Source organism: Methyloparacoccus murrellii, assembly GCF_054657115.1.
This window is the reverse complement of sequence record NZ_BAAHXD010000025.1, coordinates 1-48,254: the sequence shown is the minus strand read 5'-3', so window position 1 is coordinate 48,254 and position 48,254 is coordinate 1. Positions and strand designations below refer to the sequence as shown.

Genomic DNA, 48,254 nt, shown 5'->3' with positions numbered 1-48,254 from the left:
ACACCTTCTGGTTCATGGAAGAGTTGTTCGTCGCCCCGCTGCACTACGGCTTCGTCTTCTTCGGCTGGCTGGCGCTGGCCATTGCAGGCGTCCTGCTGCAAGTTTTCGCAAGCTTCGGCAAGCTGATCGGCCGCGACCTGTGCCCCGATATCGCCTGATCCCGGGACTCAGCCCCACGACCCGGATCGCCTCCGGGTAGCAACGAAACCCTCGCCGAGTCCTCGGCGGGGGTTTTTTGCAGGACGGAGCCGAACCGATAGGATCGGCCCCGGCATGACCCGGACGACATCCGGCGGCGCCACCCCCTATGCGGTACAATCGCCGACTTCCTTTCTTAAGCGAGTCTATTGCGTGGACAGTTTTCACGGCACAACCATCGTCTCGATCCGGCGAGGCAACCGGGTGGTGATCGGCGGCGATGGCCAGGTAACCATGGGCAACACGGTGATGAAAGGCAACGCGCGCAAAGTGCGACGCCTCTATCATGGGCGTGTGCTGGCCGGATTTGCCGGTGCCACAGCGGATGCCTTCACCCTGTTCGAGCGTTTCGAAGGCGAGCTGGAAAAACAGCGCGGCAACCTGACCCGCGCCGCGGTGGAACTGGTCAAGGACTGGCGCACCAATCGCATGCTGCAACGGCTGGAGGCTCTGCTGGCCGTCGCCGATGAAAAGGCCTCGCTGATCATTTCCGGCAACGGCGACGTGATCGAACCCGAACAGGGCCTGATCGCCATCGGCTCGGGCGGCGCCTTCGCCCAGTCCGCGGCCCGCGCGCTGCTGGAAAACACCGAACTCGGTGCACGCGACATCGTCGAGAAGTCACTGCACATCGCCGCCGACATCTGCATCTATACCAACCGCAACCTCACCATCGAAGAGCTGGAACTGCCAGTGGAGTCGACCTGACATGACGGCCATGACGCCCCGGGAAATCGTTCAGGAGCTGGACAAACACATCATCGGCCAGACCGATGCCAAGCGGGCGGTCGCCATCGCCCTGCGCAACCGCTGGCGCCGCGCACAGGTCGCGCCCGGCTTGCGCGAGGAGATCACCCCCAAGAACATCCTCATGATCGGCCCGACCGGCGTCGGCAAGACCGAGATCGCACGGCGGCTGGCGCGACTGGCCCATGCCCCGTTCATCAAGGTGGAAGCCACCAAGTTCACCGAGGTCGGCTACGTCGGCCGCGACGTGGAATCCATCGTCCGCGACCTGATCGATGCCGCCATCAAGATGACCCGTCAGGCCGACATCGAACGCGTCCAGGCCCGCGCCGAAAAAGCCGCCGAGGAACGCGTGCTCGACGCCCTCCTGCCGGGCGTGGGCGGCTGGTCCGGGGAAGAGAGTGAAGGCGAGGCCTCGCCGACGCGTCAGAAATTCCGTCAGAAGCTGCGCCTTGGCGAACTCGACGACAAGGACATCGAGATCGAGATGAGCGCCGCCCAGGTCGGCGTCGAGATCATGGCCCCGCCGGGCATGGAAGAGATGAGCAGCCAGCTGCAGAATCTGTTCCAGAACCTGCACACCGGCAAGACCAAGACCCGCAAGCTGAAGGTGAAGGATGCCCTGAGGGCCCTGCAGGAGGAAGAAGCCGACAAGATGATCAACGACGAGGACGTCAAGCTGCGCGCCATCGAGGCCGTGGAGCAGAACGGCATCGTCTTCATCGACGAGATCGACAAGATCTGCAAGCGCGGCGAACACGGCGGTCCCGATGTCTCCCGCGAGGGGGTGCAGCGCGACCTGCTGCCCCTGGTCGAGGGCTGCACCGTCAGCACCAAGCACGGCATGGTCAAGACCGACCATATCCTCTTCATCGCCTCCGGCGCCTTTCACCTGTCGAAGCCATCCGACCTGATCCCGGAGATGCAGGGCCGCTTCCCCATCCGGGTGGAGCTGAACGCGCTGTCGGCCGCCGATTTCGTCCGTATCCTGACGGAACCGGACGCCTCGCTGACCGAACAGTACGCCGCGCTGCTGAAGACCGAGGGCGTGGCGCTGAGCTTCACCGCCGACGGCATCGCCCGCATCGCCGAAATCAGTTGGGAAGTGAACGAGCGCACCGAGAACATCGGCGCCCGCCGCCTGCACACGGTGCTGGAACGCCTGCTGGAGGCGATCTCCTTCGAGGCACCCGAGCATACCGGCCAGACGGTGACCGTGGATGCGACCTATGTCGAGCGCCAACTCGGCGAAGTGGCCCAGGACGAGGATCTCAGCCGCTATATCCTGTAACGCCGACCCGCCATGAGCGTCGTAACCCCGACCCAGATCATCCTGCACCAGCAGTCGAAAGTGCTGGAGATTCACTATGACGACGGTCGTCGCGACGAACTGTCGTTCGAGTTCCTGCGGGTACACTCGCCATCGGCGGAAGTCCGCGGGCATGGCCCGGGACAGGAGGTCCTGCAGATCGGCAAGCAGGATGTGACCATCACCGACGTCCGTCCGGTGGGCAACTACGGCATCTGTCCCACCTTCAGCGACGGGCACAATACCGGCATCTACACCTGGGACTATCTGTACGGGCTCGGCTCGAACCGCGACCAGCTCTGGCGCGACTATCTGCAACGCCTGGAGCAGGCCGGCCACCACCGCAGCCCGCATGCATAGGTCCGCAATCAGAACGTCAGTCGCCGCACCGGGCTCCGCGACACCGGTTCCCGGGCCTCGCCCATCGCAACGACTTCGAGAAAACCCATGACCGACACCGACTCCACCACCCATTTTGGTTTCCGCCAGGTACCCGAAGGCGAAAAGGCCCGACTGGTCAGATCCGTGTTCGACTCGGTGGCCGGCAAGTACGACCTGATGAACGACCTGATGTCGCTCGGCATCCATCGCATCTGGAAGCGGATCGCCCTGCAGCTCAGTCATGTCCGGTATGGCGAGCAGGTGCTGGATCTGGCTGGCGGCACCGGCGACATGACCGCGCTGTTCCGCGAGAGGGTCGGCGACCGGGGCGGCGTCGTGCTGTCGGACATCAATGCCGAGATGCTGACTCGCGGCCGCGACCGCCTGATCGACGAGGGCGTGACCAGCGGCGTCGCCTTCGCCCAGATCGACGCCGAGAAATTGCCCTTTCCCGACAACACCTTCGACTGCGTCTGCATCGCCTTCGGCCTGCGCAACGTCACCCACAAGGAAGAGGCGCTGAAATCCATGCGCCGGGTGCTGAAGCCCGGCGGGCGCGTCATCGTCCTGGAATTCTCCGAGGTGCAGGGTGCCCTGCTCAAGAAAACCTACGATCTCTACTCCTTCAAGCTGTTGCCGCTGATGGGCAGGCTGGTCGCCAAGGACGAGGACAGCTACCGCTATCTGGCCGAATCCATCCGCATGCACCCGAATCAGGAAACCCTGAAGCAGATGATGCAAGGCGCCGGCTTCGAACGCTGCGAGTACTTCAACCTCACCCATGGCGTGGTCGCCATTCACCGGGGCTACAAACTTTGAGCACGGCCGGCCATCCCTGGCTGGCGGCCAGCCTCACCGAGAGCCTGCGTCGACTGCTCCGCCAGCATCTGGACGCCTCCGCCACAGGCCGCGAGGCCCTGCAACCCCTGTCCGGCCAGGTAGTGGCCCTGCGGCTGGAGCCCTTCGGCCGCACCCTCTACCTGTGCGCCACCCATGAGGAATTGCAAATCCTGACCGAGCTCAGCAACGAACCGGACGTCACCCTCGCCGGCAATCTGGCGGCCTTCGCCCGGTCCGGCCTCGCCAGCAATGGCGCCGCCTTGGCCGCCAGCGGCATCAGCTTGCAGGGCGATGCCGAAACGGCCCGTCGCTTCCAGGCGCTGTGCCAGGCGCTCAAGATCGACTGGGCGGGCTTCCTGTCACGCTTTTTCGGCAACCGGCTGGCCGATGGCCTACTGGGCATGGTGGATGCGGGGCAGCGCTGGACCCGCGCTTCGCTGCAAGCGCTGGAGACCGATGTCGGCGAATACCTGCGCGAGGAAACCCGCTGGCTGCCCGACCGCTCGGAAGTCGATGCGCTGCTAACCGAGGTGGATACCCTGCGGGCAGACAAGGATCGCCTGAGCGCCCGCATCGAGCGGCTGGAGGCCGCCGCCCGGACATCGTCGCCCGCCGGCCCGCCCACTGCCAAGGCGTCGTGATTCGCCCCGCCACACTCCAGCGGTTGCACCACATCCGCCAGGTGCTGCTGCGTCATGGGCTGGATCGGCTGCTCGACATCAAGCAGTTCTCCGGGCCTCTGCGACTGCTGCTGAAATTCGGCGCGCATGCGCCGGCCGCTCCGGCCGACCCGCCGCGTGGCGCCAGCATCCGGGGCGCCCTGGAGGATCTCGGGCCGATCTTCATCAAATTCGGCCAGACCCTGTCCACCCGCCGCGATCTGCTGCCGGACGATATCGCCGAGGAACTGGTCAAGCTTCAGGACCGGGTGCCGCCGTTCCCGGGCTGCGAGGCCAAGGCCGTCGTCGAACGCTCGCTGGGTCAGCCGGTCACGGCCTTGTTTGCCGAATTCGATGAGTCGCCGCTGGCCTCGGCCTCGGTGGCCCAGGTGCATGCGGCCCGCCTGCGCACGGGTGACGCCGTGGTGGTGAAGGTGCTGCGCCCCGGCATCGAGGCGCGCATCCGCACCGATCTGGCCCTGCTGCACGAACTGGCCCGGCTGGCAGACCGCTTCTGGACCGGCGCCCAGCGGCTGCGACCGATCGAGGTGGTGGCGGAATTCGAGAAAACCATTCTCGACGAGCTGGATCTGGTGCGGGAAGCCGCCAATGCCGCGGAAATCCGCCGGCGCTTCAAGGGCTCGGAAATGCTCTACATCCCCAGGGTGTACTTCGACCATACCCGGCGCGATGTCATGGTCATGGAACGGATTTCCGGCATTCCGATCGGCGATGTCGAGCAGCTCCGCCGCGAGGGGGTGGATCTCAAGCTGCTGGCCGAGCGTGGCGTCGAAATCTTTTTCACCCAGGTGCTGCGCGACAGCCTGTTCCATGCCGACATGCACCCGGGCAATATCTTCGCCACCCGCGACGCCCGTTACATCGCCGTGGATTTCGGCATCATCGGCAGCATTTCCCAGGAAGACAAGCACTACATCGCCGAGAATTTCCGCGCCTTCTTCAACCGCGACTACCGGCGGGTCGCGGAAATGCACATCGAATCCGGCTGGGTTCCGAAGGACACGCGGGCGGTCGAATTCGAGGCCGCGATCCGCGCCGTATGCGAGCCGATCTTCCAGAAACCGCTCAAGGACATCTCCTACGGCCACCTCCTGTTGCGCCTGTTCCAGGTCGCGCGACGCTTCGACATGCAGGTGCAGCCGCAACTGGTGCTGCTGCAGAAGACCCTGCTCAATATCGAAGGACTGGGCCGCGACCTCTATCCGGAACTGGATCTCTGGCAGACGGCCAGGCCGTTCCTGGAACGCTGGTTCAGGGACGAACTGGGTCCAGCCGCCAATCTCGCCAAGCTGAAGGCGGAGCTGCCGCTCTGGGCCAGCCACTGGCCCGACATGCCGATGCTGGTGCATCGCGCCCTCAGCGACGCCGCCCACGGCAAACTGACCGTCAACGCCCGGTCGCCCGAGCTAGAATCCCTGCGCCACGAACTGCGGCGCAACCGGCAGCAAACCCGACTCGGCCTTACCGGCGGCGCGCTGTTCATCGGCGGCTCGGTGCTGCTGGCCGGCGGTGTCGCGCCCACACTCGCCGGCCTTGCGGTTCTCGCGGGCGCGGGCCTCCTGGCATCCGCCTGGCTGCGAGCCTGAGCGCCCGCCCGGCAACCGGCGGCTCGCAGCCGGCGACACCTCAGAACTGATCGATGATCCGCTCGCTGGAGTCGATCACCCGGGATGCCGGTCCGACCAGTTGCTGATCCGGCTCGCAGGCCACTTTCGGATTCTTGTTCGGGTACGGCAGGACGTGCAGAAAGTGCCGCATGCAGTTGATGCGGGCGCGTTTCTTGTCGTCCGACTTGATGACGGTCCAGGGCGCATCGGCCGTATCGGTGTGGAAAAACATCGCCTTCTTGGCCTCGGTGTAGTCGTCCCAGCGATCCAGCGACTTGATGTCGATGGGACTGAGCTTCCAGTGCTTGAGCGGATCGTCACGCCGGGCGACGAAGCGGCGCAGCTGTTCCTCCCGGCTGACCGAGAACCAGTACTTGAAAAGCAGGATGCCGCTGTTGACCAGCATCCGCTCCAGCGATGGCGCCTGGCGCAGGAACTCCAAGTATTCGAGCGGCTTGCAGAACCCCATGACACGCTCCACACCGGCCCGGTTGTACCAGGAACGGTCAAAGAAGACGATTTCGCCGGCCGTCGGGAAATGCGCCGCGTAGCGCTGGAAATACCACTGCCCACGCTCGACCTCGGTGGGTTTCTCCAGCGCCACGACGCGCGCGCCACGCGGATTGAGATGCTCCATGAAGCGCTTGATAGTGCCGCCCTTGCCGGCCGCGTCACGGCCCTCGAACAGGACGATGACGCGCTGCCCGGAATCCTTGACCCAGCTCTGTACCTTCAGCAACTCGACCTGCAAATCCTGCTTGAGCCGCTCGTACTCGCGGCGGCGCATGCGCCGGGGATAGGGGTAGCCGGCCGGCAGCGGCGCTTCCTCGCTATCCTCCGCCGAACCCTTGGGCGCCGTGGCGACCAGCGTGGCAACCGGCTCATGGCTGACGGCCTGAATCTCCGCTGCCGCCACGGGATTCGGACTCTCGGCGAGCGCGGGATCCGCCGGGACATCCACGGCCATTTTTTCCGGGGTCAGGACAGCGTCATCGGTTTCGGGCTGGGGCTGGGGGCGGTTCATCTGGACTCCAGTCTAAGGACAAGCAGTGACAAGGTTATCCATCATACAACTGTGCGGACGAGACCATCCGGCACGAGGAGAGCCACCAACCGCCCCGGCAGGGCCCAAGGCCGATCCGCTACCCAGTCCCAAAAAAGTCAAGCAAGAGGCTTGAACATGACTATTAACCGAAATAGAATGGGTTCGCGTGTCAGAACCGGGCCTCCATGGCCAGCTGACCCCGACCCGTAACTTCGGTTACTTGCTAGGATAAGGCGATCGGCATCAAGCGCTGTCGATCGGACAATAACCACTGAAGTCTGTTGAGGTAAAAAATATGGAACAAGAAAAAGATAACTTCTGGCTCTACATTGGCGCCGTCATTGTTGCCACCGTCATCGGCGTCTTCCTGCTGAAGAGCCGTGAGATGGAAAGCGTTCCGACCGATGCCTACAACGAAACCAGGGCTCAGGTCGAAAAGCAGATGCAAAAGTCCAAGTAAGAGTTCCACGGCGCCTGTTCGGATTCCGTCCAGTCGAGGCGCCTGAATTCGATTACAACAACTATAACGACAAAGAGCTCCCGAGCTCACCTACCCTAGACCTTGTTGCAGGCTCTCCCCCCGGGCCATCCGCAATCCGAGATTGCTGGCAACAAGGTCTTTTGCTGTCCGCGATACCCCACCCCAGGAACCGCCCCACCACCGGAATGACGGGGTTCCCGGCCTGCCTCAGCGCCCGTAGAGCTGGACCATCTCGGAGAGCGCGACAGCGTGCGCGTCTGCAAGCTGGCTCCAGTTGAACCGCCATGCCCAGTTACCGTCGATGGTACCCGGCGTGTTCATGCGATAACCCTGGCCGAGCCCGATGACGTCCTGCAGGGGCAGAATGGCCAACTTGGCCACCGAGGCCAGCGCGCTCTGCACCAGCGCTTCCGGCATGTCGGCGGCGGGATTGCCGAGATAACGCCGGACGTGCGCCTGCTGCCCGGCGCTCAGACCCTCGAACCACGACACCGTGGTGTCGTTATCATGCGTGCCGGTATACACGACATTGTTGGTGGTATGGTTGTGGGGCAGATAGGGATTACCCGGTCCACCGTCGAAGGCGAATTGTAGGATCAGCATCCCCGGTATGTCGAAGCGTTCGCGCAAGGCCTCGACCTCGGGCGTGATGATGCCAAGATTCTCGGCAATCAGGGGAACGCCCCTGTCTCCCAGCGTATGGACCAAGGCTTCCAGCAGGGCCTGTCCCGGCGCCGGTATCCAGCGCCCCTCGATGGCCGTGGCCGAATCGGCGGGGATCTCCCAATAGGCCTCGAGACCGCGGAAATGGTCGATGCGGACCCAGTCGTAAAGCGCCAGCTGGCCACGGAATCGCTCCAGCCACCAGCGGAAACCGTTGGCCTGCATGTGATCCCAGCGATAATGCGGATTACCCCAGCGCTGCCCGGTAGCGGAGAAGTAATCGGGCGGAACGCCGGCCACGACCCGGGGATTGCCCTCCGGCGTCAGATCGAACTCCTCCCGTCGCGCCCAGACGTCGGCACTGTCGCCGGCGACGAAAATCGGGATATCGCCGAAAAGCAGCACGCCACGGGCGTTGGCATAGGCCCGCAAGGCCCGCCACTGTCCATAGAACAGGAACTGCTCGAAACAGACCCGCGCGATCCGATCCGCCAGGCGGACACGCGCGGCACCCAGGGCCGCGGGATCGCGATCGCGCAGCGGTTCCGGCCAGGTCTGCCAGGGCCGATCGCCCTGCTCCGCACGAATGGCCATGAACAGGGCAAAGTCGTCGAGCCAGTGACGATGCTCCGCCACAAAGCCATCGAGGTCCGCGATGCTCTGGCCATCGCTGCGGAACCGCGCGAAGGCATATGCCAGACAGGCATCACGGTGACCCGGCTCCGCGGCTATCGCCTGCGTCAGAACCTGCTCGGGCAGCCAACCCCGCTCGACCAGCCAGCCGAGGTCGATCATGCGTGGATTGCCCGCATGCGCGGAAAGACACTGGTAAGGGGAACCGTCGGGGTGGGTGGGATTGACCGGCAAGGTCTGCCAGACGGTTATGCCTGCCCGGGCGAGAAAGTCGACGAAACGGTAGGCATCCTTGCCCAGGTCGCCATTGTCGGCGGCCCCGGGAAGCGACGTGATATGAAGGAGGATACCCGCTCGACGCCGGTCGAGAATGCTATGCGCTTGCGCCAAACCGCCCCCCCAGGGTGTACATGACCAGCTTGTAGAAATTGTTTGAGTTGGGGGGTATCAGACGGCGATACCCCGAACGTGATCGCGGGAAGGATGCTGCGGGATGGACGGCGCCGAGCAACCGGCACGGAAGCCGCTGCGCTGCCCTTGCCCCAAGCGCGCCGACCGCCTAGCGCGAGAAGTGCAACCGCTGACCGAGATCGTCGGGCGTCACCAGTACGACGCCACCCAGGCTGACATGGAAGCGCTTGCGATCTTCCTCCAGGTCCTCGCCGATCACGGTATTGGGCGGAACGTGGCAGCCGCGGTCGATCACAGCCCTGGTGATGCGGCAATGACGGCCGATATTCACCTCCGGCAACACGACGGAATCCTTCACGGAAGAATAGGAGTTGACGCGCACATTGCTGAACAGCAGCGAATTACGCACCTCGGAGCCGGAAATGATGCATCCCCCCGATACCATGGAATCCACCGCCATGCCCCGGCGATCGTCGTCGTCGAAAATGAACTTGGCCGGCGGCGTCTGTGCCTGATAGGTCCAGATGGGCCACTCCCGGTCGTACAGGTTGAGCTCCGGATCGACACCGATCAGCTCCATGTTGGCCGACCAGTAGGCGTCCACCGTGCCGACATCCCGCCAATAGGCCTGCACGCCGCTCTGGGCATGCCGGAAGGGATAGGCGAAGACACGGCTGTTGTTGATGATGTTGGGGATGATGTCATGCCCAAAATCATGGCTGGAGGCCGGATTGTCGGCATCCTTGATGAGCTGCTCGAACAGGAAGGCCGTGCTGAAGATATAGATCCCCATGGACGCCAGGGCATGATCCGGCCGGTTCGGCATGGGCGGCGGCTCCGCCGGTTTCTCGACGAAATTGATGACCCGCTTGGCATCGTCGACATGCATGACGCCGAAACCCTTGGCCTCTTCCAGCGGCACCTCGATGCAGCCGATGGTGAGGTCAGCCTCCCTCTCGGCGTGATAGGCCAGCATGAGACCGTAATCCATCTTGTAGACGTGGTCGCCTGCCAGGATGACGATATATTCGGGATCGCGCTGGCGCAGGATGTCGAGGTTCTGGTAGACGGCATCGGCCGTGCCGGCATACCAGCGTTCCTGCATGCGCTGCTGGGCCGGCATGACATCGACGAACTCGCCCAGCTCGCCGCGCAGGAAACCCCAGCCCTGCTGGATATGGCGGATCAGCGAGTCGGCTTTGTACTGCGTCAGCACGCCGATCTGCCGGATACCGGAATTGAGACAGTTCGACAGGGGAAAATCGATGATGCGGAACTTGCCTCCGAACGGCACGGCCGGCTTGGCGCGCCACTCGGTCAGGGAATGCAGGCGACTGCCCCGCCCGCCGGCCAGGACCAGCGCCAGCGTCTGCCGCGTCAGACGACTGACGAATCGGGTTTTGTGCAGGGATTCTGGCATGGGGGTCGCTCCTGAGTGACGGACTTTCGGCACAATCGCGGCGCAGATTTGATAATATCCACACCTCGTTTCGAGGCATCGTTTAGAGACCCATTCTACTACCAGAGGCCTTTCAAAGTGAACTCACCAGACGCGCAAAAAGCCCCCGGTGCAGAGTGGGAGAAAACCCTTCCCGAGGACGTTGTCCGGCTGCTGAAGGCCCGACATCACGACCCCTTCGCGGTCCTCGGACGACACGCGCAAGACGGCCGGGAGGTATTTCGCGCCTATCTGCCCTGGGCCGAGACCGCCCGGGTCGGGAAAGCCGGCCCCGAGTTGCGGCGGCTGCCCAATACCGACCTGTTCGAATGCCGGGTGGAGCCCGACAACCGCATCCCGCGCCACTATGCGATCCACTGGGTCGACAAGGAAGGAAAGGCCGGTAGCCATGTCGATCCCTATACCTTCGAACCCCAGATTGCCGACTTCGACCTCTACCTGTTCGGCGAAGGCAAACACCGTCATATCTATCGCATCCTCGGCGCACAGCTCTACACGGTCGACGGCGTGGAGGGCGTGCTGTTCGCGACCTGGGCGCCAAATGCCGAGCGGGTCAGCGTCGTCGGCGATTTCAACCACTGGGACGGGCGCGCCCACCCCATGCGCACCCGCGGCGGCAGCGGCGTGTGGGAACTGTTCATCCCCGGCCTGGACGCGGGGCGCCTGTACAAGTTCGAGATCCGCAACCGCGCCCACGGCACGGTGCTGCTGAAAAGCGATCCCTACGGCCAGCGCTTCGAGCTGCGGCCCGGCACCGCCTCCATCGTCACCGGCAAGGACGACTTTGCCTGGCACGACAAAAACTGGCTCGAAACCCGCGCCAGCCACGAATGGCTGCACGCACCCATGTCGGTCTACGAGGTCCACCTCGGCTCGTGGAGGGTCGGGGAACAGGGCCAGTTCCTGGATTACCGCACCCTGGCAAGGGAGCTGGTCGCCTACGTCAAGCCACTGGGCTTCACCCATATCGAGCTCCTGCCCATCACCGAGCACCCGTTCGATGGCTCCTGGGGCTACCAGACCACCGGCTATTTCGCGCCGACCAGCCGCTTCGGCAGTCCGGACGACTTCCGCTGGTTCGTCGACTACTGCCACCAGCATGACATCGGCGTGATTCTCGACTGGGTGCCGGCGCATTTCCCCAAGGATGCCCACGGACTCGCCTGGTACGATGGCACGCCGCTCTACGAGCACGAGGACCCGCGCCTCGGCGAGCACCGTGACTGGGGCACGCTCATCTACAACTATGGCCGCAACGAAGTCCGCAACTTCCTGATCGGCAGCGCCATCTACTGGCTGGAAGAGTTTCACCTGGACGGCCTGCGGGTGGACGCGGTCGCCTCCATGCTCTACCTCGACTACTCCCGCGAGGCGGGTGACTGGATTCCCAACAAATACGGCGGCAACGAGAACCTCGAGGCAATCGCCTTCCTGCGCGAGCTCAATACCGTCACCCACCAGCAATGCCCTGGCGCCCTGGTCATGGCCGAGGAATCGACGGCTTGGCCGCAGGTCACCCGCCCCACCTGGACCGGCGGGCTCGGCTTCTCGATGAAGTGGAACATGGGCTGGATGCACGACACGCTGGAGTACTTCGGCAAGGATCCCATCCACCGCCACTATCACCATGACCAGCTGACCTTCGGCCTGCTGTACGCCTTCACCGAAAACTTCATCCTGCCCTTCTCGCACGACGAGGTCGTCCACGGCAAGGGGTCGCTGCTGGCACGCATGCCCGGCGACGAGTGGCAGCGCTTTGCCAACCTGCGGCTGCTGTACACCTTCATGCTGACCTACCCGGGCAGGAAGCTGCTGTTCATGGGCTGCGAATTTGCCCAGAGCACCGAATGGAACGCCGCCAGCCAGCTCGACTGGCATGCACTGGACCATCCGCTGCACCAGGGCGTCACCAAGACCCTGTCGGACCTGAACCGGCTATACACAACCACACCCGCCCTGCATACCCGCGATTTCGACCATGAGGGCTTCGAATGGATTGACTGCCACGATGCACCGCAATCCATCCTCAGCTACATCCGCAAGGATGCCAGTGACTTCGTGCTAATCATCCTCAACTTCACGCCGGTGCCCCGGCACGAATACCGCATCGGTGTTCCCGAGGCCGGCGAGTACGAGGAAATCTTCAACTCCGACTCCACTTACTATGGCGGCAGCAATGTCGGCAATCCGCCCTTGCGCTCGGAGCCACGGCCATGGATGGGGCGCCCGCATTCGATCGAGCTGACCCTGCCCCCCCTCGCGGGCATCGTGCTCAAGCGCGTCCGCCAACCCAAGCCCAAGCGCGAGACCGAAGCGGCCCCGTCAGCCAGCAGCGAATGAAGAAGGTCCTCTTCGTCACCAGCGAGGCCTATCCGCTCATCAAGACCGGGGGTCTCGCCGATGTCTCCGGCGGACTGCCCATCGCCATCAAGGCCCTCGGCCACGATGTCCGCATCCTGATTCCCGGTTACGCCGAGGCGATCGCCTCGGGCATGATGGAGCCTCTGAGGCTCCCCGGCGGCCGCATGAGCCCGATGCTGCACCACGGCCTGCTGCCCGGCTCGGAGGTCGAGGTCTACGGCCTGTCGCACCACGACTACTTCGGCCGGGCCGGCAATCCCTATCTCGGCGCCGATGGCAAACCCTGGGCCGACAATGCCGAGCGCTTCTCGCTGCTCTGCCACGTGGGCACGGAACTGGCCATGAACCGGCTGGGGCTGGACTGGCAGCCCGACATCGTCCACTGCAACGACTGGCAAACCGGCCTGATACCGGCCCTGCTCAACGATGAGCTGCAGCGTCCGGCCACCGTGTTCACCATCCACAACCTGGCCTATCAAGGCATCTTTCCACACGAGACCTTCGTCCGGCTCAGGCTGCCGAACCGGCTCTGGTCACACGAGGCCCTGGAGTTCTACGGTCAGCTGAGCTTCATCAAGGGTGGACTGGTGTTCGCCGACCGCATCACCACAGTAAGCCCCAACTATGCCCGGGAAATCCAGGGCGAGGACTTCGGCTGCGGCCTCGACGGCCTGCTGCGGCAACGACGCGAGCGGCTGAGCGGCATTCTCAACGGCATCGACGTGGAGGTCTGGAACCCGGCCAAGGACCCCTATCTCCCCGCGCATTTCGACCGCGCCGGCCTCGAGCGGCGCGGCGAGCTGAAACGGCACCTGCAACGCGCCTTCAGCCTCCCCGAGGATCCGGACGTACCGCTGCTGGCCTGGGTTGGCCGGCTGGTCGAGCAGAAGGGCATCGACCTGCTGCTCGAGATCATGCCACGGCTGATGGCCCTGCCCTTGCAGATCGCCGTACAGGGCAGCGGTGACGCCCGCTTCGAACAGACACTGCAGCACTGGGGCAAGCTGTTCCCGGACCGCTTCGCCATCCGCGTGGGTTACGACGAGGCCCATGCCCGGCTGATCGAGGGCGGCACCGACGTGTTCCTGATGCCGTCCCGTTTCGAGCCCTGCGGGCTCAACCAGATGTACAGCCAGCGTTATGGCGCCGTGCCCCTGGTCCGTCGTGCCGGCGGCCTGGCCGACACGGTGGTCGACACCAACGACGAGACCCTGCGCGACGGGACCGCCACCGGCATCGTGTTCGACGACGCCAGCCCGGACGCCCTGTTTGACGCCATCCAGCGGGCGCTGCGGCTCTACGCCACCCCTGTGGACTGGCGCAAAATCCAGGCGAATGGCATGGCCAAGGATTTCTCCTGGCAGGTCAGCGCCCGTCAATACCTGGAACTCTACGAACTCGCCGAGCAGGACCGGGCGACCTGCCTGCCTCACGCCGCCCGGCGCGCGCACGGCTGACCCACCGGGATCCGGGCAACGGTCGAGAGGACGACAGCGGGTGCGCCGCACAATTTCCCAGTATTTCGCTCGTGTATTATGACGGGCTTCCCCAGCCGTCGAGAATTCAACCATGCTTGCTCCCGCCCTGCCCCTGGAAGACTACGCCCTGCTCGAGGATGCCGAATGCGAGGCGCGCATCGAGGCCGCCAAGCGAGAACTCGGCCGTCGCTGCGTCATCCTTGGACATCACTACCAGCGTGACGAGGTTTTCCGCCATGCCGACCTGACCGGCGACTCGCTCAAGCTGTCGCGGGAAGCCGCGCGCTCGGACGCCGAATACATCGTCTTCTGCGGCGTGCATTTCATGGCCGAAGTGGCCGACATCCTGTCGCGCCCCGAGCAGATCGCCATCCTGCCCGACCTGGCCGCCGGCTGCTCCATGGCCGACATGGCCAATCTGGCGGCCGTCGAGCGCGGCTGGCGGGAGCTGTCCGGGATCATCGATCCCGACGCCAGCGTGACGCCGGTGACCTACATCAACTCCGCCGCCGACCTCAAGGCCTTCTGCGGACGCCATGGCGGCATCGTCTGCACCTCCAGCAACGCACAGAAGATTCTCGAATGGAGCTTCGCCCGGCGGCAGAAGGTGCTGTTCTTCCCCGACCAGCACCTGGGCCGCAACACCGGCCATCGCATGGGGATCCCCCTGGACGAGATGGTCACCTGGGACTTCACCCGGCCCATGGGCGGCCTGAGCGAGGCGGAAATCCGCAAGGCCCGCATCATTCTCTGGAAAGGCTTCTGCTCGGTGCACCAGATGTTCCGACCGGAGCACGTCGATCGCTTCCTGGAGAAACATCCGGAAACCCGCGTCATCGTCCATCCCGAATGCGCCTTCGACGTCTGCGAGAAGGCCCACGACATCGGCTCGACCGAATCCATTCTCAAGACCGTGCGCGCCGCCGAGCCCGGCACCCGCTGGCTGGTGGGTACCGAACTGAACCTGGTCAACCGGCTTGCCCAAGAGATGAAGCCGCGTGGCGTGAACGTGCACTTCCTCTCGCCGACGGTCTGCATGTGCTCGACCATGTTCCGCACCGACCCGCAACATCTGGCCTGGGTACTGGAAAATCTCGTCGCGGGACAGGTCATCAACCGCATCCGCGTACCTGAAACCGACGCCATTCCGGCCAGGCTGACCCTGGACCGCATGCTGGCCGTAGCCTGAAGGCCGGGACACGACAGCCGCACCCGAGCCCGCCGAACCCATGCAGATCCACCTGTTCGCCGTCGGCAACCGCATGCCCGGCTGGGTGACCGAGGGTTTCCACGAATATGCCAAGCGCCTGCCACGCGACTGCGAACTGGTACTGAGGGAGATCGCGCCCGGCAAGCGCGGCAAGAACGCCGACCTCGCCCGCATCCGCGAGGATGAGGGTCAGCGCATCCTCGCGGCGCTGGGCCGGGACGACCGGGTCATCGCCCTGGAGGTGGAGGGCAAGCCCTGGCGCACGGAAGATCTGGCCGCGTGGCTGGCGGACTGGCAGCGGCAGGGCCGGCGCGTGGCCTTGCTGGTCGGCGGCCCCGAGGGTCTGGCCGATGCCTGCCGGGTGCGCGCCGAACAGCAATGGAGTCTCTCCCCCCTCACCCTGCCACACCCGCTGGTGCGGGTCATCGTGGCCGAGCAGCTGTATCGCGCCTGGAGCCTGCTGAACAACCATCCCTATCACCGCTGAGCCCCGGCCGTCCCCGATCGCCATGGAATCCCGCCGTCTCATTCTCGCCTCGGCCTCGCCACGCCGTCAGGCACTGCTGGCCCAGCTGGGCCTGGACGCCGAAATCCGGCCGGCCGACATCCCCGAACGGCCGCTGCCGGAAGAAACGCCGGAACAATATGTCCGCCGGATCGCCGCCGAGAAGTCGCGTGCCATCCAGACGCTCGACGATAGCCGCCTGCCGGTGCTGGCCGCGGATACCGAGGTGGTGCTGGACGGCGAGATCTTCGGCAAGCCCGCCGATCTGGCACAGGCCCTGGAGATGCTGGCGCGACTGTCGGGGCGCGAACACGCGGTCCTCAGCGCCGTCTCGCTGCGCGCCGGCGAGCGGCATCTGGAGGCGCTGAGCCTGAGCCGCGTGCGCTTCCGGCCGCTGACCGTGGACGAGATCCGCGCCTACTGGGCTACCGGCGAATCCCGCGACAAGGCTGGCGGCTATGCCATCCAGGGCCTCGGCGCGCTGTTCGTCGAACACCTGTCCGGCAGCTATTCCGGCGTCATGGGGCTGCCGCTCAGGGAAACCGGCGAACTCCTGCGGCAGATCGGGCTCGATCCGCTGCCCCCCCAGCGAAAGGGCAATCCATCATGAGCGACGAAATCCTGATCAACGTGACGCCGCCGGAAACCCGCGTCGCCATAGTCGAGAACGGCGTCCTCCAGGAAGTGCTGATCGAGCGCACCCGGCGGCGGGGACTGGTCGGCAACATCTACAAGGGCAAGATCTGCCGCATCCTGCCCGGCATGCAGGCGGCCTTCGTCGACATCGGCCTGGAACGCTCAGCCTTCCTGCACGTGTCCGACCTCTGCCCGGGCGAACGCGAAAAGGCCCAGGGCGACCAGATCGAACTCATCTTCCGCGATGGCCAGGAGCTGGTGGTCCAGGTGGTCAAGGATCCGATCGGCGCCAAGGGCGCGCGGCTGACCACGGAACTGGCGATTCCCTCGGTATTCCTGGTCTACATGCCGCAGGCACGAACCAGCGGCGTTTCCCAGCGCATCGAGTGCGAGGCCGAGCGCGTCCGCCTGCGGGCCTGCGTCGAGGCGTTCCAGAAGGAACACGGCACCGGCGGTTTCATCGCCCGCACGGCCGCCGAGGGCATCGACGAGGCCGCCCTGCGCGCGGACATGCTGTTCCTGCTCAAGCTGTGGAATTCCATCGCCCAGCGCCAGCGCACCGCCAAGCCCCGTACCCTGCTGCACGAGGACCTGCCCCTGAGCATGCGCGTCCTGCGCGACATGCACTGCGCCAAGGTGGAGAAGATCCGCATCGACTCGCGCGAGACCTACAACCGGCTGGCCAAGTTTGCGCGCGAATTCGTCCCCGAACTGGCGCCCCGGCTGGAACACTATGCCGGCGAGCGGCCCCTGTTCGACCTCTACGCGGTGGAGGACGAAATCCAGCGGGCGCTGGAACGCCGGGTGACGCTCAAGTCCGGCGGCTACCTGATCTTCGATCAGACCGAGGCCATGACCACCATCGACGTCAACACCGGCGCCTTCGTCGGTGGGCGCAACCTCGAGGAGACCATTTTCAAGACCAATCTCGAAGCGGCGCAAGCCATCGCCCGGCAGCTCCGGCTGCGCAACCTCGGCGGCATCATCATCATCGATTTCATCGACATGCAGGACCGCGAGCATCGCCAGCAGGTCCTGCAGGCCCTGCAGCGCTGCCTGGAAAAGGACCATGCCCGCAACACCATCAGCGAGGTTTCCAGCCTCGGACTGGTGGAGATGACCCGCAAGCGGACCCGCGAGAGCCTGGAACATATCCTCTGCGAACCCTGCCCCACCTGCGGCGGCCGGGGCGTCCTGAAGACCGCCGAGACCGTCTGCCTGGACATCTTCCGCGAGATCATCCGCGAGGTCCGCCAGTACCAGGTGCAGGAGCTCCTGGTACTGGCCGCGAACGAGGTGGTCGAGCGCCTGCTGGACGAGGAGGCGGACACCCTGTCGGAGCTGGAGAGCTTCACCGGGGTGCGGATCAAGTTCCGCGCCGAGGCCCAGTACACGCAGGAACAGTATGACGTGGTGCTCGTCTGAGGTGCAGTGGCCCATGCTAAACTGCCCGGCTACGATCCGCCCTGCCGGCGGGATTCCGACCATCAGCCCGCCCCGCAACGCCCCAGGAAACCGCGCATGAAAAAAGCCACGTTTGCCGCCGTCCAGATGGCTTCCAGCCCGAATGTCAGCGGCAACCTGCTCGAAGCCGAGCGGCTGATCGGAACCGCCGCCGCCCAGGGCGCCCACCTGGTGGTGCTGCCGGAAAACTTCGCGCTGATGGGGCTGAACGAGACCGACAAGCTGGACATCGCCGAAACCGACGGCGCAGGCCCGATCCAGGAGTTCCTGTCGAAAGCCGCCGAACGCTTCAAGGTCTGGCTGGTGGGCGGCACCATGCCCATCCGCGGCGTCTCCGGCAGGGCCCGGGCCGCCTGCCTGGTCTTCGATGACCGCGGCCAGCGGGTGGGGCGCTACGACAAGATCCACCTGTTCGATGTCAACGTGCCGGGCACCGAGGAAAGCTACCAGGAATCCGCCACCATCGAAGCCGGCGAGGATGCCCTGGTGGTGGACACCCCCTTCGGACGCCTGGGCCTCACCGTCTGCTACGACATCCGCTTCCCGGAACTTTACCGGCAGATGGCGGCCATCGGCATGGACATCCTGGCCGTGCCCTCCGCCTTTACCGCCCGTACCGGCGCCGCCCACTGGGAAGTACTGGTGCGCGCCCGTTCGGTGGAAAACCTCTGCTATACCGTCGCCGCCAACCAGGGCGGCTTCCACATGAACGGCCGCGAGACCTACGGCCACAGCATGATCGTCGATCCCTGGGGCGTGGTGCTGGCCAGCCTAGCCCAGGGCGCCGGCGTGGTCACGGCCGAATTCGACCGCGACCGCCTGGAGCGGGTCCGCGCCGCATTCCCGGTGCTGGAACACACCCGCCTGAGCTGCCGCTAGGCCATCCTGTCGCCCCCTGACACCCGAGCCGCCGATGTCCCACCAAGCCCTCGCCATCGCCCAGACCGCCCTGCTGGAACCCGTCGGGCTCGCCGCCAACGACCTGGAACGGGTGATGCAGCAGTTACTGGGCGCCGGCATCGATACCGCCGACATCTACCTGCAGGCGACCCGGTACGAGTCCTGGGGGCTGGAAGACGGCATCGTCAAGGAAGGCAGCCACAGCATCGACCAAGGCGCCGGCATCCGCGCCGTTTCGGGCGAAAAGACCGGTTTCGCCTATAGCGACGACATCACCCTGACCGCCCTGCTGGAGGCGGCCAAAAGCGCCCGCGCCATCGCCCGGCGCGGCCAGGAAGGCCGCCAGCCGCTGCCGGCGCCGCCGCGCCCGCCGGCCCTGTACCTGCCGGTCGATCCCTTGCAGTCGCTGCCGGAGGTGGACAAGCTGGCCCTGCTGCGGCGCCTGGACGCCGAATGCCGGGCGCTGGACCCGCGCGTCGAGCAGGTTTTCGTCAGCCTTTCCGGCAGCCACGAAGTCGTGCTGATCATGGGCCAGGACGGCGTCATCCATGGCGATGTACGGCCGCTGGTCAGGCTCAACGTAAGCGTCATCGTCGTCGACGGCGGACGGCGCGAACAGGGTAGCTGCGGTGGTGGCGGCCGCACCGACTATCACTATTTCCTGGAGGGCGACCGTGCCTCGGCATATGCCCGCGAGGCGGTCCGCCAGGCGCTGGTCAACCTCGAAGCCGAGGAGGCACCGGCGGGCAACATGACGGTCGTGCTGGGCTCAGGCTGGCCCGGCATCCTGCTGCACGAGGCGATCGGCCACGGGCTCGAGGGCGACTTCAACCGCAAGGGCACCTCGGTCTTTTCCGGCCGCGTCGGTGAACGGGTCGCCTCTCCCCTCTGTACCGTGGTCGATGACGGCACCCTGCCGGGCCGACGGGGATCGCTGACCATCGACGACGAGGGCACTCCCACCGCCTGCACGACGCTGATCGAGAACGGCATCCTCCGGGGTTACATGCAGGACAAGCTCAACGCCCGGCTGATGGGCGTCGCGCCGACCGGCAACGGCCGCCGGGAGTCCTACCAGCACTTGCCGATGCCGCGCATGACCAATACCTACATGCTGGCGGGGCCGCACGCGCCGGACGAAATCATCCGCTCGGTGACCAAGGGCCTGTACGCCAAGAACTTCGGCGGCGGGCAGGTCGATATCACCTCCGGCAAGTTCGTGTTCTCCGCCAGCGAGGCCTACCTGATCGAGAATGGCAGGATCACCCGCCCGGTCAAGGGCGCCACGCTCATCGGCAACGGCCCCGACGTGCTCACCCGCGTCAGCATGGTCGGCAACGATCTCGAGCTCGATACCGGCGTCGGCACCTGCGGCAAGGATGGCCAGAGCGTTCCCGTGGGCGTCGGCCAGCCGACGCTCAAGGTCGACGGCCTGACCGTGGGCGGCACGCGCCTGGATCATTGACCGCGCCGCCACCCCGGAACCACCTCAACCGTTCGCCACCCAGACCAACCGTGACATCCGCATCCCGACTCCCCGCCGCCGAGCACGCGCAGCTGGATCAGCTGCAGAACCTGGTCGCCGATTGCCTGCGCGAGGCCAGCCACCAGGGCGCCACCGATGCCGAGGCCGGCGTCAGCATGGAAACGGGCCTGTCGGTCACCGCCCGCCTGGGCGAGGTGGAGACGGTCGAACACCACCGTAGCCGCGGGCTCGGCCTGACGGTCTACATCGGCCAGCGCAAGGGTTCCGCCAGCACCAGCGATCTCAGTCCCGCCGCCATGCGGGAAACGGTGGCTGCGGCCGTGCGCATCGCCCGCCACGCCGCCGAGGACCCCTGTGCGGGACTGCCGGACCCCGACTGGCTGGCCACCGAATTCCCGGATCTCGACCTGTACTATCCCTGGCCCATCGAGCCCGAGGCCGCCATCGAGCTGGCGGTGGCCTGCGAGAATGCCGCCCGCCGGCATCACCCGGAAATCGTCAATTCCGAGGGCGCGAGCCTCAACACCTTCCAGGGACTCCGGGTGATGGGCAACAGCCTCGGCTTCCTGCACGGCTATGCCTCCAGCCGTCACAGCCTCAGCGTCGCCGTGATCGGCGAGCGGGGCGGCGAGATGCAGCGCGATGACTGGTGGACGGTGGCACGCGACGCGCGCGACCTGCAGGCGGCGGCCGAGGTCGGCCGGGTTGCCGCCGAACGCACCCTGCGGCGTCTTGGCGCACGCCGCCTCGGTACCCGGCAATGCCCGGTCGTTTTCGCTGCCGACGTGGCGTCCAGCCTGCTCGGCCATTTCGTCGGCGCCATTCGCGGCGGCAACCTCTACCGCAAGTCGTCGTTCCTGCTGGACCGGCTGGGCCAGCCGGTTTTTCCGGATTTCGTGCAGCTCCGCGAGGCGCCGCACCTGCCCAAGGCCCTGGGCAGCGCCGCCTATGACACCGAGGGCGTGCGGACGACGCCCCACCACCTGGTGCGCGACGGCGTCCTCGAATCCTACGTGCTGAGCACCTACTCGGCGCGCAAGCTGGGCATGCGCTCTACCGGCAACGCCGGCGGCGTCCACAACCTGATCCTGGAACCCGGCGAGCTGGACCTTTCCGGGCTGCTGCGACGCATGGGAACCGGGCTGCTGGTGACCGAGCTCATGGGGCAGGGCGTGAACCTGGTGACCGGCGACTATTCCCGCGGCGCGGCCGGTTTCTGGGTCGAGGATGGCGTCGTCCAGTACCCGGTCGAGGAATTCACGGTGGCGGGCAACCTCAAGGACATGTTCGGGACAGTCGTCGCCGTCGGCAACGACGTCGACCTGCGCGGCAATACCCGCACCGGCTCCATCCTCATCGAGCGGATGACCATCGCCGGCAACTGATGGGCGTAGAATGAGGGCGCATTTCCGCCGGCCCGCCAGGTTACCGCCATGCCCAGACCACTCGCCACCCTGCTCCTTGCCGCCCTGGGATCGCTCGCCCAGGCCTCTCCCGCCCCCAGCGTCAGGGTCGGCGCGCTGGCCTTCGGCACGCTCGGCTGGGAGCTGGCAATCATCCGCAGCCGCGGCCTGGACCAGGCGCAGGGCATCGCCATCGAAGCGACCGAACTGGCCAGCCCGGAAGCCGGCCGCATCGGTCTGCAGGGACGCAGCCTCGACATCGTCGTCTCCGACTGGCTGTGGACTGCCCGCCAGCGCCAGCAGGGCCAGCCGCTGAGCTTCGCGCCCTTCTCGACCAGCCACGGCGCCCTGGTGGTACCCCGGGATTCCGCCGTCAAGGACGTGGCCGACCTGCGAGGCAAGCGGCTGGGCATCGCCGGCGGCGGGCTCGACAAGAACTGGCTGCTGCTGAAAACCTTGGCGCAGCAGACGCAGCAGCTCGATCTGGAAAAATCCGCCACCCTCAGCTTCGGCGCTCCGCCCCTGCTGAACCAGCAGCTGGAACATGGCCAGCTGGATGCCGTCCTCACCTATTGGAACTATGCCGCCAAGCTCGAGGCGCAGGGATATCGCGAACTGCTCGACGGCCGGCAACTGCAAAAACGGCTGGGCATCGATGCCGACGTGCCGGTGCTCGGCTATGTGTTCCGCGAGGACTGGGCCAAAGCCAATCCCCAGGCCGTCGACGGCTTCCTCAAGGCCGCCGCCGAGGCACGGCAACGGATCTGCGAGTCCGATGCCGACTGGCAGCAGGTGGTGCCACTGACACGGGAACCCGACAGCCAGGCGCAGGCCATGCTGCGCCGGCACTACTGCGCCGGCCGCTGGCCCGCCGCGGCATCGATCCCGAGCACCGCCGCGCAGACACTCTTCGACCGGATCAACGCCGCCGCCGGCGAGCCGGCCGCCGCCATCCCGGCAGGCACCTTCTGGTCCGCCCCGAAACCCTGATCCTTCGGCCATTCCCGCCGGGCTCCGGGCCACATTTTCGGCCGCGCATCGGTCTGTTAATATTCCGCCGCCCATGCCATCCGGCCCGGGCGGCCGTCTTCCGCCTACCTGACCCGAGACCCTTGCACCATGTCCATCGCCCGGATTCTCATCATTACCCTGCTGATTTCGCTCAGCCTCGTGGTCCTGGTCCTTTTCAACCTGGAATCCGACAGCGGTGACCAGGACGGCGGGGAAGCGGTGGCGACCGCGCCCAAGTCCAGCGAGGCGCCGGACAGGACGCCGGCAGCCGGCCCCGTCCCGCCAGCCGCGCCGTCGGGTGACGAACTGATGGCGCCCGATGAGGCGGTGGAGGACGAGCAGCTCGAAAAGGAGCAGATAGCCGAGGCCATGACCCAGCTCGGCAGCACCAATGACGAGGAGCGGATCGAGGCGGTCGAGCAGCTCGGCGCCTACCCCAGCCCCGAGACCGAGGCGACGCTGGGCCAGCTGCTGACCACCGATGGCAACCCGGAAGTACGCAACGCGGCCGCCCTCAGCCTGGGCGCCGTGGATGAGCCCTCCGACGCCACCGTCGCCGCCCTGATGTCGGCGCTGGAGGATCAGAACGAGGATGTACGCTTCAGCGCGCTGTCGACGCTGGAGGATTACATGCTGGGTCAGGAGGAGGATTCGCCCAATTACCGCCGCATCAAGGATGGCCTCAAGTTCAGGCTGAACTCCCGCACGCTTTCCGCGGAGCTGAGGGAATCCATCAACGAGGTCCTGCGCGACCAGGATTTCACGGCGGCGCCGGAGGCCGAACCGGACAACTGAACCGGCGGCAACCGCAGCCTTGCGGTGCTGCTCAGGCGCCCCGCCGCAGGCGTGGCAGCGCCGCCAGCAGGCGCTGGGTATAGGCCTCCCGGGGCTCGAACAGCACCTGCTGGACCGGGCCGATCTCGATGATCCGCCCCTGCTGCATGACCGCCACACGGTCGGCCAGCGCCGACACCACCCCGAGATCATGGGTGATGAAGAGGTAACTGAGCCCCTGCCGGGTCTGTAGCTCCCTGAGCAAGCGGATGACCTGGGCCTGTACCGAGACGTCGAGGGCACTGGTCGGCTCGTCGCAGATCAGCAACCTCGGTTCCACGGCAAGCGCCCGGGCGATGCAGATGCGCTGTCGCTGGCCGCCGGAAAACTCGTGCGGATAACGCTCGCGCGCCGACAGGGGCAATCCCACCGCCTCCAGCAGGCCTGCCACCCGCGCGCAACGCTCGGCCCGGGACAGCTCCGAGCGTTGCGCCAGCAGACCCTCCTCCAGGATGCTGCCGACCGGCAGCCGGGGATTCATCGACGAATAGGGATCCTGAAAGACGATCTGCATCGACTGCCGCAGCCGCCGGCCGGGACTGGCCGACAAGGGCTCGCCGGCCAGCCGCAAGGTACCGCCGGCGGCGGGCAGCAGAGCAAGCAGCGCCTTGCCCAGCGTGGTCTTGCCGCACCCCGACTCTCCCACCAGGGCCAGGGTTTCGCCGTGGCCAACGTCGAAGCTCACCCGATCCACCGCCGGCACCCAGCCCACCGTGCGCTGGAAAATGCCGCGCCGGATCGGGTAATGCACGCTGAAGTCGCGGACCTCCAGCAGGGGTGCCCGGGCACCGGCGTCCGGACCCGGTGGCGGCCGCTGTCGACAGGCATCCAGGCGCGGCATGGCGGCGAGCAGCTCGCGGCTGTAGGAATCGCGCGGCCCAGCGAAAAACGCGGGTCCGCCGGTTTCGACAAGCCGCCCCTGCCGCATCACCGCAACCCGGTCGGCGACTTCCGCCACGGCAGCGAGGTCATGGGTGATCAGCCACAGCGCCATGCCGGTTTCCCGCCGCAGCCGGCCGAGCAGCGCCAGCACCTGCGCCTGCAACGTCACATCCAGTGCCGTGGTCGGCTCATCGGCGATCAGCAGGTCGGGCTCTCCCGCCAGTGCCAGCGCGATCATCGCCCGCTGCCGCATGCCACCCGAGAGCTGATGCGGATAGGCCTGCAACTGGCGGGCGGGCTCGGGCAGGCCGACCTGGTCCAGCAACTCCATGGCCCTGCGCCGCCGTTGCGCGCTGCCGGAGCGGGCATGCAGCGCCAGCGTCTCGCCGAGCTGCTGGCCGATGGTCAGCACGGGATTGAGCGCCGTCATCGGATCCTGGAACACGACACCGATACGGCGGCCGCGAATCGCCCCCATGGCCAGCTCCGGCAGGGCGAAGATGTCGCAGCCATCCAGGACAACCTGCCCCCCCTGGATGCGGCCGCCCTGGGGCAGCAGGCGCAACACGGACAGCGCGGTGACCGACTTGCCCGAGCCGGATTCGCCCACCAGAGCAAAGCTCTCGCCCCGGGCAATCGCGAAGGAAACGCCGGCCACCACCGGCGTCCAGTCATCACCCTGGCGGAAGGCCACGCGGAGATCCCGGACCGACAGCAGGGGCGCTTCGGGTGGGCTGGCCGGCGTCGGATGGGACACGGGACTAACCGCCCCGGCGCGGGTCGAAGGCATCGCGCACCGCATCGGCGAACAGGTTAGCCGGCAGCACCAGGGCGAACATGAAGGCGAAGGCCGCCGCCAGCGACCACCAGACCGCCGGCTCGCGCGCCATTTCCAGCCGGGCGCCGTTGATCATGTTGCCCCAGGATTCGGTCGTGGGGTCGACGCCGATGTTGACATAGGACAGCACCGCCTCGGCCAGCACCAGCGAGCTGAAGTCCAGCGCCACCGAGATCAGCACCAGGTGGAAGAGATTCGGCAGGATATGCCGAACCAGGATCCTGGGCTGGCTGACGCCCAGCACGCGGGCGGCCTGGACATACTCCAGCTCGCGCAGCTTCAGGGTCTCGGCGCGCAGGAGGCGGCACAGCCCGGTCCAGGAGGTCAGGCCGAGAATCAGGCACAGCGCCAGCAGGCGGAAGTCGGCGCGGGCCGCGAGACTCGCGAACTCCGCCTCGTGCCGGGCCATGTGGGTCTGCATGACCAGCATCGATGCCGCGATCAGCAGCACGCCCGGCACGGAATTCAGCGTGGTGTAGAGGTACTGGATGACATCATCCACCCAGCCCCGGAAATACCCGGCAAGGATGCCCAGCAGCAGCGCCAGCGGCAGGGTGGCGACCGTGGTGAGGGTGCCGATGAGGATGCCGGTGCGGATGCTCTTGAGCGCCTGATAGAGCACATCCTCGCCCACCTTGCCGGTGCCGAGCACGTGATAGCCCTGGCTCAGGCTGCCGATCATGCCGGCGCCGAGGCAGAGCAGCAGCAGCGTCAGGGCCATGGCGCGCCAGGGCACTTCGGTGCGGCCGAGGACGCAGGCGCGCAGAACACCAGCCGCGCCGGCACCTCGCCACAGCACGGGCAGCGCAGCAGCGCCGAGCAACGCCAGCCAGGCCAGCCCCCCCCACGCCAGCCCCTCGCCGGTCAGCCGGCCGGCATCACCCCAGCGCTGGCCCTCGGGGTCGTCCAGCTGCCGGCCACCGAACCGTAGCCTCGGATAGCGCCAGCGCTCGCGGCCATCCGGCTCGCGCACCATCTCGCGGGCGTGGGCATAGGCCGCCAGGGGAGCGGAATAGGTCTTTTCCTGGCCCTCCCGGAGAGGCGTCAGCACCAGATCCAGCAGGGTCAGCGGCTCACCGATGGCCGCAGCCTCGCCAAGGCCGCGGGCGCCGGCCGGCAAGCGGATGGAATCGAGGACCGCCAGCAGCAGGTAGGCCAGCAGGATGACCAGCGAGATCATGGCGCTGCGGCTGCGGGCCACCTTGCGCCAGGGCCGGCGCAGGTGTTCCTGGCCCCGGCTGCGCACCGCCAGGAGCAGCATCCCCGCCAGCATCAGGAAGAACAACAGATCGGTCGGCAGCAGTATCGGCATGGCTCAGTTGAACTTCACCCGCGGGTCGACCAGGGTGTAGGAGATATCGGTCAGCAACAGGCCGAGGATGTACAGCACCGAGCCCAGGAACACCATCGCGCGGACGATGGCGAAATCCTGCTGATTGATGGCGTCCAGGGTATAGCTGCCGAGCCCCGGGATGGCGAAGAAGGATTCGGTGATGAGGCTGCCGGTGAACAGCAGCGGCAACACGACGACGACGCCGGTCAGGATCGGGATCATGGCGTTCTTGAGCACGTGGACGAACAGCACCCGCGGCTCGGACAGGCCCTTGGCGCGGGCGGTGCGCACATAATCCTTCTCGACCTCCTCGAGAAACAGGGTCCGATACCAGCGCACGCCGGAACCGATACCGGCGACGACGCCGATCAGCACCGGCAGCAGAACGAACCGCCAGGCCTCGCGACCGCCGTCGTAACCCGAGATCGGCACCAGCAGCAGCAACTTGCCGAACAGATATTGCCCGCCGATGATGTAGAACAGCGTCGAGACCGACATCAGCGCCACGCACAGCGCCGCCCCCCAGAATTCCAGGTAGGTCAGACGAAAGAACACCAGGAGCAGCGCCAGACCGACATGCACGCTCAGCCCGATGACCAGCGAAGGCACGGCGATGGCCAGCGACGGCCACATGCGCTGGCGGATGTCGGCGCCGATGTCGCGGCCGGCGTCGGAGCGACCGAAGCGGAACGCAAACAGCCCCAGGGACTTTTGCCAGAAGATGGTCTGGGCCAGCCGGCCGCTCCCCGCGGCACCGGCGTTCCAGAACAGCGGCAGATCATAGCCGCGCTCGTGCTTCCACTTGGCGATACCCTCGGCCGTGACATGCTTCTGGCCCAGATGCATGCGTGCCATGTCATCCGGCGTGTTGATCACGAAGAACAGCACAAAGGTCAGGATATTGATGCCCATCAGCAGCGGCAACGCATACAGCAGCCGGCGGATGAGGTAGGCGGTCACGACAGGGCTCCCGCCCGGAGGCGCCGGCGATAGAGGCGCCAGGCCGGCGCGATCAGGCCGACCAGCAGCGCCAGTCCCAGCCAGAGCGGCCAATAGAGCGGCCGGTTCCAGGCCATGCGCCGGGCGGCACGCAGCGGCGCATCGATCCGGAGGTACTTGAGACCGTTGTTGGCCATCAGGTTGGGCTTGAAGTTGCGGTACCAGGCATGGCGCAGGCTGAAGCTCTTGGGGTGAACGCCGAAAACCCAGGGGGCATCGTGACGGACGATGGCCTGCAAACGCTGGATCAATTCAAGACGCTCGGCGCCGTCGGGCAGGCCGCGCATGCGACGGAACAGGCGGTCGAACGCGGGATTGCGGTAGTTGGCGGCATTCTCGCCCCCTTTGTCCACCTTGACGTTGTCACCGAACAGCAGGAAGAAGAAATTCTCGGGATCGGGGTAATCGGCGTTCCACCCCCAGCGGAACAGCTGGGCATTGCCGTTGGCCATCTTCTGCTGGAACTGGTTGTAGTCGGTGGTGCGCAGCACCAGCTGGATACCCAGTTTCGCCAACTGCTTGCGGTACCAGTTGAGCATGGGCTTGTCGTCGACGCCGGACGAGGTGGTGTCGAGGTACAGCACCAGGGCCTTGCCGGTGGCCGGATCAATCCCGTCGGGATAACCGGCCTCCCGCATCAGCTGGCGAGCCACGCCCAGATCCTTGCGCCGAGGCACGCCATCGACCCAGTCGTAGACATGGGGATTGAGGCCCGCCGCGCCCGCCTCGTAGCCGAACAGGCCGGGTGGCAGCATGCCCTGGGCGGCAATGCCGCGGCCGTTCATGAAGATGGCGATGAACTCCTCCTCGTCGATGGCGATGCTGATCGCGCGGCGCAACGCGCTCTTCGGCTCCTCCAGCCCGCCCACCACCGGATCCAGCATGTTGAAGCCGAGGTAGAAGATGGAGGCCGTGACCGCGGTCTGCAGCACGATGCCCCGCTCGCGCATCTCCGGCGTCAGTTCGGCGTTGCCGACACCGCTGAACTGTATGGCCTGGTCGAAGTTGTCCGAGGCCAGGCCGGAGGCATCGTAATAGCCCTGCAGAAACTTGTTCCAGTAGGGGATGGTTTCCTTTTCCAGAACGAAGACCACCCGCTCGATGAACGGCAGGCGCCGGCCCGCGTCGGCCAGCAGGCCGGCCGCCGCATCGTCGGCCTCGCCCTCGGCCGGATAGCGCTCCTCATGAAAAGACGGATTGCGCGCCAGCACCATGCGCCGGTTGGGATTGTTCTCGATCAGCCGGTAGGGCCCCGACCCGGCCGGATACCAGTCCAGGCTGATGTTCTTCTCGGCAAGGCCTGGCTGGGCATAAAAGGCATCGACCTCCCAGGGCATGGGCGCGAAGAACGGCATGGCCAGCCAGAAGCGGAACTGCGGATACTTGCCGCGCAGACGGATGCGCAGGTGGCGATCGTCGAGGACCTCGACGCCGGCCAGGGGATAGGCTCGCAAATCGAGCCAGCCACGGCGATCGGCATCGCGCCCGGCGTCGCGGACCAGATACTCGCCGAGCTCGCGCAGGCCGACGATGTATTCGGCCATCATCTCGGCAATCGGCGAATGCACGGCGGGGTGCGCCAGCCGCTTGATCTGGTAGGCGAAATCGGCCGCCGTAACGGAACGGGTGGCGGCCGGACCAAGGTCGGCGAGGGTCTGGACGCCGCCGAGTTGCGCGGCGGTCAGTCTCAGGTTGGGGTGATGGCCGCCGGCATCCTGCGCGAACGCCGGGTGCGGGGCATAGCGGAGATCGGGCCGCAGCACGATGTCGTAGACGCTTTCGACCACAGCCTCGTCCGGCGCATCGTCCGGCAGCAGCCGCCCCTCCGCGTCGAGCAGCCGCACCTCGGGCAGGCGGCTGGCCGCCAGCGGCGAAAGCTCATAGGGCCGCCGGAGATAATGGTATTGCAGCAGCGGCTCGTAGATCTGGGCGATGATCTCGTATTCGTTGGCGCTGTAAGCCCGCGCGGGGTCCAGGTGCTTGGGCCGCTCCTCGAACGAGCGGTAGAGGGTGGCGTCCAGCGACGCCCCGGCAGGATACGGGTTGTTGGGCGGGCTGCCGCAACCCGCGAGCCACAGCAGCCCGCCGCCCAGCGCCATGACCAGCCAGCCGCGCCCCTGCGCAAGCGGGACATGGGGCGGGCATCGGCGACGGACAGGATGACCAGACATGCCCGGATTATATGCGAACCCGCCCGCGCGCCCTGGATGCCGGATCAGCGGGACAAAACCTGACCCTGTCATCGCCCGGCCTTAGGCAGTTCTTGTATAATCGGGGATGTTGTTGTCTCAAGCGCCTCGCCCAGGGCCTGTGCGGCCAAACCGTTCCGTGATCCAAACCTGTCAGGTATCCCTCATGTCTAAAAAGTTTCTTGCCGGCTTCTGTGGTCTGATGCTGTGCGGCAACCTTGCCGCCGCCGAACTGAAGGTCGGGGTTGTCGACCTGCGCAAGCTGGTCGACCAGTCCGCGCAGAGCCAGAAATCCCAGGCCGACCTCAAGAAGGAATTTCAGCCGCGCGAAAACAAGCTGGTCAACGAGCAGAAGGAGCTCAAGAAACTCGAGGAAAAGCTGGAAAAGGACATCGCCACCATGAGCGAAGCCGAAAAGCGCAAGATGGAGAAGGATCTCATCGACCGGGGCCGCGAATTCAAGCGCGCCATGGACGAGATGCGCCAGGATTACGGTCTGCGCGCCAACCAGGAGATGGCCAAGATCCAGAAGGTCGTGCAGGAAGCGATTCAGTCCGTCGCCAAGGAACAGAGTTTCGATCTGATCCTGGTTGACGGTGTCGCCTATGCAAAGGAAACCCTGAACATCACCGGCGAAGTCGAGAAGAAACTGGGCGGCGGCAAGAAGTAGTCCCGCGCCCGACCGCTGCCCCGATCAACCCACTCCCCTCTAAAGGTCCTGCCGTTGGATATCCAGGAAATCAAGGAATACCTGCCTCACCGTTACCCTTTCCTGCTGGTCGATCGGGTACTAGAAGTGGAACCCGGCAAGCGCCTACTTGCCATCAAGAACGTCACCTACAACGAACCGTTCTTCACCGGCCACTTCCCCGCCGTGCCCATCATGCCCGGTGTCCTCATCATCGAGGCCCTGGCGCAGACGACCGGGCTCCTGGCCGGTCGCTCGGTGGAGGGCCTGATGGGCAAGGGCCGCACATACTACCTGGTCGGACTGGACAAGGTTCGCTTCAAGCGTCCGGTGGTGCCGGGTGACCAGCTGAGACTGGAAGCCTGCTATCTGCGCCACAAGCGCAACATCTGGGCCTTCGAGTGCCGGGCCGAAGTCGACGGTGAATTCGTGGCCAGCGCGGAAATCATGTGCGCGGCGGCGGAGCAGAGCGCTTGATACATCCCTCCGCGATCGTCGATGCCGGCGCCGACATCGCCGACGGCGTCGACATCGGCCCCTTTTCCATCATCGGCCCGGAGGTCCAGATCGGGCCGGGCACGGTGATCGGGCCGCATGTCGTCATCCGCGGACCAACCCGGATCGGCTGCGGCAACCGCATCTTCCAGTTCGCCTCGGTGGGCGAGGATCCCCAGGACAAGAAATACCGCGGCGAAATCACCCGTCTCGAGATCGGCGATCGCAACGTCATCCGCGAATACGCCACGCTGCATCGCGGCACCCTGCAGGACAAGGGAGTCACCCGCATCGGCAGCGACAACCTGCTGATGGCCTATACCCACGTCGCCCACGACTGCATCATCGGCGACGGCGTGATCATGGCAAACGGCGCCTCGCTCGCCGGCCATGTGACCGTGGACGATTACGCCATCCTCGGCGGTTTTTCCCTGATCCACCAATTCTGCCGCATCGGTCGGCACAGCTTTTCCGGCATGGGCAGCGTCATCAGTCGCGACATTCCGCCCTATGTGATGGTTGGCGGCAGCCCGACGCGACCGCGCGGCATCAACAATGTCGGCATGGAGCGGCGAGGCTTCGAGCCGGAGGCCATCCTGCAGGTCAAACGAGCCTTCAAGCTGATCTACAAATCGCGCCTGAAGCTGGAAGAGGCCATCGAGAGTCTGGCCGCCATGACCGAGCTAGCGCCGGAAATCCAGCCGATGGTCGACTTCCTTCGGCAAAGCGGGCGCAGCATCATCCGCTGAATCGCAGGGCGCGACTTCGACATGGACATGCCCGGGTCGGCAATTGCCCCGCTCACGGCCGGGTTCGACGAGGCGGGTCGCGGCTGCCTGGCCGGCCCGGTTCTCGCCGCCGCGGTCATTCTTGCCCCTGGCGTATCGATCGCGGGACTCACGGACTCCAAGAAGCTGACGCCACGGCAACGCCTGTCGCTGGCCGAGGAAATCCGGCAGACAGCCGTCGCCTGGGCGCTGGGCCGCGCCGAACCGCAGGAAATCGACGCCTACAACATCCTTCAGGCCTCGCTGCTGGCCATGCGCCGGGCTCACGATGCACTGGCCGTCAGGCCGGAGCAGGCCCTGATCGACGGCAGCCATGTCCCCGCGCTCCCCTGCCCCGCCCGGGCGATCGTCGGCGGCGATCTGACGGAACCCGCCATCTCCGCGGCCTCGATCCTGGCCAAGGTGGCGCGCGACCGGGAGATGGTGATTGCCGACGCCCTCTTCCCGGGCTATGGCTTCGCCATCCACAAGGGCTACCCGACACCGGCGCACCGCCGGGCACTGGCCGAGCGGGGTCCCTCGCCCCTGCATCGCCGCTCCTTCCGTCCCGTACAGGCAGCGCTGAGGGCAACATCATGATGCAGGTCCTGAGCGTGAACGTGAGTATTGCCAAGCGCCTGCGACACGGTGATCGGGAGATCGAGACCGGCATCGACAAGCAGGCGGTCACGGGCCCCGTCAGCGTCGCCACCGGGGGACTTGCGGGCGATGTGCAGGTCGACCGGAAGCATCACGGCGGCATCGACAAGGCCGTCTATGTCTATACCGAGGAAAACCGGCGCTATTGGGCCGAGCAACGCAACGAGGCAGTCTCTCCACCCGGCCGCTTCGGCGAAAATCTGACCGTGACCGGCATGCCGGACGGGAATGTCCACATCGGCGATGTTTTCGCCATCGGCAGCACCGTCCTGCAAGTCACCCAGCCCAGGGTTCCCTGCCACAAGCTCGGCATCCAGTTCGGCGAACCCGAGTTCGTCGGCGCCTTCCTGGTTTCCGGCCGCGCCGGCTTCTACCTGCGCGTGCTGGAAGAAGGTATCGTGGAGGCCGGCGACATGATCCGCCTCGTCCGCCCGGACCCGGCAAGCGTTTCCATTCGCGACGCGATGCAAGCCCTGATCAAGGGCCCCCACCAGGTGGAATGGATGAGGCGGGCCCTGGCGGTCGCAGCGCTGTCCGATGCCTGGCGACAGGACCTGACCCGGCGACTGGCGTCCGCATGCATCCCCCCAAGACAGGAGTACCCGTGAACAAGCTGCATCTCTTTCCTCCCCCGCTGGTCGCCTTGCTGCTCATCGGGGCGGCCTACGGCGCCAACCAGGTTTTCCCGGGCCTTGAACTGTTGCCAGCGACCAGCGGTGGCTTCGCCTGGCTGGCCGCCGGGCTGGCGCTGTCGGCATCGGCCGCCTGGCAGTTCCGGCAACTGAAGACCACGGTCCTGCCCTACGGCACACCGAGCCAGCTGGTCACGCTGGGCGCCTATCTGTGGACCCGCAACCCCATGTACCTGGGCATCCTGACCGCCCTGATCGGCCTCGCGTTCTACATCGGGACCCTGCCATTCTGGCTGGTGCCGCCGGCCTTCTTCCTGATCATCAACCGCATCCACATTCCCTACGAGGAAACGCGCCTGACCGACATCTTCGGCGAGGACTATTCGCGCTATACCCGGGACGTGAATCGCTGGCTCTAGCCTCATCAAGCCCAGACACGGCCGAAGATCGCCGCGCCCCCCCCAAAAAGCCAAGGGCGGCGGCATGAAAAAGCCGGCACTCCCCGCGAGGGAGGATGCCGGCTTTTTGTCGATCAGCCGGAGAGGGCGCCGCTCAATCCACGGCCTGGATGGAAATCGTCCGCCGCGTCTTGGCCGTCGGCTGCGTCTCGTATTCCGGCACCGGCTCTTCCGCCATGGGGCCTGCGGTACGCGGCCCCATCAGGGAAACCCAGGCCGCCTTGAGCGGGTGCTTCATGGCGTCCTCCACGGCCGAGGCCTCGTAACCGCAGTGCGCCATGCAGTTGGCGCATTTCGGGTTCTTGGCGTTGCCGTACTTGTCCCAGGGAGTTTCCTCCATCAAGGCCTTGAATGACGGTGCATAGCCCTCGTCCACCAGCAGATAGCATGGTTTCTGCCAGCCGAACACGTTGCGGGTCGGATTGCCCCAGGGCGTGCAGTTGTAGCTCTGGTTGCCGGCCAGGAAATCCAGGTAGAGGCTGGAATGATTGAGCTGCCACTTGCGGCCGCGCCCCAGCTTGAAGACATCGCGGAACAGCTGCTTGCTGTCGCGCATCTTGATGAAAATATCCTGCTGCGGCGCATGCTCGTAGCTAAAGCCCGGCGCGATGGTGGTGCCCTCGACGCCCAGTTCCTTGCAGTAGTCGAGGAAAGCGGCGATTTCCGGCGCCGTCTCGCCCTGGAACAGGGTACAGTTGACGGTCACGCGGAAGCCGCGGCCAATAGCCAGCTTGACGGCGTCCACGGCGCGCTCGAAGACACCCGTCTGGCAGACGGAGGCATCGTGACGCTCCTCGTTGCCATCCAGATGAATCGAGAAGGTCAGATAGGGAGAGGGCTGGTAGTCGTCGATGCGCTTCTTCAGCAGCAAGGCGTTGGTGCAGAGATAGACATACTTGCCGCGCGCGATGATGCCTTCGACCACCTGGGGCAGCTCCTTGTGCAGCAGCGGCTCGCCACCGGCGATCGAGACGATGGGCGCACCGCACTCGTCGACGGCCGCCAGGCATTCCTCCACGCTCAGACGCCGGTTGAGGATCTCGTCGGGGTAGTCGATCTTGCCGCAACCCGCGCAGGCCAGATTGCAGCGGAACAGGGGCTCGAGCATGAGCACCAGCGGATACTTTTTCTTACCCGCCAGCTTCTGCTTGATCAGGTACTTGGCGACAGTGAATTGCTGCCGTAATGGAACGCCCATATGACCTCCAGATAAAAAAATTCGTCGGCTGCGCTTCCCGCGGGAAGCCATGTCCGGCCGGTATCGACGCAACCCGTGATTATGGCGACACCCGGCGCCGGGTGACAAGCCAGAAGCCGCTTTCAATAAGCCAAGCGTAATCCTATAGCGCAGTTGTTTTTTTCTCAACTGCTTTTAGCCAAAAAAGCAACAGAACTTGACGAAAACCACAATAAAGTTAGAATTCGACACCGTGCGCAAGGTGTGCGCGCGTCGTTCATTCAGCCATGACCGACGACGAAAGCCAGGCCAATCAAAGACTTGAAGGAAACCGCTTTCCACTCATGAGCGCGAGCATCCCGCCGATCACACCCCCGTTACTCGATGATCTAGACGACGACGCTTTTCAGGATCACCTGCTGCAAGGGGTGTCGCGCACCTTCGCGCTGACGATTCCCCAGTTGCCGCCGCCGCTGGCAAGACCCGTGGCCAACGCCTACCTGCTCTGTCGCATCGTGGATACCATCGAGGACGAGGTAGCGCTCGATTCGCCGCAGAAACGACAGTTCTGCCACCATTTCGCGCAAGTGGTGCGCGGCGCGTACCCGCCGGAACGCCTGAGCCAGGACCTTGCCCCCCTGCTCTCCACCACGACCCTGCCCACCGAGCACGAACTGATCGGCGTCATCCCGCGCGTCCTCCGCATCACCCATGAGCTCGATGCCGAACAGCAGGACACGCTCGCCCTGTGCGTGGAGATCATGGCCCGCGGCATGGCCGAATTCCAGGATCGCGACCTTCGGCACGGGCTGGCCACGCTCGCCGAGATGGACAGCTACTGTTACTACGTCGCCGGCGTGGTCGGCGAAATGCTGACCCGCCTGTTCTGTCATTATTCCCCACAGATCGCCGCGCATCGGGACGAGATGATGCAACTGGCCGTCTCCTTCGGCCAGGGGCTGCAAATGACGAACATCCTGAAGGATCTCTGGGACGACCATGACCGCGGGGTCTGCTGGCTGCCGCAGGATGTCTTCGACCGCACCGGCGGATTCCCGCTGGCGGAGCTTCGCCCGGGCCATGACGACCCGCGCTTCCGGGCCGGTTTCCGGGAACTGATCGGCATCGCCCATGGACATCTGTGCAACGCGCTGCGCTACACATTGCTGATACCGCCACATGAGGCCGGCATTCGCGAATTCTGCCTGTGGGCACTGGGCATGGCCGTGCTGACCCTGCGCAAAATCGCCCGGCACCCCGATTTCCGCGCTTCCGCCGAGGTCAAGATCACCCGCCGCGCGGTCAAGGCCACCATCCTGACCAGCCGGCTGTTGCGCTCAAGCAACGCCGGTCTCAAGACCGCCTTCGCCGCCGCGGGCATGGGCTTGCCTGCCGCGCACTAGGCCGGCCGCAACCAAATTCACATCGCAACCGTACTGAGAAGCCAACCAAACAGGGGACATCTCAATCATGTTCAAAGATCATCAGGACCCGTCCGAAAATCCCGCCTACCTCCGGCCATCCTACAGCCGCGAGACGGGTGACCCCGTGGAGATCGCCGTCAAAAAGGCGCGGGATTACCTGCTCGACCAGCAGCACGCCGAGGGCTACTGGGTTTTCGAGCTGGAGGCCGACTGCACGATCCCGTCCGAGTACATCCTGATGATGCACTTCATGGACGAGATCGACACGGCATTGCAGGACAAGATCGCCGTCTACCTGCGCCGGCACCAGAACGCGGACGGCAGCTACTCGCTGTTCACCGGCGGCCCCGGCGACATCAGCTGCACCGTCAAGGCCTATTACGCGCTCAAGCTGGCCGGCGACGACATCCACAGCCCGCACATGACATTGGCCCGCGAGTGGCTGCTCGGCCAGGGTGGGGCCGCGCGGGCGAACGTGTTCACCCGCATCATGCTGGCGATGTTCCGGCAGGTACCCTGGCGCGCCGTCCCCTTCATTCCCGTCGAGATCATGCTGCTACCCCGGTGGTTCCCCTTCCACCTGGACAAGGTCGCCTACTGGTCGCGCACGGTGATGGTGCCGCTGTTCATTCTGTGCAGCCACAAGGTCAGCGCGCGCAATCCCTCCGGCATCGGCATACGGGAACTCTTCAGCGTCGATCCGGAACTCGAGCGCAACTACTTCTCCCATGTCAGGACGCCGCTCGGCAAACTGGTCCTGGGGCTGGAGCGCGTCGGCTTCGCGCTGGAGCGCTTCATCCCGGGCAGCCTGCGCGCGCGCGCCACCGCCAAGGCCCGCGACTGGTTCATCGAGCGGCTGAACGGCGTCGACGGCCTGGGCGCGATCTTCCCCGCCATGGTCAACGCCTACGAGGCGCTGGACTTCCTCGGCTTCCCCCCGGAGCACGAATACCGGCGCATCGCCAGGGAGTCCATCGAACGCCTGCTGGTCATCAAGGAAGACCATGCCTACTGCCAGCCCTGCGTCTCGCCGATCTGGGATACCGGGCTCAGTAGCCTGGCGCTGCAGGAATCGAACAGGATCGAGCACGACGAACGCACCCAGGCCGCCATCACCGCCGGTCTGCGCTGGCTGACCAGCAAGCAGCTGACCGACCATCCCGGCGACTGGCGGGTCCGCCGGCCGGATGTCGAGGGTGGCGGCTGGGCCTTCCAGTTCGAGAACACCCATTACCCCGATGTCGACGATTCGGCGGTGGTGGCACATGCCCTGCTGCAAGCGGACAGCGACGAATTCGCCGAGGCCGTTCGCCGCGCCGGCAACTGGATTGCCGGCATGCAGTCCACCGGCGGCGGCTGGGGCGCCTTCGATGCCGACAACACCTATCACTATCTCAACCACATCCCCTTCGCCGACCATGGCGCCCTGCTCGACCCGCCCACCGCGGATGTCAGCGGCCGCTGCCTGATGTTCCTGGCCAAGCTGGCGGAACAGCGCCCGGACTACCGGCCGGTGCTGGACGCCGCGCTGGACTATCTGCGCAGGGAGCAGGAGACCGACGGCTCCTGGTTCGGCCGCTGGGGCACCAACTACATCTATGGTACCTGGTCGGTCCTGGTGGGCTTCGAAACCGCCGGCGTGCCCCAGGACGACCCCGCCATGCGGCGTGCCGTAGCCTGGCTGAAGAGCATCCAGTGCAGCGATGGCGGCTGGGGCGAGGACAATTTCACCTATCACGATCCCAGCGTCGGCAAGCGCGGCCGCTTCCACACCAGCATGGCCTTCCACACCAGCCTGGCCCTGCTGGCCCTGATGGCGGCGGGCGAGGTCAACTCGCCCGCAGTCGCGGCCGGCATCGACTACCTACTGCGCACCCAGGGCACCGGCGGTCACTGGCATGACCGCTACTTCAACGCGCCCGGCTTCCCCAAGGTTTTCTACCTGAAGTACCACGGCTACGACAAGTTCTTCCCGCTGTGGGCCTTGGCCCGTTTCCGCAACGAACGTCACCGCTGACGGTGCCCTCGATCGGCATTGTCGTCGCCCTGCCGGCCGAAGCCAGGAGTCTCGTCCGCCGGCGGCTGGGATTCGAAAGCCTGCACGCGCTGCCCGGCGGGCACTGGCTGACCGTATCCGGGGCCGGTCCCGAGCGCGCCCATGCCGCAGGTGCGCGGCTCATCGAACGGCGCGTCTCGGGGCTGATCAGCTGGGGCTGCGCCGCCGCCCTGGTGGATTCCCTGCAACCGGGTCACCTCGTGCTCGCCGAAACCGTCGTCGATGAGACCGGCGATTGGCACGCCACCGACCCGGTCTGGCGGGAGCGCCTCGCGCGGAACCTGCCCAGCGAGGTGAACGTTCACGGCGGTCCGCTGCAGGGCAGCCGGCAGGTGGTCGACAGCCGCGCGGCCAAGGCCGCGCTGCACGCCGCCACCGGCCACGCCGCGGTGGACATGGAAAGCGCGGCCATCGCCCGCCTCGCCCGCCGGCACACGCTACCGTTCCTGGCGGTTCGCGCCATCGCCGACGATGCCGCCATGGCGCTCCCTGACGCCGTACTCCGCGCCCTGAACCCGCGCGGCGATGTCCGCATGACCACCCTGCTCGGCCAGCTTGCCCGTCGCCCCGCGCAGCTCGGCGAGCTGCTGGCGCTGGGCCGCGCCTTTGGTGCCGCCCTGTCGACGCTGCGGCAGGTGCGCCACGCCAGCGGTCCCGATTTCCTTTTCCCCCCGCCCCCGGGCGCCGCCACACATCGAGACTCCCCATGAGCCGCTCCTCGGATCGTCTTCTCAGATACGCGATGCAGTGGTGGGAGGCCAATTTCATCCGCCATCCCTGGCTGGTCATCCTGCTGTTCGTCGTCGGTTGCGGGTACACCCTGCAGTACACGATGAACAACCTGAAGGTGAACACCAACACGGCCGACGTCATCTCGCTGGACCTGCCCTTCCAGCGCCACCGGCTGGCGCTGGAGAAGGCCTTCCCCCAGGATATCGGCACCGCACTGCTGCTGGTGGAGGGCAAGACGCCCGAGGCCACGGCAGCCGCGGTCCGCCAGATCGCCGAGCAGGCGCGGCGCGACACCGCCCACTTCAGCGCCGTCTACGTGCCGGACGCGGGTCCGTTCTTCACCCGCAACGGCCTCCTGTACCTGGGGCTGGACGATCTCGAAAAGCTTACCGGCCAGCTGGCCAACGCCCAGCCCTTCATCGGCCGCCTGAGCGAGGACAACACCCTGCGCGGCCTGTCCGGCATCGTCGGCGAAGCGCTCGACGAAACCGAGCAGAGCGATCTGTCGATCGCACTGGACCCGCTGCTGGCCAAGCTGGCCGAGTCCGTCGATGCCACCCTTGACGGCCATCCCCATCGCCTGTCGTGGCGGCAGCTGATGGCGCCGGAAGCCAGCAGCGGCCTCGGTTTCACCAAGCGCCTGATTCTCGTCAAGCCGGTCCTGCATTACGAAGAGGTCATGCCGGCCGAGGAATCGATCGGCGCCATCGACGCCATTCTGGCCAACACACTGCGGGGCGAACTGGCCGAGGTCAGCGTGCGCAAGACCGGCGAGGTCGTGTTGGAGCACGAGGAGATGCAGACCATCAGCACGGGTGTCTCGATCGCCAGCGTGGCCTCCCTGGCGCTGGTCTGCCTGACGCTCTGGGTCGCCTACCGTTCGGTGAAACTGGTTTTCGCGACCTTTGTTTCGCTGACCATGGGGCTAATCTTTTCCCTCGGTTTCGCCACCGTCGCCATCGGCCAGCTGAACCTGATCTCGGTGGGGTTTGCCGTGCTGTTCATCGGTATGGGCGACGCCTATTCCTCGCATTTCTGCCTGCGCTACCGGGAACTGATCCTGGAGGGACACGACCAGCGCTCGGCGCTGCAGGAAACGCTGACGTCCACCGGCTCGGCCCTTATCCTCAGCGCCATCACCGGCGCCATCGGGCTGTTTGCCTTCATCCCGACCAGCTTCAAGGGGGTCGCTGAGCTGGGCATCATCGCCGGCACCAGCATGTTCATCGCCCTGTTCACGACCTTCACCGTGCTGCCGGCACTGATGAAGATCATGCCGATACACCCGCCCAAGCGCCGCCCCGGGAAGCCCCAGCGAACCCCGCCGCCGCGGGAGCGAAACTACTCCAACTGGCCCCTGCGCTATGCCGGAACGGTGCGCGTGGCCACGGTTGTCCTGGCGCTGGCCGCCGCCGTGGTATCGCTTGGCGTACAGGTGGATTTCAACCCGGTCAATCTGCGCGATCCCAACACCGAGTCCGTGCAGACCTTCAAGTATCTGTTGCAGTCCGAGGATACCTCGCCAATGACCCTGGCCTCGCTGGCCCACAGCGCCGAGGAGGCCAGCCAGCTGGAGGAACGTTTCAGGCAACTGCCGACGGTCGACCGGGTGATCAGCCTTCAGGATCTGATTCCGGAGGACCAGGCGCAAAAGCTGGCGCTGATCTCCGACCTGTCGCTGATGATGGGGGCCCAGCTCGACACCTTTCCCGAGCCGGCTGCCGGTGGCGCCACGCTAGAGGCCGTCGACAGGTTGCACGCGGCGGTTCGCCGGGCCTTGGACCGTGAGTCGCAAATGGCTGTGCTGACGAAACTGGACACGTCGCTGAGCCGGCTGGAAGAACGGCTGCGTTCGGCATCGCCGGATGCCGCCCAGGGGTTGCTGAATACCCTGCAGGACAGCCTGCTCGCCTGGCTGCCCGGCGTGATCCATGAACTCGGCGCCAGCCTCGCCGCCGAACCCGTCACCCGCGCCACCCTGCCCGCCGATCTGGTCGAGCGCTGGGTCAGCCCCGAGGGGCTCTACCGCCTGCAGGTCTACCCCCGGCAGGATCTCAACGAACTGAAAAACCTGCGTGCCTTCATCCTCGACGCGCAACGGGTGGATCCCGATGTAACGGATCTGCCGGTGACCTACCTAGAATCCATGAACGAGGTCATCAAGGCCTTCCAGCAGGCCTTCAGCATCGCCTTCCTGGCAACAACGGTGGTGCTGCTGCTGATCCTGCGCAACATCAAGGATACTCTGCTGGTCCTGCTGCCGCTGTTGCTGGCCTCGCTGTTCACGGCCGCGTCCACGGTCATCCTGAGGGTACCGTTCAACTTCGCCAACATCATCGCCCTGCCGCTGCTGTTCGGCCTCGGCGTCGACAGCGGCATCCACATGGCGCACCGGCTGCGCGAGATCGAGAAGCACGGCGGCAACCTGCTCGACACCAGCGAGGCCCAGGGGGTTTTCTATGGTGCCCTGACCACGGTGTTCAGCTTTTTCAGCCTGGCGCTCACCAGCCACCGGGGCACGGCGAGCATGGGTCTGCTGCTGTCGATCGGTCTGTTGCTGACCCTCGTCTGCGCCCTGGTGGTACTGCCGGCCTTCAGCCAGGCACGAACCCGCGCCGTCCGCTGATCGTGTAAAATTCGCCGTTTAATCAGACACTTCGAGCCCATCGCCATGTCCACCTACATCGCCGGTCTACTCCGGGATCGCGCCGGCCAGAACTTCAGCCTGCACGAGGAGCATCTGAATACGCAGATGGTGCGCGTGCTCAAGGCCATCGGTTACGACCGCGTCTACACGAGAGGGCAGGGCCCCTATCTGTACGACAATCAGGGCCATGAATACCTCGATCTGCTGAGCGGCTTCGGCGTCTATGCCCTGGGCCGCAACCATCCGACCGTCATCCAGGCCTTGCAGGACGTCCTGACCAGCGAACTGCCGGACATGGTGCAGATGGATGTCTCGCTGCTCAGCGGCCTGCTGGGCGAGGCGCTGCTCCAGCGCTGCCCGGAGCGGCTGACCAAGATGTTCTTCTGCAACTCCGGCACCGAGGCGGTCGAGGCCGCCATCAAGTTCGCGCGCTACACCACCAAGCGCGACCGGATCGTCTACTGCGAGCATGGCTACCATGGCCTGACCATGGGCTCCCTGTCGCTGAACGGCGAGAATGTCTTCCGCGAGGGCTTCGGCCCCCTGCTGCCGGGCTGCGCCGCCGTGCCCTTCAACGATCTGGCCGCGCTGGAGCAGGCGCTGGCCGGCAAGGATGTCGCCGCCTTCATTGTCGAGCCGGTCCAGGGCAAGGGTGTCAACCTGCCCAGCGACGACTACCTGCCCGAGGCTGCCCGCCTCTGCGCGCAGTACGGCACCCTGTTCGTCGCCGACGAGATCCAGTGCGGCATCGGCCGCACCGGCAAGTTCTGGGCGGTCGAACACTGGGGCGTCGAACCCGACATGATCTGCATGGCCAAGGCGCTGTCCGGCGGCTTCATCCCGGTCGGCGGCGTGGCCATGAGCAGCCGGGTCATGGAGGCCGTGTTCAACCGCATGGACCGCGCCGTGGTGCACGGCTCGACCTTCTCCAAGAACAACATGGCGATGGCCGCCGGGCTGGCCACGCTCAAGGTGATCGAGGAGGAGAAGCTGGTCGAGAATGCCGCCCGCCGGGGTGACGAACTGCTGGCCGGCATGCGCCAACTGGTCGACAAATACGAGCTGTTCCAGGCCGCGCGCGGCAAGGGCCTGATGATCGCGCTGGAGTTCGGTTCGCCGAAGAGCCTGTCGCTCAAGGCCGCCTGGACCATGCTGGAGGCTGCCAACAAGGGGCTGTTCAGCCAGATGATCACCATCCCGCTGTTCAAGAACCACCGCATCCTCAGCCAGGTGGCCGGGCACGGCATGAACGTCGTCAAGTTCCTGCCACCGCTGGTCATCGGCGACAGGGATCGCGACTGGATCCTGGCCGCCCTCGACGAGGTCATTGCCGACTGCCACAAGGTGCCGGGCGCCATCTGGGACCTCGGCAAGACGCTGACCGGCCATGCCCTGAAATCCAAGGCAGGCTGAGTCGCCGGAACGATCAAGCCCGAGCCATCCGTTGGCGCGCCGCCCGAACAGCGAAGGTCTCGACCGCGACCGCCGGCGGACCTGCCCGGAATCGCCCCGCGCATCGGCCGTGCGTCCGGCCGGTGCGTCACCTCTTCCGCCTCATGCCTACAGGTATCCACCCATGACACGTTCCCCAGCGTCCCGCGCCCTGCCTCTGATCGCCGCCCTGCTGGCCCCGGGCCTCTTGCCGGGGCTGGTGACAAGCGCGCAGGCCCATGCCGTGGTCACCGAGTCGTCGCTGACCCAGGAGCCGATCAAGCCCGGTCACGCCACCACCGTCAAGCTGCTGTTCAACGCCAACGTCGAGCTGTCGCTGTCGCGCGTCTTCCTGGTCAGCAAGGGCGATGTCTTTCATCCCGCCGAGATCGCCCATGGCAGGAAGCCGGGCGAACTGCTGATCAAGCTGCCGCCGCTGGAACCCGGCGACTACGCCATCAAATACAAGGTCTTCGCCGCCGATGGGCACCTGACCGAAAACAACATCCGTTTCCACGTCGCCCCCTAGCCCATACCGGAGTTGCGGCATGTACATGCAAGGCCTTGCCAATTTCATCGACGATTTCCTCGGTGGGCTGATCCTGATCGGCTATGCGCTGGTTGTCGGCAGCCTGTTCTGGAACGCCGTCATCCTCAAGGTCTGGTCCAGCCAGCCCGGCGTGAGCCCGGCCATCGTCCGCCGCGCCGTGGCCATCCTGCGTTTCGGTGCCATCGCCCTGGCAGCCATGCAGGGCGCCAAGCTCCTCATCAAGGGGATGGTGCTGTGGGGCGTGCTGGGCGAACTGCCCGTCCAGGCCTATGCCGGTACGGTACAGTTCCAGGCCGGACTGGTCCGCTTCCTTCTGGCGCTCGTCATCATCCGGGTCAGCGGCCAGCTACAGCGACAGCCGACCAACCGCCAGCAGTGGAACCTCCTGGCCGGGCTGTGCCTGCCCCTGGTCGTCGCCGGTGCCTGGCTGGTGCACGCGGTCGGCCGTTTCGAACACCGCGAACCGCTGATGGCGATCACCATCCTGCACCAGCTGGCCGCGGCGATCTGGTTCGGCGGTGTGGCCCAGCTTCTGGGGCTGTGGCGGCTGGGCTATCAGGACGAGGATGCCCGGCTGTTCTGGCCGCCCGCCATCGTCCGCTTCGGACTGCTGGGCATTGCCTCGGTGGAGCTGCTGCTGTTGACCGGCCTGCCGCTGGCGGTGAACTACGTCGCGTCCTGGAAAGGCCTGTTCGGCACCGGCTATGGCAGTCTGGTGGTGACCAAGACCCTGCTGCTGTTCGTGGCGCTGGGTTTCGCCCTGATCAACCACCTAGCCGGCAAGCGCTGGCAGGCCAGCCAGGAAAGCGGCGCGCTGAAGCGCAAGGTGCCCTACTACATCGAGGCGGAAACCTTCATTCTCGTCGGCATCCTCTTCATCGCCGCGACACTGTCCTCGCAGCCGCCCTCCGAGGACATCACCGGCAATCCCGAGCTGACCGCCAGCATCCCCGAGGTGGTGGAGATGTTCACCCCGCGGCTGCCGAAGATCCATTCACCCACGCACGAGCAGCTGATCGCCGGCGAAGCCGGGCGCGTCGCGGTCGTGGACAAGGTGCCTTCGGTCGCGGCGACCGAATGGTCGGACTACAACCACAACATCTCCGGCATTTTCCTGACCGTGATGGGCCTGGTGGCGTTCCTGTCCTACCTGCCCTCGCCGGCCTTCCGCTGGGCGCGCTACTGGCCCATCGGTTTCGTCGGCCTGAGCATCTTCCTGTTCTTCCGCAGCGATGCCGAGACCTGGCCGCTGGGTCCGATCGGCTTCTGGGAAAGCACCTTCGGCAATGGCGAGGTCTTCCAGCACCGCATCGCCACCCTGCTGGCCTTTGTGCTCGGCGTGCTGGAAATCCGTGCCCGCACCCGTCCCGACTCGACCCGTCTGCGCTACATGTTCCCGATCCTGGCGGCCTTCGGCGGCATCCTGCTGCTGACCCATGCCCACGCCGAGTTCGAACTCAAGAGCGAATACATCATCCAGTCCACCCACACGACCATGGGTCTGCTGGCGGTCCTGGTGGCCACCGGCCGCTGGCTGGAGCTGCGGCTGGCGCCGGCCGAGGGACCGACCGACGGCTCGGTCATGGGCGAAGGGACCGTGGCAGGCCTGATCGCCATCCTGTCGATGTTCCTGATCGGCAATATCATGATGTTCTACCGCGAACCGCTGTTCTGAACGAAGACTGTGACAGCCACGCGCGCCCCGGCGGCATCCGGCTAGCGCCAGGGAGGGACGTGGACATTCCCGCCTACGTCAGCTGGTTCCGCGGCGCCGCCCCCTACATCAACGCTCACCGCGGCAAGACGTTCGTCATCTATTTCGGCGGGGAAGCGGTCGCCGACGAACGTTTCCCCACCCTGCTGCACGATTTTGCCCTGCTGGAAAGTCTCGGCATCCGGCTGGTACTCGTCCATGGCATCCGCCCGCAGATCGATGCCCGGCTGGCGGAGCGGCAGCAGTCGGCACGCTACCATGCAGGGCTGCGGATCACCGACGCGGCAGCCCTGGCCTGCGTGAAGGAGGCCGCCGGCACCGTCCGCGTCGAGATCGAGGCGCTGCTGTCCATGGGACTGCCGAATTCGCCGATGGCGGGCGCTCGCCTCCGCGTGGCCTCCGGCAACTTCGTCACGGCCCGGCCGCTCGGTGTGCGCGATGGCATCGACTACCAGCACACCGGCGAGGTCCGCCGCATCGATGCCACCGGCATCCGGGCGGCACTGGACCGGGGCGACATCGTGCTGCTGTCGGCGGTGGGCTACTCGCCGACCGGGGAAATCTTCAACCTGCGCTCCGAGGAAGTGGCGACCGCCGCGGCCATCGCGCTGCAGGCCGACAAGCTGCTGCTGCTGGGCGAGGAAGACTGTACCGCCGGTACCGGCGGGAAACTGATCCGCCAGCTGACCACCGACGAGGCCAATCGTCTGCTGGCCGCGGAGCAGGGCCTCAACACCGGCGTCAGACCGGACATCGAGGCCGCCACGCGCGCCTGCACCCAGGGCGTGGCGCGCGCGCACTATCTGAACTGGCGCGTCGACGGTGCCCTGCTGATGGAGCTTTTCACCCGTGATGGCGTCGGCACCCTGATCAGCCAGGCTCCCTTCGAAACCATGCGTCCGGCCCGGGTCGGCGACGTGCCCGGCATCCTGGACCTGATCGTGCCCCTGGAGCGACAGGGCGTGCTGGTGACACGATCCCGCGAGCGCCTGGAAAGCGGGATCGGCGACTACCTCGTCATTGAGCGCGATGGCACGGTCATCGGCTGCGCGGCGCTGCATGCCCACCCTGAAGCAGGCATGGGCGAACTGGCCTGCCTGGTGCTGCACCCGGATTACCGCCGCGGGGAACGGGGCACCAGACTCCTGGCCCACATCGAAACGCTGGCGACGCGCAGCGGCCTGCGGCGCCTGTTCGTGCTCACCACCCAGACCGCCCACTGGTTTCGCGAGCGCGGCTTCGAACCCGCCGGCGTCGGCGATCTGCCGCCGAGCCGCCAGGGCGCCTACAACAGACAGCGCAATTCCAAGGTACTGATCAAGACCCTGGGATAGGCCAACCTGGCCAGGTCATGGGGCCCGCGTCCCACCATTCCTCCTCACGTCATCCCCGTTCCAGCGACAAGGCAGGCGCCCACACGCGCGCCTGATGCCCAAAAGACAGCGGGCCTCCCTTGAGCCGCCGGCGCTGGCCGATCATCACAGCAAGCCGGCAAGGACCAAGCGGGGCAGGGCCCCGATCCGTGCCGCGGATGACTCCGCCTCCCCTCACGAAACCCGTGTTGCTGGCGACAGCAGCGATCCGAACGGCCTGACCGGATAATCCCGCCCTCGGTGATGCGGTTGCCCGCTGGACGTTATTCAGCTCGACCTTAAAAAATAAAATAACCACGTTATGCTGATAACAAAAAATGCACACTTGCATAACATGAAGAAATCATACATATATGCATACTATACAATAAATCAAAAAACAAAAATAATTGGCACAAAAAAGTTTTTTTATTTTTTTGCCATAATCCTGTCAATTCCTTACATTTATACCAAATAAAAGGCAGTCTAAATTAAAATAAAAATAGCATAGAGAAAACAATCAGGATGTGTCGCCGCAAAACAAGCAAACAGTTAACCGCGCAGGGTTGATCATGTTGGGATTCAGCCTGCTGTCCGGGATGCCACCGCCGATTTGGCCGGAATCGTCGCCGCCGAGCATCATCAATGCGGCGGCCATCCGGGAGGGAGTCGCCTTGCCCGGATCGCTGGAGATACTGGAGGACCCCTCTGGACAACTGGATCTGCGGGGCGCCATGGCAGCCGCGGAGCGGCACTGGAACCAGCCCAAGGGGAATGTGCTGCCGCTGGGTTACTCCACCTCGGCGTGGTGGCTACGGGCAAGACTGGCAAACCCGACGGACCGCCCCATCCAGCGCATACTGGAGGTAGGCTGGCCCTTGGTGAGCCGGATCGACGCCCACCTCCTGCTGGATGGCTACCCGATCGCCAGCCTTGCAACCGGCGACCAGCTGCCGTTCGCCACGCGTCCGTTGGCGGCCCGGACCTTCGCCATCCCGCTGACCATCCCACCCGGAAAGTCGGTCACCGTGGCTGTGCGGCTGGCCATGGCCTGCGGCACGTTCGAGGCAGTCCCCCTGCGGCTGTGGGAGCGGACCGCCTTCGCCGATGCCCAGCAGCGCGAAAACCTGATGTTCGGCATCTATTTCGGCGCCATTCTGGTGCTGCTGCTCCATAGCGGCCTGCGCTTCGCCGCCTCCCGGGACCGCAACCTCCTGTACTACGCCCTCTACCTGGCATGCTTCGCCTGCTGGTACGCCGGGTCGCGGGGGCTGGGTTATCAGTATCTGTGGCGCGATGCCACGTGGCTCAACCAGCAGTCCCACCTGCTCCTGCCGGCCCTGCAGCAGGGTTTCGCGACACGCTTCGTCACCGGCTTCCTGGAAACCCGGCGACGCCAGCCGAAACTGCACCCATGGCTGCTGGGGCTGACGGCCCTGATGATCCTGCCCATCGGTGCAGCAATAGCCTGCCAGGCGGGGTTCCAGG

General features: G+C 65.7%; 42 protein-coding genes. 34 read left to right on the top strand and 8 right to left on the bottom strand.

Annotated elements, in window-relative coordinates:
• Positions 1-14: 14 nt before the first annotated feature.
• From ACYQ1H_RS08920 to ubiB, 7 genes are all read left to right on the top strand, one after another.
• Entirely contained in the window at positions 15-158 is a 144-nt protein-coding gene (locus tag ACYQ1H_RS08920; RefSeq protein WP_460027693.1) for a methane monooxygenase/ammonia monooxygenase subunit C, read from the top strand.
• Positions 159-351: 193 nt separating this feature from the next.
• Positions 352-906: an ATP-dependent protease subunit HslV gene (gene hslV / locus ACYQ1H_RS08915; protein WP_460027692.1), complete on the top strand. Its 555-nt coding sequence runs from the start codon at positions 352-354 to the stop codon at positions 904-906.
• A gap of 1 nt (position 907) precedes the next feature.
• Entirely contained in the window at positions 908-2,236 is a 1,329-nt protein-coding gene (hslU, locus tag ACYQ1H_RS08910) for an ATP-dependent protease ATPase subunit HslU (RefSeq protein ID WP_460027689.1), read from the top strand.
• Positions 2,237-2,248: 12 nt separating this feature from the next.
• Complete coding sequence (locus tag ACYQ1H_RS08905) at positions 2,249-2,614, top strand: gamma-butyrobetaine hydroxylase family protein (protein WP_460027688.1); 366 nt, start codon at positions 2,249-2,251, stop codon at positions 2,612-2,614.
• An 87-nt stretch (positions 2,615-2,701) separates the two neighbouring features.
• Positions 2,702-3,454 (top strand): bifunctional demethylmenaquinone methyltransferase/2-methoxy-6-polyprenyl-1,4-benzoquinol methylase UbiE, encoded by a 753-nt coding sequence (ubiE, locus tag ACYQ1H_RS08900; protein WP_460027687.1) that lies wholly within the window; start codon positions 2,702-2,704, stop codon positions 3,452-3,454.
• Positions 3,451-4,116: a ubiquinone biosynthesis accessory factor UbiJ gene (locus ACYQ1H_RS08895; protein WP_460027686.1), complete on the top strand. Its 666-nt coding sequence runs from the start codon at positions 3,451-3,453 to the stop codon at positions 4,114-4,116. Before ubiE ends, ACYQ1H_RS08895 begins: the two co-directional genes overlap by 4 nt.
• A complete protein-coding gene (gene ubiB / locus ACYQ1H_RS08890) occupies positions 4,113-5,741 on the top strand; it encodes a ubiquinone biosynthesis regulatory protein kinase UbiB (protein WP_460027685.1) in 1,629 nt (542 codons plus the stop codon). The genes ACYQ1H_RS08895 and ubiB overlap by 4 nt, the downstream gene beginning before the upstream one ends.
• Before the next feature lie 40 nt (positions 5,742-5,781).
• Here ubiB and ppk2 read toward each other — a convergent pair whose 3' ends face one another.
• A complete protein-coding gene (gene ppk2 / locus ACYQ1H_RS08885) occupies positions 5,782-6,786 on the bottom strand; it encodes a polyphosphate kinase 2 (RefSeq protein ID WP_460027684.1) in 1,005 nt (334 codons plus the stop codon).
• A 316-nt stretch (positions 6,787-7,102) separates the two neighbouring features.
• Here ppk2 and ACYQ1H_RS08880 point away from each other — a divergent pair, with 316 nt between their 5' ends.
• Positions 7,103-7,267: a hypothetical protein gene (locus tag ACYQ1H_RS08880; RefSeq protein WP_460027683.1), complete on the top strand. Its 165-nt coding sequence runs from the start codon at positions 7,103-7,105 to the stop codon at positions 7,265-7,267.
• Between the two features lie 228 nt (positions 7,268-7,495).
• On the opposite strand, the gene malQ is transcribed toward ACYQ1H_RS08880, so the two are convergent.
• Positions 7,496-8,974 (bottom strand): 4-alpha-glucanotransferase, encoded by a 1,479-nt coding sequence (malQ, locus tag ACYQ1H_RS08875; RefSeq protein ID WP_460027682.1) that lies wholly within the window; start codon positions 8,972-8,974, stop codon positions 7,496-7,498.
• 169 nt (positions 8,975-9,143) lie between these two features.
• Positions 9,144-10,415, bottom strand: coding sequence for a glucose-1-phosphate adenylyltransferase (gene glgC / locus ACYQ1H_RS08870; RefSeq protein WP_460027681.1), 1,272 nt, complete (start codon positions 10,413-10,415; stop codon positions 9,144-9,146).
• Positions 10,416-10,532: 117 nt separating this feature from the next.
• Here glgC and glgB point away from each other — a divergent pair, with 117 nt between their 5' ends.
• The 11 genes from glgB to ACYQ1H_RS08815 all read left to right on the top strand — a co-directional run bounded on the left by glgB (position 10,533) and on the right by ACYQ1H_RS08815 (position 23,703).
• Complete coding sequence (gene glgB / locus ACYQ1H_RS08865) at positions 10,533-12,794, top strand: 1,4-alpha-glucan branching protein GlgB (RefSeq protein WP_460027680.1); 2,262 nt, start codon at positions 10,533-10,535, stop codon at positions 12,792-12,794.
• A complete protein-coding gene (gene glgA, locus ACYQ1H_RS08860) occupies positions 12,791-14,272 on the top strand; it encodes a glycogen synthase GlgA (protein WP_460027679.1) in 1,482 nt (493 codons plus the stop codon). The genes glgB and glgA overlap by 4 nt, the downstream gene beginning before the upstream one ends.
• 112 nt (positions 14,273-14,384) lie before the next feature.
• Positions 14,385-15,482 (top strand): quinolinate synthase NadA, encoded by a 1,098-nt coding sequence (nadA, locus tag ACYQ1H_RS08855; protein ID WP_460027678.1) that lies wholly within the window; start codon positions 14,385-14,387, stop codon positions 15,480-15,482.
• A 40-nt stretch (positions 15,483-15,522) separates the two neighbouring features.
• Complete coding sequence (gene rlmH / locus ACYQ1H_RS08850) at positions 15,523-15,990, top strand: 23S rRNA (pseudouridine(1915)-N(3))-methyltransferase RlmH (RefSeq protein ID WP_460027677.1); 468 nt, start codon at positions 15,523-15,525, stop codon at positions 15,988-15,990.
• 16 nt (positions 15,991-16,006) lie between these two features.
• Positions 16,007-16,618: a Maf family protein gene (locus tag ACYQ1H_RS08845; RefSeq protein WP_460027691.1), complete on the top strand. Its 612-nt coding sequence runs from the start codon at positions 16,007-16,009 to the stop codon at positions 16,616-16,618.
• Entirely contained in the window at positions 16,615-18,069 is a 1,455-nt protein-coding gene (gene rng, locus ACYQ1H_RS08840) for a ribonuclease G (protein ID WP_460027676.1), read from the top strand. The genes ACYQ1H_RS08845 and rng overlap by 4 nt, the downstream gene beginning before the upstream one ends.
• 96 nt (positions 18,070-18,165) lie before the next feature.
• Positions 18,166-18,987 carry a carbon-nitrogen hydrolase family protein gene (locus ACYQ1H_RS08835; RefSeq protein WP_460027675.1) on the top strand — a complete coding sequence of 274 codons (822 nt, stop codon included), beginning with the start codon at positions 18,166-18,168 and terminating at the stop codon, positions 18,985-18,987.
• A gap of 34 nt (positions 18,988-19,021) precedes the next feature.
• Entirely contained in the window at positions 19,022-20,473 is a 1,452-nt protein-coding gene (gene tldD, locus ACYQ1H_RS08830) for a metalloprotease TldD (RefSeq protein ID WP_460027674.1), read from the top strand.
• Positions 20,474-20,523: 50 nt separating this feature from the next.
• Complete coding sequence (pmbA, locus tag ACYQ1H_RS08825; protein WP_460027673.1) at positions 20,524-21,879, top strand: metalloprotease PmbA; 1,356 nt, start codon at positions 20,524-20,526, stop codon at positions 21,877-21,879.
• Between the two features lie 48 nt (positions 21,880-21,927).
• A complete protein-coding gene (locus ACYQ1H_RS08820; RefSeq protein WP_460027672.1) occupies positions 21,928-22,887 on the top strand; it encodes an ABC transporter substrate-binding protein in 960 nt (319 codons plus the stop codon).
• Positions 22,888-23,016: 129 nt separating this feature from the next.
• The gene (locus tag ACYQ1H_RS08815; protein WP_460027671.1) at positions 23,017-23,703 is read left to right on the top strand and encodes a HEAT repeat domain-containing protein; all 687 of its coding nucleotides are present in this window, start codon (positions 23,017-23,019) and stop codon (positions 23,701-23,703) included.
• A 31-nt stretch (positions 23,704-23,734) separates the two neighbouring features.
• On the opposite strand, the gene ACYQ1H_RS08810 is transcribed toward ACYQ1H_RS08815, so the two are convergent.
• From ACYQ1H_RS08810 to ACYQ1H_RS08795, 4 genes are read right to left on the bottom strand one after another with little or no spacing between them, the layout of a single operon-like run.
• A complete protein-coding gene (locus ACYQ1H_RS08810) occupies positions 23,735-25,381 on the bottom strand; it encodes an ABC transporter ATP-binding protein (protein WP_460027670.1) in 1,647 nt (548 codons plus the stop codon).
• Positions 25,382-25,385: 4 nt separating this feature from the next.
• Positions 25,386-26,774, bottom strand: coding sequence for an ABC transporter permease (locus tag ACYQ1H_RS08805; protein WP_460027669.1), 1,389 nt, complete (start codon positions 26,772-26,774; stop codon positions 25,386-25,388).
• A gap of 3 nt (positions 26,775-26,777) precedes the next feature.
• A complete protein-coding gene (locus ACYQ1H_RS08800; protein WP_460027668.1) occupies positions 26,778-27,755 on the bottom strand; it encodes an ABC transporter permease in 978 nt (325 codons plus the stop codon).
• Positions 27,752-29,965, bottom strand: coding sequence for an ABC transporter substrate-binding protein (locus ACYQ1H_RS08795; protein ID WP_460027667.1), 2,214 nt, complete (start codon positions 29,963-29,965; stop codon positions 27,752-27,754). The genes ACYQ1H_RS08800 and ACYQ1H_RS08795 overlap by 4 nt, the downstream gene beginning before the upstream one ends.
• A 184-nt stretch (positions 29,966-30,149) precedes the next feature.
• On the opposite strand from ACYQ1H_RS08795, the gene ACYQ1H_RS08790 reads away from it, so the two are divergent.
• Genes ACYQ1H_RS08790 through ACYQ1H_RS08765 form a run of 6 tightly spaced genes read left to right on the top strand, consistent with a single transcriptional unit; the run spans position 30,150 to position 33,644 of the window.
• Entirely contained in the window at positions 30,150-30,653 is a 504-nt protein-coding gene (locus ACYQ1H_RS08790; protein ID WP_460027666.1) for an OmpH/Skp family outer membrane protein, read from the top strand.
• Between the two features lie 54 nt (positions 30,654-30,707).
• Positions 30,708-31,148 carry a 3-hydroxyacyl-ACP dehydratase FabZ gene (gene fabZ / locus ACYQ1H_RS08785; protein ID WP_460027665.1) on the top strand — a complete coding sequence of 147 codons (441 nt, stop codon included), beginning with the start codon at positions 30,708-30,710 and terminating at the stop codon, positions 31,146-31,148.
• A complete protein-coding gene (gene lpxA / locus ACYQ1H_RS08780) occupies positions 31,145-31,915 on the top strand; it encodes an acyl-ACP--UDP-N-acetylglucosamine O-acyltransferase (RefSeq protein ID WP_460027664.1) in 771 nt (256 codons plus the stop codon). Before fabZ ends, lpxA begins: the two co-directional genes overlap by 4 nt.
• A 42-nt stretch (positions 31,916-31,957) precedes the next feature.
• A complete protein-coding gene (gene rnhB, locus ACYQ1H_RS08775; protein WP_460027690.1) occupies positions 31,958-32,533 on the top strand; it encodes a ribonuclease HII in 576 nt (191 codons plus the stop codon).
• Positions 32,530-33,201 (top strand): MOSC domain-containing protein, encoded by a 672-nt coding sequence (locus ACYQ1H_RS08770; protein ID WP_460027663.1) that lies wholly within the window; start codon positions 32,530-32,532, stop codon positions 33,199-33,201. The genes rnhB and ACYQ1H_RS08770 overlap by 4 nt, the downstream gene beginning before the upstream one ends.
• The gene (locus tag ACYQ1H_RS08765; protein WP_460027662.1) at positions 33,198-33,644 is read left to right on the top strand and encodes a methyltransferase family protein; all 447 of its coding nucleotides are present in this window, start codon (positions 33,198-33,200) and stop codon (positions 33,642-33,644) included. The genes ACYQ1H_RS08770 and ACYQ1H_RS08765 overlap by 4 nt, the downstream gene beginning before the upstream one ends.
• A 133-nt stretch (positions 33,645-33,777) precedes the next feature.
• On the opposite strand, the gene hpnH is transcribed toward ACYQ1H_RS08765, so the two are convergent.
• On the bottom strand, positions 33,778-34,881 hold the full coding sequence (gene hpnH / locus ACYQ1H_RS08760) for an adenosyl-hopene transferase HpnH (RefSeq protein ID WP_460027661.1): 1,104 nt from the start codon (positions 34,879-34,881) through the stop codon (positions 33,778-33,780).
• Between the two features lie 323 nt (positions 34,882-35,204).
• On the opposite strand from hpnH, the gene ACYQ1H_RS08755 reads away from it, so the two are divergent.
• From ACYQ1H_RS08755 to ACYQ1H_RS08715, 9 genes are all read left to right on the top strand, one after another.
• Entirely contained in the window at positions 35,205-36,263 is a 1,059-nt protein-coding gene (locus ACYQ1H_RS08755) for a phytoene/squalene synthase family protein (RefSeq protein ID WP_460027660.1), read from the top strand.
• 67 nt (positions 36,264-36,330) lie between these two features.
• Positions 36,331-38,301, top strand: coding sequence for a squalene--hopene cyclase (gene shc / locus ACYQ1H_RS08750; protein WP_460027659.1), 1,971 nt, complete (start codon positions 36,331-36,333; stop codon positions 38,299-38,301).
• 2 nt (positions 38,302-38,303) lie between these two features.
• A complete protein-coding gene (locus ACYQ1H_RS08745) occupies positions 38,304-39,050 on the top strand; it encodes a phosphorylase family protein (protein ID WP_460027658.1) in 747 nt (248 codons plus the stop codon).
• On the top strand, positions 39,047-41,698 hold the full coding sequence (locus ACYQ1H_RS08740) for an MMPL family transporter (RefSeq protein ID WP_460027657.1): 2,652 nt from the start codon (positions 39,047-39,049) through the stop codon (positions 41,696-41,698). Before ACYQ1H_RS08745 ends, ACYQ1H_RS08740 begins: the two co-directional genes overlap by 4 nt.
• Before the next feature lie 45 nt (positions 41,699-41,743).
• Complete coding sequence (locus ACYQ1H_RS08735; protein WP_460027656.1) at positions 41,744-43,132, top strand: aspartate aminotransferase family protein; 1,389 nt, start codon at positions 41,744-41,746, stop codon at positions 43,130-43,132.
• A 163-nt stretch (positions 43,133-43,295) separates the two neighbouring features.
• A complete protein-coding gene (locus ACYQ1H_RS08730) occupies positions 43,296-43,679 on the top strand; it encodes a copper resistance CopC family protein (protein WP_460027655.1) in 384 nt (127 codons plus the stop codon).
• A gap of 19 nt (positions 43,680-43,698) precedes the next feature.
• Positions 43,699-45,375, top strand: coding sequence for a copper resistance D family protein (locus ACYQ1H_RS08725; RefSeq protein WP_460027654.1), 1,677 nt, complete (start codon positions 43,699-43,701; stop codon positions 45,373-45,375).
• Positions 45,376-45,434: 59 nt separating this feature from the next.
• The gene (gene argA / locus ACYQ1H_RS08720) at positions 45,435-46,748 is read left to right on the top strand and encodes an amino-acid N-acetyltransferase (RefSeq protein ID WP_460027653.1); all 1,314 of its coding nucleotides are present in this window, start codon (positions 45,435-45,437) and stop codon (positions 46,746-46,748) included.
• A 590-nt stretch (positions 46,749-47,338) separates the two neighbouring features.
• Positions 47,339-48,254, top strand: a 916-nt coding sequence (locus ACYQ1H_RS08715) for a 7TMR-DISM family protein (RefSeq protein ID WP_460027652.1), incomplete at its 3' end; no start/stop codon positions are given.

Coding starts and splice junctions, on each gene's coding strand:
- ACYQ1H_RS08815 (WP_460027671.1), top strand. CDS start 23,017: ATGTCCATCGCCCGGATTCTCATCATTACCCTGCTGATTTCGCTCAGC.
- ppk2 (WP_460027684.1), bottom strand. CDS start 6,786: ATGAACCGCCCCCAGCCCCAGCCCGAAACCGATGACGCTGTCCTGACC.
- ACYQ1H_RS08795 (WP_460027667.1), bottom strand. CDS start 29,965: ATGTCTGGTCATCCTGTCCGTCGCCGATGCCCGCCCCATGTCCCGCTT.
- hslU (WP_460027689.1), top strand. CDS start 908: ATGACGGCCATGACGCCCCGGGAAATCGTTCAGGAGCTGGACAAACAC.
- ACYQ1H_RS08740 (WP_460027657.1), top strand. CDS start 39,047: ATGAGCCGCTCCTCGGATCGTCTTCTCAGATACGCGATGCAGTGGTGG.
- ACYQ1H_RS08770 (WP_460027663.1), top strand. CDS start 32,530: ATGATGCAGGTCCTGAGCGTGAACGTGAGTATTGCCAAGCGCCTGCGA.
- hpnH (WP_460027661.1), bottom strand. CDS start 34,881: ATGGGCGTTCCATTACGGCAGCAATTCACTGTCGCCAAGTACCTGATC.
- ACYQ1H_RS08820 (WP_460027672.1), top strand. CDS start 21,928: ATGCCCAGACCACTCGCCACCCTGCTCCTTGCCGCCCTGGGATCGCTC.
- ACYQ1H_RS08880 (WP_460027683.1), top strand. CDS start 7,103: ATGGAACAAGAAAAAGATAACTTCTGGCTCTACATTGGCGCCGTCATT.
- rlmH (WP_460027677.1), top strand. CDS start 15,523: ATGCAGATCCACCTGTTCGCCGTCGGCAACCGCATGCCCGGCTGGGTG.
- rng (WP_460027676.1), top strand. CDS start 16,615: ATGAGCGACGAAATCCTGATCAACGTGACGCCGCCGGAAACCCGCGTC.
- ACYQ1H_RS08730 (WP_460027655.1), top strand. CDS start 43,296: ATGACACGTTCCCCAGCGTCCCGCGCCCTGCCTCTGATCGCCGCCCTG.
- tldD (WP_460027674.1), top strand. CDS start 19,022: ATGTCCCACCAAGCCCTCGCCATCGCCCAGACCGCCCTGCTGGAACCC.
- ACYQ1H_RS08790 (WP_460027666.1), top strand. CDS start 30,150: ATGTCTAAAAAGTTTCTTGCCGGCTTCTGTGGTCTGATGCTGTGCGGC.
- ACYQ1H_RS08805 (WP_460027669.1), bottom strand. CDS start 26,774: ATGCCGATACTGCTGCCGACCGATCTGTTGTTCTTCCTGATGCTGGCG.
- ACYQ1H_RS08905 (WP_460027688.1), top strand. CDS start 2,249: ATGAGCGTCGTAACCCCGACCCAGATCATCCTGCACCAGCAGTCGAAA.
- glgC (WP_460027681.1), bottom strand. CDS start 10,415: ATGCCAGAATCCCTGCACAAAACCCGATTCGTCAGTCGTCTGACGCGG.
- ACYQ1H_RS08755 (WP_460027660.1), top strand. CDS start 35,205: ATGAGCGCGAGCATCCCGCCGATCACACCCCCGTTACTCGATGATCTA.
- glgA (WP_460027679.1), top strand. CDS start 12,791: ATGAAGAAGGTCCTCTTCGTCACCAGCGAGGCCTATCCGCTCATCAAG.
- shc (WP_460027659.1), top strand. CDS start 36,331: ATGTTCAAAGATCATCAGGACCCGTCCGAAAATCCCGCCTACCTCCGG.
- ubiE (WP_460027687.1), top strand. CDS start 2,702: ATGACCGACACCGACTCCACCACCCATTTTGGTTTCCGCCAGGTACCC.
- nadA (WP_460027678.1), top strand. CDS start 14,385: ATGCTTGCTCCCGCCCTGCCCCTGGAAGACTACGCCCTGCTCGAGGAT.
- ACYQ1H_RS08835 (WP_460027675.1), top strand. CDS start 18,166: ATGAAAAAAGCCACGTTTGCCGCCGTCCAGATGGCTTCCAGCCCGAAT.
- ACYQ1H_RS08725 (WP_460027654.1), top strand. CDS start 43,699: ATGTACATGCAAGGCCTTGCCAATTTCATCGACGATTTCCTCGGTGGG.
- ACYQ1H_RS08920 (WP_460027693.1), top strand. CDS start 15: ATGGAAGAGTTGTTCGTCGCCCCGCTGCACTACGGCTTCGTCTTCTTC.
- ACYQ1H_RS08735 (WP_460027656.1), top strand. CDS start 41,744: ATGTCCACCTACATCGCCGGTCTACTCCGGGATCGCGCCGGCCAGAAC.